This window comes from Psychrobacter sp. Ps4 (genome assembly GCF_022129285.1).
Taxonomy (GTDB): Bacteria; Pseudomonadota; Gammaproteobacteria; order Pseudomonadales; family Moraxellaceae; genus Psychrobacter; species Psychrobacter immobilis_A.
Map to the genome: position 1 here is coordinate 1 of NZ_JADQAK010000014.1, position 57,671 is coordinate 57,671.

The following is a 57,671-nucleotide window of genomic DNA, read 5'->3' on the forward strand; positions in this document are numbered from 1 at the left end:
AGATTACAAGCTGCTTAATTGGGCTTGATGGTGACAACTAGCTTGAAAAACTCCGATAGCGTAACCGACCAACTCTTTGGTATATAAGTCCTTGACCCCTGCTAAGTACAGCCAGCCCTCATTTGTCCAGATATAAGTAATATCGCTAACCCAAGACTCATTAGGGCGACTGGTGTCAAACTTCTGATCGAGCACGTTTGGATAGACCAGTTTGTGATGATTAGAGTCAGTGGTGACTTTAAAGCGCTTATGACGACGGCATTTGATGCCAAATTCTTCTTTGATGCTTCTGACCATGTATAGACTAATATTATGTCCTTGTCCGCTTAGATACGCATGCAGACGCTCAAAACCGTAGCGTTCGAGGGTTTCACTGTGCGCGGCTTTAACCAATAACTCGCACTGATTACGATGTACCTGCTGACAGCTGATATGACGACCTAGCCAGTCATAGTAGCTTGAGGGTTTAACCTGTAGTACGCGGCACATGCTACTAATGCTAAAGACTTGCTGGTTGTCTTTGATAAAGGCGTACTTGACTAGCTGTTTTTCGCGAAGTACGCCGTCGCCTTTTTTAATATCTCTCGTTCCTCTTCGGCCACTTTAAGTTGCCGCTTGAGCTGCTTTATTTCCTGAATAGCTGCCATAAGCTCAGGATCATATTGTTCTGTGCCGATAAGTTTGCCTTGATTGGCTTTACTGTGCCAATTAGTTAAGGTCTGCATGGCGATGCCAAGCTGCTTTGCGGTCGCTGAAATATTGCCGTTGTTGTCTGCTATCTTTTTAACAGCTTCGGCTTTAAATTCGTCACTGTAGGTTCTTACTTTCTTGGTCATGATAAACTCCGATTAATACGCTTAGTTTACCAAGTTTAGTTGTACGGTTTCTTCAGCATAGCTCAGTTGCTGTGCTTGGAGGTGGGTTTGCGGCTGGGTGGAGAGGACGAGGGTGTTGGCATATTTGATGTTGATGTGACTATTACTAGTGAGCAAGAACTTTTAGATCATTAATAAGAATTGGTAAATTTCGTACTTGTCATTTTAAGAAAAGCTTGTTTTTAAGTTCATGTTTAGAAGTTTCGAAATCCTCAGCATTGCACATTGTATTTAATTTTTTATTAGTGGGAAGACTAATCCAACCATCTTGATAGCTGAATTTATATGCATCATAACTTTCCTGAGATGAAAGACAACAGGCAAAAGAGCCTGCTAAGGCTTTGCACTCTTTACCATTTATACTTGCTTCAACGATATTAAGATTTGGTGCACCTAAAAGCTCTGCAGAGAAATAATCTAATCCTTTATCATCACTCGGTATGATCTCACTAATAATATCAATACCATCCAGATTAAGGTCGTAATGGTTTAGTTTATTAGTGCTATAGCTCAAAGAAGGAATTTCAGGTATATAAGTAACAATAGCATCTAATCGTGTAGGAATATTAGTTTGTGTAGAGTATAAGCTTCTTGATTGGTCATCAAAAGTAGCAATAAACTTATTATTTTTTAGTATGAATATATGTTCAGTATTTTCAGTACTTGATAAGATTGTAAATCCATTAACCTCATAGCTCTTATAGTCGTTTGCAAATACACCATTATCCTTGATTTTAGTATCGAAGTTCTCAATATCATTAGCTGAAAAACCATATTTCTCTAAATCAGATTTGTCGATATAGTCTATTAATGAAACTTTTTTAGGTTCAGCTAAATTTGAGTTATTAGTACAAGATGATAAACATATTATGCTAATAAATAGTAAAGACTTAATAATAATATTCATTGTTATATTACTCTTATAAGTTGATTATTTGTTATAGCATTGGTTTCCCACATCTTTCCAAGCTTCGTCGAACGTCTCGTAGTTATCCCAGTTCATATAATCTAAGCATCTTCTTATTCCAGGCATAGAACTAAGTTCCTGATATTCTAGCCTTTCCCCAGTAGCTTTGTACCAGTTGTAATCTTTTTGGAAAATACTCTTTACATGATTAAGAGTTGCTTGTCCACCTACTAACAAAGCTTGTAATGCTCCTAAAAGTCCACCAGGAGCATTAGAGTACTCTCTCAATAGCGCTGTTACTATCATATCTGTCGCTCTATCTTCAATATTGCTAACTTGCTCTTGAGAGATATATGAGACCTTCTGTACCACCTTATTTGTAGGTTTAGCTTTAGTTCTGTTACTAGTATATCTTTTAGCATGAGTTACTGGATCACTCATAAAGAGTCCTTATTATTTTGCCATGGTAGATTTAAGCTTAATTCAATTTCGTCTTCACTTTCTGAATGGAATTCTTCAGTCCATCCGTTTTCGTCAGTAGTGCCGCGATAGACTTCTCCAGTTCTTATATTTTTACCTATATATTTAACATTTGCATAAGGTAGGTTGTTAGCAAATACAAACTGATAAGTTAGATTATAAGGTTTATCATCTGTTGAGTTCTGCCACGGTAAACCTAAATGGACTTCAATTTCATTTTCGGTATCTGTATAGAATTGTTCAGTCCAGCCATTTTTATCTGTAATACCTTGAGTTGTTTCACCCGTTGTAATGTTTTTAGCTGTATAAGCTACATTAGCATAAGGCATATTTCTTGCAAAAATAAACTGGTATGCCAAATTATAAACTCCATCCATCAGCGTCTTTTTCTCAGGAATTATGCTAGGCAACCCTGCCAATCCCAACCCATCTACACCGCCTCCAGCCCTACTATGCTTACCAGCCTTCTCCGTAAACTGCTTTGCCGTAATCGTAATATCACCACCATCTAAAGTGATACTCGCACCACCAGCCGTCAGCGTAATTTTATTCGTCGCTACTATCTCAACCTCTTTAGTCGAGGAGGCAATATTCACATCTTGCTTAGCCGTGGCTTCAAGCTTACCCGTATGGGCGGAGAGGGTAATATTCTCTTTGGCATTGGTCATGCTAAATTGACCATCGGCTATGATATTTAGAGACTCGCTACTGACTTGGTTATGACTATCGCCACTACTGATATTCATGTCTTGCTGAGTGGTGGTTATCATCTCACCCATAGTGCGTTGGATAATCGTGTCGTCACTGACGTAACTTGTATCCGCTGCACTATCAATCAGCGTGAATGGTGTTGTTTGATGGGTCTTATTAAGCTGGTTAGCATCTTGCTCTTTGACGATACTCTCAAGCTGAGTCTTAATCGCTTTATGATCTTTGCTATTGCGACCCAATCCCGTTGCCAGTTGCGTGAGTCGCTCCGCTAGGTGCTGACCACCGAGTGCGGTTTGGGTCAGCGTTGGCGTATGCTGCTGGTAGTCGTGCTCTTGGGCTTGTGCGTGGGTTTGCGGCTGGGTTGAGAGTACTAATGCTTCGCCCGTTTTTAAATGGTTCTATATATTACCTATTGTTTGAAATGGTCGTAATGATCTTTGATCCTTTAAAGAAATTCTAATGCGTGGTATATATTCAGGTAATTCACTAGCTGTGTTGTAATTCAAGTACTCTTTTTCATCTGATGTCTTAATTAAAATACTGACTATAACGTTTGGATAGTCTTTTGAACTATATAAGCGATTTAATAGGTAAGTATATTTGTTTGTAGAGGTGCTTTCTAAACGTTTATTTTTTGCTATATCATAGTTTTTAAGGTTTAAAGCATCAAAATCTAAATTTTTTGTTTTTAACTCTTTCTGAGTAGTCGTAGCTATTTTAATTCTTTCAATATTTGTAATTTCGTTGTTTAAACTAATAGATATATGCAATGGATCATTTATAAAGAAGTAATCTTTCATAGGCCCTTGTTTAGGAACATGTGGTTTGAATTCTCCAAATTCATCAACATTATCTAATAGTGTAGACTTTCCAGAAAGTATTTCCATAGATGACTTAAGAGCTTCATTAATGTTGCCATTTCCATTAGTGATATTTTTATTAATATTCTTCGATCTGACTACTGCATTAATTATCTTTTGATCATTTGTCATTGTAGATCCCTTTTTCTCTATACTCTGATAGCATCCTGACGAAACCAAAGCAATGAAAGTTATTGTTAGTAAATTTCTAATAGTTTTCTCCATTATTAATATTAAATGTCACAAAACATTTCATTAATATTTATCTACTATTAACAAAATATAGCTGATTCAGTAGATAATTATTAATTGAGCTTGTTACTTAGTAACACATAACTTCTTTTGATCAATTCCTAAACCTGATAGATCTCCATGATAACAGGACTGTTGAATATCTTGAAAAATGTTATCATTAGGTTCAAGAGACCAATGAAAATTTTCTTCTAATTTATATGGGTGCTCTAACTCTATCCCATCTACACCCTCATATTCTAATAAACTACCATTTATAAATATATTGTGAGAGCCATAAAGTTTTTCAAGCTGATCATACCAAGAATATGGAGTAACATAAGTTTTATTACGAATAAGCTTATTGGCTAGATCACTGGGAGTGTGAACATGCCCTTTACCACTAGGTGTAGATATATTCGCTAGATCTAGAATATCTTTTGCAGTTTCTGCACAAGTATCGTTTTTGTAGGCAGTATATTTTTCTTCTTGAGCAACAACTTGAAGCTTAAAATTGTTAGCATGGAGTCTTATACTATCTAATTGTTCTTTACTAATTTTAAATTTAAATAGCTGACTAGTTTCTGTAATAGTATATTCAGTATTACCAGGCCTTTTTCCACTATACTCGTCTATACCTTTTCGTCTCTCTAGAAAGTTTGGGTTAGCTAATGCACTATCTTGAATTTGTTGAGGTGTTCCAGCATTCTGATCTACACCTGGACCAAAACTAAAGAAAGTATCAACTACACCATTTTTTACCGTAATAAAATAGTTATGCCCATAGCCATCTTCAACAGTCAAATCTTGAGTATTCGTAGCTTTATTGAATGCTCTTTCATAAGTTTTACCATTTATTATAAGACTTTTCAATAAATTAACTTCAAATCCAATTATTAAATAGTATTCATTTGAAATTTTTATTATTTGATTATTTTCTGGCTTCGCTTGTGTAGCAGCGCTCGAAGTTACTTGTTGAGTCATTATTTTTTCTCTCTCTATGTTTGCCAGATAAGTTCTAAATGAATATCAATATCATCTTTATTATCGGACTGAAAGCGCTCTGACCAACCGTCTTTATCTGTATTACCTTTAAACTCTTCTCCTGTTACTTTATTAATAGCAGTGTAAGGCGTATTAGCATAAGGTTCCTCATCATCATCAACAAACTGATACGCTAAGTTATAAACTCCATCCATCAGCGTCTTTTTCTCAGGAATTATGCTAGGCAACCCTGCCAATCCCAACCCATCTACACCGCCTCCAGCCCTACTATGCTTACCAGCCTTCTCCGTAAACTGCTTTGCCGTAATCGTAATATCACCACCATCTAAAGTGATACTCGCACCACCAGCCGTCAGCGTAATTTTATTCGTCGCTACTATCTCAACCTCTTTAGTCGAGGAGGCAATATTCACATCTTGCTTAGCCGTGGCTTCAAGCTTACCCGTATGGGCGGAGAGGGTAATATTCTCTTTGGCATTGGTCATGCTAAATTGACCATCGGCTATGATATTTAGAGACTCGCTACTGACTTGGTTATGACTATCGCCACTACTAATCATCATATCTTGCTGAGTGGTGGTTATCATCTCACCCATACTTCTGTGAATCAGCGTATCGTCACTGGCATAAGCACTGTATGCTGCGCTATCGATTAGCGTGTAGGGCATCGTTTGATGGGTTTTGGTTTGCTGTTCTTCTGCGATAGTTTCAAGTTGGGTTTTAATCGCTTTGTGGTCATTGACATGACGTCCAAGCCCTGTTGCCAGTTGCGTTAACCGCTCAGTTAAGTGCTGACCTCCAAGACCAGTTTGAGTCAGAGTCGGGGTGTGCTGCTGGTAGTTATGCTGTCCAGATTGCGTATGAGTTTGCGGTTGAGTGGAAAGGACGAGGGCTTCGCCTGATTTTATATTGATTTGAGCGTTAGTAGTCGCATTGATGCCTTCGCGTTTGGCGGTGTCTGATGGATTGATGACCCCCATCTTTAGACTGGCAGATATCCCAGCACTGTCTATTTTTATCTGAGAGTAAGCTTTTTCTGTACGATGGTCAGTCACCCATTCAGACAGGCCGTTGCCCGTGTTGCGATAACCGCTTTCAATCGCTTGTTCGTTGTCCGTGGCAAATAGGCTAGGGCGACTCGATGACAATAAACTGCCAGTGTTAATTAGATGCTCGCTATCGCCGATAGACTGCATCAGGGTTTGGTCGTCCGCTCTATGGGTGAAGTGTGTGCCGTAGTTAGCGCCAGCTTGTGCCTCCAATCGGTTGATAGGCTGAGCTGGACTATCCAGTAAATAGTTGCGCGTGGGCGTCATATGGTTACGGCTATCCATCTCATTTTGCATTTCAGTGATCCCCGTCATCGGCGGTAGGGCATGTCTGCTATATAGATGACCGACCCACGGGGTATCAGCGGTAATGAGGCGCAGCTGAGTCAAATGAATGCCAGCTGTTAATGTTGACGCATGACGCTGTTGGTGGCGTGAGCTTTGGGTCAGCCCTGTGACATGCGCCAGACTATTGCGTGCCAAATGCACGATATGGGTAGCGCGGTAGTGTTGATTGAGCGCACTGTGATCGACAAGGATAAAGGTATCGGCAACACTCAAATCCGTAGCATGGGCTAGGGCATGATAGGCGCTATACTGACTTTGATGACTGTTTGCCACAATAGCCGCTTCATCTATGGCTTCAGTATCCGTTACTGGCGCAAAAGCAGCGGGCGTATCTAATGTGAGTGCGTGGTTACTGGTATCGCTTTCTTCATCGGCATGACTACTCATCGCAATGTCAGCGGACTGGGTTGGCTGTGCGACGCTGGCGCTATTAAAGCGCTGCATCGTTACTGAGTTTGGTTGGATGATGACCTGCTCACTCAATGCCAATACTGGTGCATGGACATGGTCATGTAACACTTGCTGGTAACGCAGCGCGCCAATATGTAAGCTGATGCCATCGCTGTCACTTGGACTATGCGATGTAATGATGAGCTTTGGTGGACTATGCTCGTCCGTTTGCTCATGGCGTAGATAGGCGGTCAGCCCTTGACGCGCGAGCCGCTTGCAAATATGTGTCCAGTCGCTTATTTGCCACTGGGTCATGCGTGCTGGTGACCAGTTAGCATCTTCACCATTGTTGCTGTCATCGATTATTTCTATATCCAGCGTAGCCATGCGCTCGGCTACCATCGCTTGTACGGTCAAATGAGTATCAATATGACTGTGTATATGCTGATGCAGGCGATAAGTGATGGGCTGTACAAGCAGGCGATAATAGCCGTAGCTGCCATCATGATCTAGCTGATGCACAGCCGTTATATACAGATGACGAAAGCTTAGGCCACTCGGAATATCAAAGCTCAAGGTCAGAGGGCTACCGATGAGATTGGTTAATGGCGTAAAGGGAGGGTGATGCCGCTCATGGATATAAACATGTAACACATAAGTGTCGATACCATGCTGCTGGTATTGGCGATTGCCATTGGGGTTTAGTTGAGCAATGATATCGGCTTCATCAGCGCTATGCATGAGCTTATCTTGCCACGCACGATGAGCATTGATGTCTTGGCGAGCGCTCGGATAGGGCGCTTGAGTGCTGCCTTCACTGGCATAGAGCCGATCAGGGTGCATAGGCAGCACGGTATTGGTCAAGCGTAGCATAGTTATGTCCCTATTTTTTTAGCAGTGGCTCTCTTTTGGCATTGGCATTTTTTGTAGCATCGATATCTCTAGTAGCAATGACAGTATGTTTTTCAGCATTATCAATACAGCTATCAGCACTTAACCGTCATTGCTTAGTGACCATTATCGTCATACGTTCTACATAGCGATGTTATTCATTAAGGGTAAATTCGATACGGCGGTTGCGAGTGCGACCTTCTTCGTTGTCGTTACTAGCGATAGGGTCTGAGTCTCCTTTACCAGTAGTACTGAGACGAGTCGCATTGATATTTCGACCGATCAAGTATTGTTTGACGGCTTCTGCACGCTTATTTGATAGGGCAAGATTGGCAGTAGAATTGCCGACATTATCGGTATGACCTGTAATAAGAACAGGCTTATCACCGACCCGCTGTAACACCCCTGCCATATCGTCTAAGATACCAAGACCCATAGGCGTTAGATTGGTGCTACCAGACTCGAACTCGACGATACGGTTGCCCAAAGTCTCGTCTATGAGGCGTTGTTCACCTTCTACCACGACCAGCTGATTTTCTAATTGATAGAGATCAGTTAGGCGCGAGTGAATACGGTTTTGAATGGCTTGCTTTTGTTCAAGGCTGCTTACCTTGCCATGTAAGCTAATGGTCGTTCCATGAATGTCGATACGCCCTTGACGAATGTTAGAAATGTCGCTATCAATGATAGTCGTGGCTATCTGTTGCCAGTTGGTTGGTATACTGATGTTCGAACGTACTTCGATTTCATCTCTGACAGGTTTATCAGGATACTGTGCTTTTAGTTTGTCGAGCAATTGCTGCTTGTCTGAGCTGGTAGCGACCACACCTTTGATGACCACTGGCACATTTTGTGAATTATTTGTCACATGAGTGTCGTTATGTTCTGCAAATACAACGGCGCTCATAGGCAGGGTGATAGCAGCGGCTAATAGCAGGTTTTTCGTGTGATTTGTTCGCTTGGATTTTGTTATTCTAGAGAGGACTTTCATTCAAGTACCTTTTTAATCTGTCTATTGTTGAGCAGTGACTAATTGCAGGGGTATGATGCATGGCGGCTACTATCAGCTGTTACGAATCAGCAGTTATCGTGAGCTATTATTTATTGTGCTAAAAAAGTTTTTTTAAACAATTGCCTAGTATCATACAGATATAAATTGTCTTGTAACAATAATTTATTGAAACGGGTCAACCCAATGTCTTCATCGATATAGCCTTGAGTCCAGTCGCTATGAGCGATGACCACCCAATCTTCAGGATAAGTTTGTTCACTTTCTGATATTTGCTTGAGTATACGTCCATCTGGTTTAGTAAAACTCATGAGCAGGCGATAGCAATTAGCGACACGATATAAGTAGGTATTCAAGTAGAGCTGGTGTGGCTGATAAAAACCATTGATGAGATCGTGCCAAAAAGTGGCCATGTGTATCGAGTTTTCTCTATCAGAGGTAAGTGACCAGCAGATGGCTTTATTTAAGCCATGGAAACCCTTAGTAAAAGTAGGTAAAAATAACAGGCCAGTGGCAATGATTTGCTGTATCAGCTGCGCTTTATCAATGTTCATTAAGATCGCGATATCATGCAACGTAGTGGTATTGATAAAATCATAGTAGTAAGTACTGGCATTGTTATCGATGCTGAGTTGGCTATGGTTGAGGTGCTCCATAAGATCGCTATTGTCAGTTTTGGATTTGGCCATACTCAAAACTTCATAAGTGTCGTTCCAAAGCGCTGATGACTTGACGGGCAGATAGTTCATCCAGTTTTTCGGTTTATCGAGATGAAGCACGCCAAAACCTATCAATGGGTAATTTCTATAGCTACTATCGTGACTAGGGATCAAAACACCGGTGATAATCTCGTTAGCTCTAGTGTCGATATGACTGAAATTTAAAAAGGCAAAGTTATGATTACTGACATTGTCTATCGGAATTCCGCTAAATACACTTTCCGACACGGCTAGCGCTTCGCTGACCCATTCATCAATGGCATTGGTCTCAGAGATATGAGCGCGCGCCCGTACAAAGTCCCCGCGAGCAGGCAATTTTCCAAAATATACTAAAGGCAAGGAGTCTGGAGTCATGGTGTTTGCTCCTGCTGTTCAGTCAAGGCTGAACGATCATCAGTAGCCGTCGTGGTATCAGTAGGCGGTTGTACTGGTGGACTATTTTCATTATTGGTATTAGGGACTATAGTAGATACGCGGGCTGGCGGCGTGACATTGCTTGTATTTTGCTCGCCAGTTGGTACTGGCTGATTGGTGCCAGAACCTGTATTAGGAGTGTCACCATCAACAGCATTATTATCAGAAATTGGCCTTGCTGTACGTGTGACACCAAGGGCAATAATCTCCTCTGGTAGTTTCATTCCGGTAAAGGGATTGGTAGAGCGACCTTGACCGGTAGTGGTACTACTGCCGCTGCCGCTGATGATTCTAAAGCGTACAGAGACAGTGATACCGTCACCAGACCATGCCATCTCAAAGATATCATTGCCAAGTTCAGTACGGCGTGCACTGTTAATGAGCCTTTCTACCCCAAAGCTGCCTGCTTCTTCAAAGACAGTAAAGTCTCTGCCATCATAGTCCTTGGCTCGAATACTGGCACCAGGTTGGCTACTTGGGTTCGGCCATACAAACGTTGTCCACGCTTGAGTACCCATGCGATAACGCAACTGTTGACCATCGACTACAATGGTATATTCAGTCAAACCGCTGACGGGTAATGGCATAATTTGAAAAGTGGTTTGATTGGCAGCGCCACCAGTATTATTCGCACCAGCAGCGCCTGTGCTATTGCTGCCCATATAATTGGTAAAGTAACGGCCAAAATCAGCGACAAACTGCGGGTTGAGACCCAGACCTGCACCATTCCAGATTTTACTGGAGATTTGATCGCCGCGGCGAATGATAAAGGGCGATAACGTTTCGTTGACGAATCGCGCCACATAGCCATCTTCGCCGAAGAATTGACCGATCTCTGCAGGCGTCGCTTCTAAGTTTGCATTGGCGGTAAAGGGATACTTACTGCCTAAATTATCGAGGAAAGGCTTATAGACCTGCGCTTTCCAAACTTTATTAATCTCAGCCTTAGTGGGCGTCAGCAGCATGTTAAATGAACGAGTCAGTGGCTCACTCAACAACGGACGAACCAGTTGTTTTATTTCAGAGTTGGCTTGACTCAGGATCTGCTCATCTAATATCTGTAGAGATTTGGTTAACTCTGAGCCTTCGGGGCTGAGGGTTTGTGAGGCAAACAACAAAGCATCAGGGCCGATGTCGTCACTACGAGCGATATTGTTAAAGCGGGTTCTGATATCACCTAAACTGACTAAATAGTGGTCTAATAATGACAGATCCTGATTTTCTTCTCTTGGCGTTACTAGCGCATGTATAGAAGAGAATTCTTGCGCAATCACACCTGAGCTTGCTTGTGCTACAGGCGCGGCGTTACTAGAGCTGCCACCATTATTCATCGCAGCTTCTGCTTGCCGCAGCTCAGCAGGGCTTTGACGCAGGATGGTTTGCTTAAACCAATTGACAAATGAGCGACGAGATTCGCCACCATTGCCAGCTGCTTGATTAGCCGCTTTATTGTCCCATTGAGTTTGGCGATCTACTGTCTCAAACAGGGTTTTTAACGGTGACTCTGTGGCATTGGACAGCTGGTTTAATAAGACCGCATGATCATCGAAGCCTGTGCTATCCCGAACATATACTTGAGATAAAAAACGTTTCCATTCACTGATATATTCTTGCTTATAGCGATTGACCAGATATTGTCGTATCTGTTCAGGACTGCCCGTCAAGGTAAGGTCATCTTGGCTGCTGGTGGCCAACACCCAATCATCGGCGACCACTCTCGTAGTGGCCGCTTTATCAATCTCATCACTGACGAAAGCCTCCCATGCCTCTTTAGTAAAAGTGCCTGAAATTACATAGCTACCAAGCAGTGCTTCATTAGCATTGTTTTGCGTAATCTGTGCAACCGTGACCGATGGGAAGCGGGCAGATGCACGCATTTTAATCTCAGAGTAAACCCGCTCACGAGCAGGTTGACCTTTGCTAACCTTGGATAAATTGCTACGGGTTTTGTCTATCAGCCCTAAGTCATTTTGGATCAATGGAAAGGCGGGGTCGTCGACATGAGCCAAGGTGAAACTCAAGATACGCTCAGCTTGGCGAATCATCTTGTCACGCGGCATGTCAGCGCGATTGGCTTCGAGCCAGTTGCGCCAAAAACGGGTCATCTGATCACTCAAATGACTGGCCTCTAAATTGTCATGATTGCCAAGCATGAGATAAGCTTTGAGCGCGTTATAAGCATCTTCAACGTCTGTGGGGTCCGACTGGATATAAGCATCATTAACGGCAGCATCAGAGGTGTCATCAGTGTTTGAGTCTCCTGTACGGACTTCTAATTGATCGGCATTGGTATTTACTTCGGTCAAAAACGTTTCGATATTTTGTTTGGTTGGCGCTAAGACGATGATGCTGATGCCGTTGTAATATTCTGCTAGCAATTTTTGCTTAAGCTTATCGCCTTGATAGAGGCCAAAACTCAAAGACAGCGGCTTGTCGTCTTCATAGCCTTCAAGCTGCTCGATTCGACTTTGTAGAATATTGAGCGACTCAAGCTGAGATTGTAAATCACCGTTAGAATTTTTTTGTAGCGCTGCGACTTGCTGTAAGTCAGCCACGACACGCTCAGTGAGCTGTTTATTATTGGCATAAGACCATGTCCACAGACCGACAGCCGCACACAAAGTCACGACAGCAGCTAGCGTCGCAAGCGCACGATGACTGCGCTTGTGTCGATTTTTATGCTGCTTGACCAAATGCTTGTCTTTTAGAATGACTTTAGAAAATAGATCTTGTAAAAAATAGGGCTTGTCTGCGGCTTCTTGCTGCGCATTGAGCGGTATCGCAGGTGGGTGCAAATCGTAATTTTGTACCATTTGCAACGTCATTTGGCTGCTAACTTGCCCGTCCTGCAAGGCGCTGGTAAAGTAAAAGCCACGCAATATGGGCTTAAATTGGAAAGGGTTGTCCTCAAACAAAGCATGCATCAGCGTCCGTATCATGGGACGTAATGACTGAAATTCCATTGGGAAAGTCATTAGACTGGGAGATACCGTGCGCTGATGACGTAAGGATAGCTTAGTGGTGCTCAAATCTTTTAAACCATTGACCAATACGCCAAAATGTTCTTCGAATACGTCAGTAATATTGATGTTTTCTGGGTCTTCAGGGTAGGGAATGGTCGCGCCCCATACTTGGCTGCGCTCTTCTTGCTCATAGTCATTAAAGAAGTCACGGAAGCCTGAAATCAAATCCATTTTAGTAAAGACCACATAGACAGGCGCATAAACTTCTAACTGTTCAGTTAAGTCTTGCACACGGCTGCGCAGATTCTTGGCCAAATCCAAGGCATAGTTTGGGTCATTTTTGGTGAGTTCGGCGATACTGACCGCGATGATGATGCCATTGATCGGTGCTTTAGGTCGATTCTTTTTGAGTAGGCTTAAAAATGACAACCATTCTGAGCGATCTTCTTCATAAACGGAGTAACGTCCTGCGGTGTCGAGCAAAATACCTTCAGTCGAAAAAAACCAATCGCAGTTACGTGTACCGCCGACGCCTTTAACGGATAGCTTGTTACCTTGTTCCATAAAGGGGAATTTTAAGCCAGAGTGTAGCACTGCAGAGCTTTTGCCTGCCGCGGGATTACCAATGACCATATACCACGGCAGCTCATATAACGCCGCTTTGCCTGTTTGATCGCCTATCTTTGATTTGCGAATGGTTTTAATGGCATCTTGCATTTGCTGACGTAGCGCTTGCACTTCTTGAGCGTTTTCATCTTTGGCCACATGAGGGCTATCGTCACCTTGGCTCTCGTTGCCATTATCCTCCACTAAGTTTGCCAGCTCATCTGAGGCAAGCTTACGTTTTTTCCACAGGTAATAGCCAAGCGCCCCCAGCACCGTACATGTGATTAGGACGCCAATGATTATGACAAAGGTTTTAATAGTCACATAATCATAAAGTAAGACTAGGGCGACTATGAGCCCCAGCGCCAATAATACTCTTGGGTTATAGATAAGATGAAAAAACCTTGAAAACATGCGTGCTACCTAGTGTGAACTTAAGATAATAAAACGAGTATTTACCACGACAAAGCACCATTAAAACTACGACTCAGATGTTGGAGAAGAGTCTAGCAACCAAAGCATATTACAGTGCTTATGTTGAGTAATTAAAAAAGATATGTCTGACTCTTGTTGGTCTTCTTTGGCTAAGTCAATGAATAGTGATAGGCTGATGAATGGCTTCAACCAATTATTCAATGGCATATAATGCCCTAAATGATGCTCGTTTACTAGAGCGCCTTGTGCTATAAATGCTTCAAGAAAGCTCATATACGTTGATAAGTCATAGGACTGCTTTAATGGATTAATGTCAGACATGGCGGTAATGGCCATGTCTGACATAGCAACATTAGTCTTGTATTTTTCTTTGCTGCTGATGTCAGACGATTGTTTTGCGGACTTTACTGTCTGTTTATCAGGGGTTTTTAGCGTGGTCGTATCGGTCGGTGACAGTGAAAGCATATTGTCTATTAATAGACTTTTGATAGTCGTTAAATGATTCAAATAGCGACGTTTATCACTCAAAAGCTCAGTGCGATGAGCTGTACCTATCTCCGTTAATAAAATACGGGTACTGGCGTCAATATTGAGTAGCTCTTGAGCCGCTTGATTCGAGAATAGCAACAGCGCACCCGCCTCAGTTGGAATGACATTGGTCATTTGCTCAGAATACAAATGAGTGTCTAACCATTCTTCACTTATCTGTGAATCTGCAATGAGAATTAAGCAAAGATCCGGCGCAGTTGATTTAGATAAAGGCAGCAGATGTCTATTGATGAATTCTGTAGGTGTGGCAATGGCGGTATTATTAGCACTATGATTAGCTACGGTGTTTGCGACGTCAGTGCTGTCAGTTATGATGGTCGTAATAGCAAGCCGTGTATCAGGAATACCGTAAGTGGCTAACTGTTCTTTTATGGTCGCGATCAAAAATGCTGAATCGGCGCTGGCAGGTAAGCATAGATAGATAGGAAGATTGGTTAAATGACCAGCAGAGGCTGCTGTCATTTTGTCATCACTGTTCTTTTTACTGCTGTTATTTTCACTACTTACTTCGTTGGTACTCACCAAATAATGTTGCTGCCATTCGGGATGAATATGAATGGCTGCGTTGGACTGAGTCATATCTTGTTGGTGATGTTGGTAAAAGTGTTCGGCAAGGCTAGACAGCATCTCCTCACTCAGAACTAGCTGCTCATAAATTAATGCCTGTAAACGTAAGGTAGTATCATTTAACGCGGCTTTACGTTCAGTAAATCTCTCATCATCGATATGGCTGTCTAAATCACTGTTCGAATCTAAATAATGGTCTGAATAGCTGTCGTCAAACTCTGAGTCTGCTGAATAGGCATCAGAGATATTAGGATATGGTAGGGCGGCGGCATCAGGGAGTCTTGCAATCGGTTTGACCAACATTGGCATACCATCAATATCTGTCAAATCCTCGCTCAATACGGTTAGGTCTGCAACATTGTCCACCACCTCAGACCAACAGTCACCTTCTGGTAGGCAGACACGGCTATAGATGAATAACTGATAAGTATTGGGCGGCTTAATAGTGTCTGTTTTATCTGTTGTTCCATCAAGTATCTCTGGTGAATCGGTTGTTTGTTTATCCAGTTTTTTTTGCCACCATAAGAGCGCCATGATAGAGCCAAGAAACAATAAAGGGATGGTAACAAACCATAGTAATAAACCAGATGAGGTCAGCTGTCGCGCATTGTCTTTAAAGTACATCCAGACCAAAATGAGATACAACACCAAAAGCATGACTAAAACAGATCGGCCGTATGACAGTATTTTTTTTGCGCCCACTTATTTAAACTCCCTATTTGTTGGGTTTTATTATGATTATTACCATGTAGACAAGCTTTTCGATCCAAATTTTATGATATCTGCAAGCTTGTTTTTATTATATTAGTTAACTTTATTTGTCTTTTTTGTGATTCGGTTGTAATGATAGGAATCACTTTGAAAATGTTGTTAAACTATAAATTCGATAACCAGTGAGGGTTTTAGGAATTATTAAGTAAATTTTTATAATGAAATGGTATTTTTAAGCTGTCTATAAATAAGCTAATGGATAGGAATAAATAAAAATTAGTGTAATTAAGTTAGCTTTGTTTTAAAAGGAGATGATTTGTCTATATAATACTGACGAAATCATAATTATCAACGCCTGTTTATTATTATTATGTTTTTATCGTCTCAACTGTCGCTGACTCTTGCCTATGATTTACTTGACTGTATCGGTCTTTACATTGCTCTCTATCCTCATGATGGTCATGCTTTTTGATCGGCAGCTATGTGGGCGACTATTAGATAAGGTAATGGTATTTTTTCATCGATTGTCTAGCCTAAAATTCAAGCGTCCATCAATAAAGACACCAAAGAAAGCATTTGATTATCGTATCAAGCAGTTTATTCGTTTTATTTCGGACATAGATGTTTCTCGTATTCCAGTGATATCGGCATTGTCTTTTTTGATTGTCATGGCAACGGTTGGATTGTGTTATGCCCTGATTACCAATCATTCTCTGGAGGTTTATCATGCCAACGATACCGTGGCTAGCACGACAAATTTGCAAATCAGTCAACTACTCATAGGAGAGCGTCTGCGTCCACCGTCGCCTCCGCCAGAGGAGCTGTTTGCTGAACTAGAAGCCGAGGTTGCAAGCTACCAAGCTGACAAGACAGAGGAAGGCTATTGGCCGGATAATCAGACAAATATACCTCAGATTGATAGGCCACTAATGCTCCCTGAGCCTGATTTGTCTGACTTAAACACGCAAGATCATAGCACTGGCTATTCAGGTGACATGTTGGCTACACATCTAAACAATGGTCATATCAATATCAAAAATGCTGACCGTAATTGGCAAAAAATGAACTCGGATTTTGTCCAACGGCTGTTGACAGTGTATAAAGTAATGAGTGACCAATATGGCTATGATATGGTGCTGTTAGAAGGCTATCGTAGCCCTGCAAGGCAAGCAAGACTATTGAAAAAAGGCACTCATGTAACGAAGGCAGGATCATACAAGAGCTATCATCAGTTTGGTTTAGCGGGCGATAGCGCCTTTATCAGAAATGGTAAAATTGTCATAAGCGAAAAGGATCCTTGGGCAATGCGAGGCTATAAATTATATGGTAAAGTAGCCAAATCTGCCGGACTTGTGTGGGGTGGTGATTGGCGTATGATGGATCTTGGGCATGTCGAGCTGCGCAAAAAAGGCGTGCTCGGTCGCCCAGAAATGGCTGAGATTTTGACCAGTCAATAATGATAATAAAAAGCTAAGGTAAACTGAAAGTATGAATAAATGTATGACACTGCCAGTATCATTAATCGCCGCTACTTGCTTGTTAAGTGGTGCGATCGCCGGATGCAGCACTGATAAATTGAGCAAGTTAAATGACAAGGTATCAGCATTGGCAGGCGAGCCTCCTACTATAGATGCCATGAGCCATATCGTTGATAATGGCAAAAATAGTGCTGATCTGCAAAGTCTAAAAGCACAGCTAGAACTGCAGCAACAGCAGCTGGCGACCATGAGTGCTGAGCAGCAAGCATTACAAGAAAAACTGAAGCGTCAGCAGATTACCCTAAATATCAAACCCACCACTAATGCCAATGCAGGGCGTACCAAAGTAGGCACAGCAAGTACTGCCTATATCGCATTTTTGGAGGAGGAGAGTCAGTTTACGGATATTGAAGCGCTGGCGGCCAAAGAGATCAGTATTATCCCAAATCGTGAGAGCAGTCTGACTGTGAACATTCCACAAGACGCGCGCTTTATCGCTATTAAAGTGGGGCTGAGATATACCAAAAAGCGCTCACAGTTTCTTATCCCACTTGCCAGTCTCAATTTTGATACGCCACTGGCGATCAATATTGGTGGATGCGATGTCAGCATTACTGAGGGTATTGACCCAGCACTGGCACCTACATTTACCACCAAACTTAAATATTATCAGCAGCCACTAGTCAGCTGTTCTTAGGAGATTGTCTTGAGTAAACACAGGGTATTATGGGGAGAAGGGTTGTTTTTGCGACCCCAACATTTTCAGATTCAAGACACTTATCATGACTCGCAACGCGCTTTGAGTATGATGCTGGTGCATCCTTATGCTTATGGCGTATCTGACGTTCAGATTGATAAGCAACTTTTGGAAAGCAATTTACTAAGTTTTCAAAGTATTTATGCGGTATTGCCAGATGGTACGATATATCATGCGCCTCGTACCGACACTTTACCGAAAGCCATTACCTTAGATACCCAAGACAATGGCGATGAAGTTTTCGTATTTTTGAGTTTAGAGATTGTCCATAGTGGCGGCAGCAATATACAGACGGATCGTAGTGACAATCCAGCACGCTATGTAAGGGGTGCTATTGAGGCACAAGATCTATATAGCCAAGCGGCTGAAGCAGTCATTGACGTGATTAAGCTGTCGCCAAGTTTGCAATTAAGCCATTCTGCGCAAGCGCCTAGCCAAGATACCGTGTCCTTATTGGTAGCCAAGCTCGTGCGTACCACTCAAGGCGTCTATCAAGTCGATGATGATTATATTGTCCCAAGTGTGCATATTACGAGTAACCCTGCGCTTATTGGTCACGTATATCGTTTGATGACGATGATTAATACCAAGTCCACGTCACTGTATGACCATCATCGTCAGTCTAACAATGACTTACTGGAATTTCGCTCCTCAGATATTGCCTCTTTTTGGCTATTACATACGCTAAATACCGCATACTCTCAGCTCAGTCATCTATATAATAATGCCAAACTACATCCAGAACGCCTTTATGAAGCATTATTAAATGTCGCCAGCCAATTGGCTACTTTTAGCTCATTATATAAGGTGGGCGACTTACCTTCTTATCATCACGATAATGCCAATGACTCATTTGTTAGTATCATTTTGATTATTCGTGAGCTACTCAATACCGTCATTGCCAGTAACTTTATCTCGATTCCATTACGTCAAAATAAGCCATCTTATTATACAGGCGAGCTAAGTAGTGACAAGATCACGCGTGGCTCACAGCTGTATCTGTCTGTTAGCTCATCATTGCCGATGCACGAGCTCATCGATATCGTACCACGCCGATTTAAAATTGCGACGCCTGACTCAGTAGAGAAACGTGTGTTGTCAGCGCTGCCAGGCTCTTCTATTTCACATGTTAGCCAAGTACCCAGTGCGATACCAGTGAGACCAGGCTTTAGCTACTTCACCATCGAACCGGTAGGCGAGCTATATGACGAAATGCTCAAATCTGAATCTATCTGTATTTATGTGCCAAATGGCTTTGATGATTTAAAAATAGAGCTGATGGCTATCGTACAGTAGTTCTTTTTGTCTCTAGAGGTGCTGAGGTTGCAAGATGAGTATGCACTAGGGTGCGCTCTCATTTTGAGGACACGCCCTCAATAGTATTTGAAATAATAAGTATTAGGAATAATCATGTCAGGGAATAATTCAATGGGTTCTGCACCTTCGTTGTTAGATTCAGGCGAGGTGGCTTCAAAGGTCTCAGCAACTGGTCTAGATAAGCGTATCAGTAGTCAGTCGCTGGTAGACATCATGTATGACGGCTTTTACTTGGTGTTTTTATTGCGCAATCATTATTTCAGTACAGAGCCGCGACAATTTCGTCAAAAAATATATGATTTTTTAGATAAATTCGAGATGAATGCGCGCAAAAAAGGATTTCTGTCAGAAGATATCCATGAAGCTAAGTATGCGTATTGTGCGTTGATTGATGAGACCATCATGACCTCGCAGGAGCCAGAGTTTCAAACTTTGAAAGATGCTTGGGAGCTAAATCCTTTGCAGCTGGATTTATTTGGCTCACAAATTGCTGGTAATGAGTTCTTTGAGCGTTTAGATGGGCTACGCGAGCAAGGAGAGAGGCGTCTGCCTGCTCTGGAGGTCTATCACTATGCGATGCTGCTTGGCTTTCAAGGGAAGTATCGTTTAGAGGCGCCAGAGAAAATTCGTTATCTTATCTCACGCTTAGGGGATGAAATTGAGCATCTACGGGGTAATAAGAACGAGTTCTCGCCATTTTGGGCGATACCCGACCAAATCAAACACACGCTCACGAGCGAAACGCCACTATGGGTCATACTCACGGTCATGGCAGTGTTGTTGACCGCGATATTTGCTACCATGTGGCAGTTTACCAATAGTTTCTCGAATGAGCAGCTGTCAGCATACGACAATGTGATTCAAGAAAACAAAGAGCAAGCTCATATCTCAATTTTTCTACCCTAATTATTTTCCTTACTTTAAATGCTAACTTCTTTAACAGTTTTTATTTCAGCTGCATACGTTGTGCTGAAATAGAAACTGTTAGGACAGCAAGGTAATGGGTGTTATATCGTTGGCTACTTATTTTTCTACTGAGTTTTATATAAGTTTCTTTATGCCAATAAAAATAGCAGCCATAAAAAAACCCTCATCAAAGAGATGAGGGTTTTGGCAAATGCCATAATTGAATTAAAGATAATTCAAGAAATTTACAACTAAAATGTGGCTCTCCAACCTGGGCTCGAACCAGGGACACACGGATTAACAGTCCGTTGCTCTACCAACTGAGCTATTGGAGAATAAGCTGCAAGTGTTTAAAACCTTACAACGAGCCTTAGAAGCCTCTAACGAGTTCTTGCTAAGTGGGGCGTATTCTAGCAAAAATAAAAAATACGTCAAGCCTTTTTTGCATAATTATCAAAGATAATTATTTTAATAAGGGGATAAGGCGTTTTTCGAGGTTTTTTGCCAAAAAAACTCCCAATTGTGAGATGAATAAAAAGACGCCACATAGAGGATAGGTGGCGTCTTCGTTTATAAGCGCATGTTTAAGCACATACTTAAGCGTAGTAATTTTAAGACAGTGGCTGTTTATTTATTATTCAGCAACGTCTAGATCAGCAACCGCTTTTTCGATGCGTGATAAGGCGTCTTTTAGAGTCGCTTCATCAGTTGCGTAAGAGATGCGCATATAGCCACCAAGACCAAAGGCGTCACCAGGCACCACTGCTACGCCAACTTTCTCTAACAACCATGCTGAAAATTCAGTACATGATGACAGACCAGCGGCTTTGATGAGTGGTTTGATGTCAGGATATACGTAGAAAGCGCCGTCAGGACGCAGGCAGGTAATACCTTTAATCGCGTTCAAACCATCAACGACTAGATCACAACGCTTTTCAAAGGCTTCTACCATTGGCGTGAGCACGCTTTGATCACCACTGATAGCGGCTTCGGCAGCCACTTGGCTGATCGATGTTGGGCATGAGGTTGACTGTGATTGTACTTTTTTCATCGCCCCAATCAGCTTGGCAGGGCCACCAGCATAACCAATACGCCAGCCAGTCATCGCATATGCTTTTGACACGCCATTTAAAATAATCGCCCGCTCTTTTAGCTCAGGTGCGGCATTCAAAATATTGTAGAACTTATCGCCCGTCCAGCGGATGTGCTCATACATGTCATCTGAAACAACATAAACTTGTGGGTGCTTTTTCAGCACGTCAGCGATGGCTGTTAGCTCATCCAACGTATAAATCATACCGGTTGGGTTAGAGGGGCTGTTTAGTACCAGCATTTTAGTTTTGTCAGTGATGGCGTCTTCTAATTGCTCAGCGGTGATTTTGAAATCTTGCTCAGCAGGGCATTTGACGATGACTGGCACACCTTCTGCAATGATGACCATGTCAGGATAGCTGACCCAGTAAGGTGCCGGAATGATGACTTCATCACCTGGATTGATAAAGGCTTGCGCAAGGTTAAAAAATGATTGTTTACCACCGACCGATACTAGGATTTCATTGGGCTCATAGCTGATGTTGTTGTCACGTTTGAACTTCTCAATGATGGCTTTTTTGAGCTCTGGCGTACCATCGACAGCGGTGTATTTGGTAAAACCGTCATTAATGGCATCGATTGCTGCTTTTTTAATGTGCTCTGGCGTATCAAAATCAGGTTCACCAGCGCCCAAACCGATAATATCTTTACCAGCTGCTTTTAGCTCTTTGGCTTTATTGGTAATCGCTAGCGTAGGCGATGGTTTGATGTTGTTGACGCGGTCAGACAGTTTCAATTTACTCATGAGAGATCCTTTTTATAGTGGAGTGGGATTGGTGAAGCGCTATCATCAATTGTATAACGTTTGAGATGTCATTAGGACACGGTATCAGGAGGACACGATATCAGGCAGTTTCAAAAACTGCCGCAACGGAAGTTGATTTTTGAAAATAAATAACCGTTAATAAAGACAAGCGCTTTTAACAGGTTGGATATTTTCATGATAAATACGCTGACTAATCAGCCCTTTAATGTAAAGCTATTTTTGATTTTTAGTATTGTAGCATGTCGTAATTAGGCTGTCTTATAAGGCTAGTAACATAAAACGACAGACCTAAGAGCAATTTTTCCAGTGCGCGAGAGTAGACAGGTTCAGTCAATTGAGAGACGCATTGATTGCGAAACCACAACAATAAATCGATAGCCGTGCGCTATGATTGTTTAGATTTAATAAATAAAATGGATGATACCTTAATAAAAAAGGGTTAATGCCATCAGCTGACTAAAGATGATACGCAAGTATTTAGCACTTAAATGTATGGTAAGTTTTGTACTATCAGCACAAATAAAAGGACGTTTACGATGACTGACTCTACTAAGAAATTACATATACTTATTACTGGCGCGACGTCTGGTATTGGCAATCAATTGGCAAAAGACTATCTACTAGAAGGTCATCATGTCTATGCCGTTGGTCGAGACGATAGCGCATTGGCTGAGCTTGAGTCGTTAGGCGCAGAAACGGTTGACTTAGATCTCATGGATCGGGATAAAGTTATCGACGCTTTTGAAAAAATTGAAGAGGTTGATTTGGCGATTTGTGGCGCTGGCATGTGCGAATATTTGGACATGCCAAACTTCGATAGCGCCTCGTTTATGAAAGTGATGTCGGTAAATATGGGTACGTTGTCACATGCTATCGAAGGGATATTGCCAAAACTAATCACCTCAAAAGGTCGCTTGGTTGGCATTGGTTCAGCATCTGCTTATGTGCCATTTGCTCGTGCCGAAGCTTATGGCAGCTCAAAGGCTGCCATCCATTATCTAATGAAAACCTTGCAAATTAGCCTTGCACCGCATGATGTGTCGGTAAGCTTGGTCGTGCCTGGTTTTGTCGAAACGCCAATGACTAAGCAAAATGATTTTCCCATGCCCTTTATCCAAACAACAGCGCAGGCAAGCAAAGCTATTCGTGATGGTATCGCGAGTGGTCACGATGTGATCGAATTTCCCAAAAAGCTCACTTTACCGCTAAAGGTATTGGGTACGTTGCCAGATTTGGTGTGGCAGCAAGTCAGTGAAAAAATCAATAAAAAATAGCTTATATTGAAAAATTGCAAAAAACAAATTACTAAAAATATGAAAAGGAACGCATCAATGCTGTTTAACCGCCGTAAAAGCAAGAACCTAGAGACAGTCTCTCATGAAGCCAGCAGCCTCTCAAAACAGACGACTAACGTTCAAGCTAAAAAACGTATTGCTATCATTGGCTCAGGTGTATCAGGATTGACTTGCGCTCATTATCTGGTGGCGCAACATGAAGTGACAGTGTTCGAGGCTAATGATTATATTGGTGGTCATGTAAATACCATCGATGTGGTGCTACAAGACGGCAAAAAAGCAAAGAGCAGCAATGTGGAAAACAGTGCCATAGATACTGGCTTTATCGTCTTTAATGAGCGTACTTATCCCAATTTCTTTCGTCTACTGCATGAGCTGCAAGTGCCGTTTCAATCGACTGACATGAGCTTTTCGGTAAAGAATACAGCGCGTCATTTTGAATACAATGGTCACACGCTCAATACTTTATTATCGCAGCGTAAGAATGTCTTCAATCCAAAGTTTTGGCAATTTATCAAAGATATTTTACAATTCAATAAACATATCAAGCAGCTACGCCAAGACTACGAAATGACACGTGCTAACGGGCAAGATGTCAGCGCTTTTACTGAGCAAACGCTGGGCAGCTATCTCACAGAAAAAAGCTATGGCAAGCTGTTTATAGACAACTATCTGCTGCCAATGGTTTCTGCCATTTGGTCAACCAGTCTGCATGAAGTACAAGACTTCCCACTGGTGTTTTTTGCACAGTTCTTTGACAATCATGGCTTGCTCGATGTGGTTAATCGTCCGCAGTGGTTTACGATCAAAGGTGGCTCAAAACAGTACGTCAATAAGTTGATTCCACGCTTCATCAAAGCGGGCGGTAAGGTGAGAGTAAACAGTCCCGTACAGTCTGTGGTTCGCGATAGTGAGCAAGTATTATTGACGGTTCAAAATAAAAGCATTACTGATAACAATATCGAAAGCTTGAACGAAAAATTGGTATTTGACGAAGTTATCTTTGCTTGTCATGCAGACACCGCACTCAAAATTTTAACAGACGCCAGTAAGGATGAACATGAGGTGCTGAGTCATTTTCGCTTTACCAAAAATACCGCCGTACTGCATACCGATGTCAGTGTCCTACCGAACAAGCCATTGGCATGGGCCAGCTGGAATTATCTGATTGATGAGAATCTCGCAAATAAAACTGCGAGACAATCAGGACAATCAGCTACTGAAAACCATACTAAAAAAGCGCAAACATCAGCAAAACCAGTGCTGACTTATCACATGAATATTTTGCAACGCCTGACCAAAAAGCACAATTATTTGGTTACGCTGAATCCAGAAACCGTTCGTGAAAATGTTGATGATAAGCACGTCATCAAGCGCATCGATTATAGCCATCCTGTGTTTGATAAAGCGATGATTGAGGCGCAAAGCAGATGGTCGAGTATCTCTGGTAACGACATGCACACACATTTTTGCGGTGCCTATTGGTTTAATGGTTTTCATGAAGATGGCGTACGTAGTGGTCTACGTGTCTGTCAGGCGCTCGGTCATGATATTGCGATAAAGGACGAGGTTGATCCGACTCATCTGCCTGATACCGAGAGCGCACATACGCCGTTTCGTTATAAGGACCTACCGGTAAAGGCAGATAGCAAATTGCGCACACTTAATAAGCGTGAGGTTGTCACGGCGCTCACCAATCAGGAGCTGATTGAGTACATTGAACGTTTACAACCGCCTGTTAAAAATGATGAATCAAAGCGAAAGCGTCGCTTATTTGGTCGTCATAACGTGCAGTGATTTTGGCCGTGAGATCAACGAACACTATTGAAGAGAATGCTATGTCTATTGAAACCGACACGCCTAATAAGCTTTTACCCCATCAGTTGTTCCATGGGACGACTTGGCACAGTCGGTTACTGCCAAGTGTACATAAATTTGCGTATCCATACCGTTATTGGGGCATCAATATCAGCGCATTGGCTAAAGAGCTGGAGCTTCCTGAAGTAAGTACAGGTATGAGTAGCAAAAATAAGCTTTTAAAAAAGTTGCTTTCAAAAGGACGGCTGGTCAAAGGATTGCCATTATTTTCAGCAAAGAAAAAAGCCTTGCAGCAGTTTTGTCCTGATGATTACTTACAAGGTCTACCTGTACAAAAGTCAAATAGCCTAAGTAATCTATCCATGAGTGATAAGCAGGATAATTGTCGTTCAAATTCTGTTCAAGCACTTAATCATCGCTTAAACCAAGTGTTTACTGAGCAAGCGGGTAGTGCGCCAACAGGCGATATTATTGGAATGCTCGTTTGCCGCAATGCGGGCATATATTTTAGTCCAGTCAATTTTTACTTAGGTTTCGATGAGCAGCAGATACCATCCCATTTACTGGCTGAAGTCTCTAATACACCGTGGGATAAGCACCATTATTATGGGTTTACACTCAATGGCGCGAATACTGAATTTTGTCATAATAAAGATTTTCATGTCTCACCTTTTAACCCGATCGATCAGCTATATCGTTGGCAGGTTAAGGTAAAAAAGCAGCCGGATAATTGCTTGCAAGTTCGTATTGCTATCGATATCAGCGATGAGCGCGGTGAGGTATTAAAAACGGGTATAAAAATGGCTGGCGTTCCAATGACCGCCACAACGATTCGCAACAGCTTGCGAAAAAACCCGCTAATGAACATGACTTCTGTAACCCGTATTTATTGGCATGCTTTCAAGCTTTATGCGATTAAAAAAGTGCCTTATATTCATTATGATGAAAAACTGGCCGATAGCCAACAGAACAAAGCACCGACTCCAAAAGATATTCTTGGATAGTTGAAGGGCTAACGATCAGCCAAAGAAATTTATCAGCTTAACGCTTAAGCATAGAGCATTTAAACAAGGATGAATATACGATGTCAGCACGACCAACCGACCGAGCACCCGTTTCGACATTAGGAAAATTGACCGCACAGATGAGTAAGGTCGTCAATGAGAGCGCCATTTTTCAGCCCGTCAATGCGGGAATGAATAAATTGGCAAGAAAACTCATCTTTCGCGCATTAGCGCATATCCAGTTTGGTAGCTTGACTATAGTCGAAGCATTCGATGAGCAAGCACCTAATACCGTTAGCTTCGGTAAAGTATCCGATAGTGTCGCGAGCAGTTCGGCAGTGGGTCGCCATTCACTACACGTTACCTTGATGATTCATGATCCTGCTGTCTATCGGCAGCTGTTGCTTGGCGGCTCTATTGCGCTAGCAGACAGCTATATCAATGGTGAGTGGGATACGGACGATTTGACAGGGCTGATTCGGTTGGCAGCGCGTAACTTATCGGTGTTGAATAAGTTGGAAAATCGCTTTGCAGGTGTGAGTAAGGCGTTTGAAAAAGCGAAGCATCGGCTACGTAGCAATGATCAGTCTGGTGCCAAGTCCAATATTTTAGCGCATTATGATTTGGGCAATGATATGTATCAGCGGTTTTTGGACGATACGATGATGTATTCAGCAGCAGTATATCGTACGCCTGATGTATCACTGAGCGCAGCGCAGCAGCATAAACTGGCGCTCATTTGCCAGCGATTACAATTGACGCCTGATGATCATGTGATAGAAATTGGCACAGGGTGGGGTGGTTTTGCTATTTATGCCGCCACACATTATGGCTGTCACATAACGACGACGACCATCTCTGACGCCCAGTATGATGAGGCGCAGCGCCGAGTCGATGCGGCAGGACTGTCTGATAAAATTACCCTGCTGAAGCAAGATTATCGTGAGCTGACAGGGCAGTACGACAAGCTGGTCAGTATCGAGATGATTGAAGCCGTTGGGCACGAGTACTTACCGACGTTTTTTGCCAAATGTAATAGCTTACTCAAACCCACAGGGCTGATGGTGCTGCAAGCGATTACTTTTAACGATCAAAACTACCAAGATTATATTAATTCAGTCGATTTTATCCAGACGCACATTTTCCCTGGTGGTTGTTTGCTGTCTAATCAAGAGCTAAATACACAGTTTACGGAACAAACCGACATGGTCATCAAGCAGCTACATGATTACGGTTTTGACTATGCTCATACCTTGCGCGACTGGCGTGCCGCGTTTATGGCACAGCGTGAAGAAATTAAGGGTCTTGGTTATGATGATGCCTTTATTCGCTTGTGGGATTTTTACTTTTGTTACTGTGAAGGTGGGTTTTTAGAGCGCACCATCGGCGTGGTGCAGTTGACCGCAGTGAAGCCGGATAATATTGATGTGATGCATTTCTCTGATTTGTCTTCTCATGACACCCTCACCGATGAGCAAAGCAGCCGCCTGATTCACGATATTATGAATTCTCATGAAAGCGGTAATGCCAACAGTGATGGCCAAGACGCCTCCAAACGAAACATAGCGTCTTAACAAGTTGCGTTTCAATAGGCAGTGTCTTAACAAGCACTGACTTAACAAGCGATGATGGAAACAAGCTGGGATTAAAAAACGCTAATTAAAAGGATGTGGTTATGGGTTATGTATTTATATATCTGGCTGCTGTGCTTATATTTTTGGGTATTGATGCAGTTTGGCTCAAGACCATGACTGGCTTATTTTATGAAAAGCGTATCGGGCATCTGCTTGCCGATGAGCCAAACATGATTGCTGCTGGCGTGTTCTATATGTTTTATCTACTGGCTCTCTGTGTCTTGATTTTATATCCACAAATCAAAGCAGGCGCTTCGATTGGTCATATATTCTTGCTTGGCGGCTTGATAGGGCTGATGGCCTACGGTACTTATGACTTTACCAGTTTAGCGTTGTACAAAGGTTTTACACTGGATACAGCGTTGGTTGATTTTGCTTGGGGCGGTATCTTAACAGGTTCAGTGAGCGCCATTGTCGCTTGGCTTGCTTATCGTTTTCATTGGTTGAGCTAAAGTTAAATAGTTTAAGGTTTACATAACCTAGACCATTCAATGACAGAGTGCCGTTTGTGCTCTCTTGTGAGCTGCTGTATAAATGATACTTACTATCAACACGCCCTAAATCATTCAAGGATTTTTATGCCGCAATACAATACCAGCTCGACTGCCAAAAAAGCCCCATTAAATCATGAGTTATATATGTCGATACTTATGACGCCTGATATGGCGAATTTTATTGGCAATGTGCATGGTGGTGATTTGCTTAAGATGCTTGATCAAGTCGCTTACGCTTGCGCCAGTCGCTATAGCGGCAATTATGTGGTGACGCTGTCTGTCGACCAAGTGATGTTTCGTGAGCCTATATATGTTGGCGAATTGGTCACCTTTGCGGCAAGTGTCAACTATGTAGGGAATACTTCGATGGAGGTCGGCATTCGCGTCGAAGCAGAAGACGTTCGAGCCCGTACTGTACGCCATACCAATAGCTGCTATTTTACGATGGTCGCTATCGATGATAATGGCAAGCCCACACCTGCGCCGCCACTTGATATCAAAAATCCCATGCAGCAATGCCGCGCTGATGCCGCACTAGAGCGTAAAAACCTGCGTCTGGAAAGTTCACATCGACCCAGTTGTGATATCGGGGATATGGTTGGTGAGCTGGCTAATCTTCATGATCGTTAAGAGGAATAGACCCTGTATAGTCAGTTAAAATGCTTTCAATATACGGTCTATTAATCTGGTTAAATATATATATCTGCGTTCAAAAAGCCTATATCGAGATTATTATGAGCTTAAAACCATCGGAAGCCGAGTCACACGCTCCTATTTCTCATCAGCCAGCGCCGCATAATAGTCGTGCTCGAGGCGCTGGCACGCTCATTACAGACGCCACTTCTGATGGTAATTCTCATTCTGTATTAGACGATTCTGCTAAGTCGACAACCAATAAAGACCAGCAACATTCCGCTTCATTGGTAACGGTATTAATTGCCGTTGGAGCCAACCTCATCATTGCGATTGCCAAAACGGTAGCAGCATTTATGACGGGTTCTGCTTCTATGATCGCAGAGTCAGCGCATTCGTGGGCAGATGCAGGTAACGGTACTTTATTAATTGTCGCCGAGAAAAAGGCGATCAAACCTGCTGATGAAAGCCATCCCCTCGGCTATGGCAAAGAAGCTTATGTCTGGTCGATGATTGCCGCTTTTGGTGTCTTTATGGCAGGTTCGATTGTCTCCATTTATACCGGTATCACCGAGTGGAATGCTGCGGAAAGCGAGACCAACTATACCATCGGTTTCATTGTATTGGCGATTGCGTTTGTGCTCGAAGGGTTTTCATTAGGACAAGCTTATTTACAAAGCAAAAAGCATGGTGAAGCGATAAATGTCAGCGCCATTGGCTATGTGGTCGATACGTCAAACTCAACTTTACGTGGTGTATTCTTTGAAGACTTGGCAGCTGTCATTGGCTTGGTTGTCGCTGCTGCTGCCATGGGTATGCATGCTTATACGGGACAGCCGTTTTGGGATGCGCTCGGCTCTATCATTGTCGGAATATTATTAGGTGCGGTAGCCATTTTTTTAATTAGCCGTAACCGTGACTTTTTGGTCGGTTATAAAGTATCAGAGAGGATACATGGCTATGCATTGACCGAGTTACTCAATCATCCAGATATCGATAGTGTGTCGTACTTACATTTGGAGTGGGTGGGACCCAAAAAGATATTTATGGTGGCAGCAGTCGATATCGCTGGCAATCAAAAAGAAAAAGAGATTGCCCAAAAATTCGAAATTATTGAAAGTCAGTTCCGTGCCAATCCTTTATTTCAGGAAGCTATCCTGACATTATCTGTACCCAATGCTAAAACTTTGAACTTACCCAATAGTTATAATCAAGATGCCTGATAAAGAGAAACTAACATGAAACTAAGTCTTCAGTCTGCTATAGAGAGCCCTGTTGGGTGTTCAATCATGGTTCGCTCATTAAGTATGGTCGTTGTCACTATTAGCGCAGTAGCCAGTCTGACTCAAGCACAGGCTGAGCTGGTAATTCATAATGAGCCTGCTCAACAGCAAAGCGTAAGTATCAATAGAATAAGTGCGAATAGCGCTTCTATTAACAATACCGCTTTTATGAATAATAATATCTCCCCAACAGATACGTCTATCGTTAAGCTGATGGAAGTGATGCACATTGATGAGCAAATAGAATCTATCGTTAACGGGCAACAAGCGGCTATTAATGCCATCAACGTACAAACGCAAAATCGTACTGAGTCAGTAGGTGATGGTAAACTAAATAAACGTCAACAGGCGCTACAAGAGCAGATTCAAAAAGTGCTGGGTCAATATGCCAAGATAATGACCAATGGTATAGGCAATGCTATTGACAAGCAGACGTTGACGCAAGCATATATTAACGCGGCAAAAACTTACTATACGCAAGCGGAAGTTGATGCTCAAATTGATTTTTATGATACGATGATGGGTCAAAGTATCTTGGCGAAACAGCCACAGATTACAGCGGCATTTCTAAAGCAATCTTTGCCTGACGATACCAGTGAGACAGAGGCGCAGTTGGATGAGCTTTTACCGCAGATGCAACAAATAATCCAAGGTGTTTTTTAACTGACAGCTAATAACTGATAATTTAGCTATTTTAAAGCCCGTTTCTGAGCGCGAATCTTAAAGTTATTACACATAAATTAGTATACACAAAAAAGGTCACTATAAAAGTGACCTTTTTTGCTGATATGGACTATCTTATGGATATACCTGTTTTATTGGTATAACAGGTTTAGGTACAAAGATATTATTTCTTTGGCGCGTTGGCACCGATGAACCATGCATCTTTATCGACAGTACGGCTTATTTCCGTTAATAGGTCAGCGGTGTCTTCGTCACCCGCGTCACCAGCAGTATTAATGCCTTCACGCAATGATGCCGCAATGGTCTTATAACGATTGGTAAGCTCACGAACATGCTGGTCGACTTCAGTGATATCAGTAGGGTAAGTCTCGAGGATAGAGTCCTCAACGACGCGTTTAGAGATACCATTGGCTTTACCGCCAAGGATAACAATACGCTCAGCAACCGTATCATAAGCTTCAGTTAAGCGACCGTAAGTATCATCTAATAACTGATGAACACCGATAAAGCCAGTACCTTGCAAATTCCAATGACATTGCTTACTGTCCATACTCAAATCAATGAGATTCGCTAGATTAGCGTTCAATAAGTCGATCATTTTCTTTGCGGTTGCGTCATCTATTCCACTTGCGTAACGTTCTCTCATGTTCTACTCCGTTATGTGTATTATTTTAATGAAAATCTCATTTGTTGTTATTGGTATCTTACTAATGAACTACTTGTTGATTGATTCGTTATAAATAATAGCAGCTTAAATGAAGATTGAAAGCCTCAAGCGTTAGGCTTTATTAGGTGGTCGTGTAATGAGTTTGTTAATCATGAAAAGCTTTGTAAATTTAGCGGATGCTGTGTGCGTTTTTTATAACGAAGGTACTATTTATTCGTTATAAATAGGGCGTGTGACGTCATATCTAGATGCTAATATTGTAAGAGAAGATGACAAGATAAAACCCTTAATTACCTTTAAAAACCCTAGCTTAGACCCCACATTGTTATAAACCTTCAGAAGAAGAAAGCCATTATGCGTATGCCCGAACCGCGCTCATCGCGTCAGTTAAACCAATTGGCCACTCAGCTCCAAGGCGAAGCTGAAATTAGTGGTGTCAATGCGTCTGGGACGCAAATATCAAGTCGTGCTTTTGAGATGGTCACCGAATTTGAGCCAGCAGGCGATCAACCGCAAGCGATTGAAAAGCTCGTCAACGGTATTAATTCTGGTATGGATGAGCAGTTACTACTGGGTGTAACGGGCTCGGGTAAGACCTATACCATGGCAAAGGTCATCTCTGAGACGCAGCGTCCAACCATTATCATGGCACATAACAAAACGCTTGCCGCGCAGTTATATGGTGAGTTTAAGTCATTTTTTCCAAACAATGCCGTTGAGTATTTCGTCAGTTATTATGACTATTATCAGCCGGAAGCCTATGTCGCGGCGAGTGATACCTTTATCGAAAAAGACAGCGCTATTAATGACCATATTGATCAGATGCGTCTGTCAGCGACGCGAGCACTCCTAGAGCGCCGTGATGCAATTATCGTCGCCTCGGTATCGTGCATTTATGGTCTGGGTGATCCAGAAAGTTATTTAAAAATGCTGCTGCACGTCGTCGTTGGCGACAAAATTGATCGCACTGCTACCATCAAACGTCTTGTTGAAATGCAATATACGCGTAATGAGCTAGACTTTGGGCGCGGTACGTATCGGTTGCGTGGCGAGCTGCTAGATATTTATCCTGCTGAGTCTGAGCAGCTGGCGGTACGTGTGCATTTATTTGATAATGAAGTGGAGAAAATTACTTGGTTTGATCCATTGACAGGTAAGACGGTACGTAGCGTGCCGCGTATTACTATCTATCCAAAATCGCACTATGTGACGCCGCGTAATAAACTAGAAGCTGCCAGTCATACCATCCGTGCTGAGCTTGAGCCACGTTTAGAGTATTTCCGTGAAAACAATAAACTGATTGAAGCACAGCGTCTTAAAGAGCGTACTCAGTATGATCTTGAGATGATTCAACAGCTCGGCTACTGTAACGGTATTGAAAACTACTCACAGCATCTGTCTGGTCGTCCATCAGGGGAAGCACCGCCGACCTTATTTGACTATATTCCAGAAGACGCACTGTTGTTCCTTGATGAGTCACATGTCACTGTTTCGCAAATCGGTGCAATGTATAAAGGCGATAGATCACGTAAAGAAAACTTGGTCAATTATGGCTTTCGTTTGCCAAGTGCGATGAACAACCGTCCGATGAAGTTTGAAGAGTGGGAGCGCATCAAGCCTAAAACTATTTATGTGAGTGCCACGCCTGCATTGTATGAGCTTGAACACAGCGAGCAAGTCGTTGAACAAGTCGTCCGTCCAACGGGTTTGATTGATCCTGAGATTGAGATTCGCCCTGTATTGACGCAGGTCGATGATGTGTTATCAGAGATTACTAAGCGTCGAGAAAAAGATGAGCGCGTGCTGATAACTACCTTGACCAAGCGCATGTCAGAAGATTTGACCAGTTATCTAAAAGAATACGACGTCAAAGTTGCTTATCTGCATTCGGATATTGATACTGTCGAGCGTATGCAAATCATTCATGAGTTGCGGACTGGCGTGCATGATGTACTGGTCGGTATTAACCTATTGCGTGAAGGTTTAGATATGCCAGAAGTGTCATTGGTCGCAATATTTGATGCGGACAAAGAAGGCTTCTTGCGTTCTGAGCGTGCCTTGATTCAGACCATTGGTCGTGCTGCGCGTCATATCAATGGTAAGGCTATCCTTTATGCTGATCGCATTACCAACAGTATGCAAAAGGCGATAGACGAGACCGACCGTCGCCGTGAAAAACAAGTGGCCTTTAACCTTGAGCATAACATCACACCGAAAGGTGCGCGCCGTAGTATCACCGATAAAATCGATACGGGTGACGATCAGAATGCCAATGACAATCAAGTGATTCCTATCAAGAGCAATCTGCCTGATGTCGATATCAGCATTTTACGCAGTCCTGATTTGCTGGCGAAAGAAATCAATCGTCTTGAAAAGCTTATGAAGCAGATGTCACGTGATTTGAAGTTTGAAGATGCGGCAAAAACGCGTGATAAAGTGCTAGAGTTAAAAGCGCATTTGATCTAATAGGTTATTTAAGCTGTTATTAATATCAGTTTGTATTTAATAAAAGGGTGAGTTGCTAACGGTGCAGCTCACCTTTTTTATGGTCTTCTTATCAGCAAAACAACCTCGCTTTTGTTTGAGATTATTAATAACTAATAATTGGTTATATCAAAACTTGTGTTTATACCAAATGCCCCTTAATATGATATTAATGAGCAATATGAACTTATAACAACGGACGTTGAGGCACATAATCCATCATGAAAAATAATAAATTCTTAGAATTAAATGCGAATGAAAACTCACTAGGCATGGCAGATTCTGCTAAACAAGCCATTATAGAATCTTTAGGCGAGGGCTTTCGTTATCCAGATAATCCACGCGCGGCGCTCATTAGCAAAATTGCCACCATCCATGGTGTGGCAGAAAACCAAATCTCATTAGGCAATGGCTCGACTGAAAATATTCGGGCTACCTTACAAATGTTGCAAAACAAAGCATTAAAAGAGGGCAAGCAGTTTCAAATGGTGATTCCTGTGCCAACGTTTGATTGTGCAGAGATGTATGCAAATTCCATTGGCGTGCCTGTGGTCAAGATACCATTAACCGCTGAAAACTATGATTATGATTTTGATGAACTGCAAAGAGCAGCTGACGATTTTGATGGCATCAGCCTACTTTATATTTGCAATCCAAATAACCCAACTGGCATCATTACATCAACGTCAAAGCTTAAAACTTGGGTAAGTAAGGCACCAGATAACCATTACTTCTTGCTAGATCAAGCTTACTTGGAGTACGTGTCAGATCCGAGCTTTGAGAGTGGGATTGAGTGGGTGAAACAAGGGTTATCAGACAACCTTATTGTTATCCATACTTTCTCAAAGTTATGTGCCTTAGCAGGTATGCGAGTGGGATACGCAGTTGCTAATCCGCAAGCTATTGAGAGTGTCGAAGCGTTTATGTCTATGGACAATACCAACTTGTCAGGTGCGGTTGCTGCTATTGCCACGTTAAATGATGCCAAGTTTTTAGCGCTAAGTTTGCGCAATACCAATCAGTCGCGCCAGATGATTGAGACAGTATTAGACGATCTTGGATTGCGTTATTTACCCTCACAGACCAATTTTATTTTTCATGAAATAAAGGGTGATTTAAAAACATACATCGATAGAATGCGTGACCATGGCATCAAGGTTGGTCGCGAGTTTCCACCTATTACAGGCTTCAATCGCTTGACGCTTGGCACGCCTGATGAGATGGCAGCATTTATCAAAGTATTAAAGCTGTTCCGTGAAAAAGGCTGGGTCTAAGTAGTACATTAGAAAACTGCTAATTTGAAATATCGATAAACTAGCAAGACTAGGGCGTGTCCTCAATTCAATCGATTACTTTTTAAATGGGCTAAAAATGGCTAAATTTTGCCAAACATCGTCAAATAGCTTCTTAATATCTCGATATTATGTGCTCTACTTTCCTTGTTTGACGGCAATTTATCTCATGTTTATCACCATTTTTAAAATGAGGACACGCCCTAGTATTAGCAAAAATGCTAAGAATTTTACAAAGTGAGTTGCCTATAGGGTGGCTCTTTTTTATTTAATGGATACTATCAATAAATGAGCATCTTACTCATAACAGCTGCTAACGAGTTTCATCGCTCAGAGCGCTTGTAATCAGGGTAAATGCCACTTACCATAACCATTATTATCAGAAGGCATCTTACCATCCATATATAAACCCTACTAAATAATCAGAGTAGCAAAAAAGACGAGCGCAAGTGCTACGTCCGCTGGCTGAGCGAGTTTGACATTATTCATCGCATATTTGGTATGGGTATCAATTAGGCGTATTACTATTGTGATTACCAATCCATTGATAGAATTAAACTCTAACGAAAACTCATTAGGCATGGCAAAATCTGCCAAAAAAGCGGTTATCGATGCTTTAGACATCGGCTTTCGTTATCCAGATGACCAGCGTGCAGCCTTAATCACTAAAGTTGCGAAAATTAATGACGTGACTGAAGGTCAAATATCTCTAGGCAGCGGCTCCAGTGAGAATATCCGCACCGTCGTACAAATGCTGCAAAACAAAGCGTTAAGGGAAGGCAGAAATTTTCAAGTAATTGTGCCTCACCCAACCTTTGCTTATGCGGAAATGTATGCAACCTCTATCAATGTGCCCGTGGTAAAAGTAGCACTGATGCCTGAAAGCTATTCTTTTGACTTACAAAATATGCAAAAAGTGGCTGATGATTTTGATGGTATAAGCTTGTTTTATCTCTGCAATCCCAACAATCCTACAGCGACGATTACTGACACAGATGAGTTAAAATCGTGGGTAGGAACGGCACCAGACCATCATTATTTCTTGCTAGATGAAGCCTACTCAGAATATGTCACTGACCCAAGTTTTGAGAGTGGGATTGCGTGGATAAGAGAGCAGCGCTCAGACAATATTATCGTGGTTCGGACTTTCTCCAAACTGTGTGCGCTAGCGGGTATGCGTGTCGGCTATGCAGTTGCCAGTCCGAAAATGATCACTGAGCTAGAGGCGTTTATCTCAGTAGATAATACCAATCTGTCTGGTGCTGTCGCCGCGATAGCAACCTTGGATGATGAGGCGTTTTTGGCGTTGAGTTTGCATACTGCCAATCAATCGCGTCAGCTGGTTGAGCAGACATTGGATGAGCTTGGACTACGCTACTTACCATCACAAGCCAGCTTTATATTTCACGAAATCAACGGCGATGTACAAACCTATATCGATAGAATGTGCGACCATGGCATCGCTGTTGGTCGCGAGTTTGCGCCTATCACTGGCTTTAATCGTTTGACGCTTGGCAGACCTGATGAGATGGCAGCGTTTGTTGAGGTGTTGAAATCGTTTCGTGAGAAAGGCTGGGTGTGATTAAGCCAGATAGAGTAGTTTCATCATTAGAAAAGGGAAGTTGCCTAGTTTGCCATTTCCTTTGTTTATTGCAATAGGATAAAGAAGCCACAGCTAACATTCTATTTTTACCAACATCAAACGCAGTTTTACATATCCTGTCTTAAAAAATATCACGTCATCTTATAGTATTGATTTATAAGGCACGAACTAACAAGCATGCAGTCGAATGCTTGGTAATAGTCATAAAATCAGGCGTGCTAACGTATATTATAATTTTAAGGTCAGGGATATATCCATGTTTGATATCAAATCATTTTTTAAGAGAGAAGTAGAAAAAAAACTCATCAATGTAGATGATTATATTTTTATGCCTGAGCGAGTAGAGATGGAGCTAGAGGGCGGAGTATTAAATTGTGTACTCAACAGTGATGGTCGAGTCGATATCTTTTATAGTAAGCAAGGCGTGACAGAGGTCGGCTCGGCATCACGTAAGCATCCCTTTACGGCATTCGAAACCGAACTATATCATGGCGTTTATGATGACGTTATTAATGAGTTGATCAAAGAAGTAGACAAGATTATTGATGGCTCTTCTAAGTATTTTAGTCGCAGTAGAATACTGCCTTTTACAGCAGCTTTGTCACAGAATCCAGTTGACAAAAACAAGTTCTAAGCCAAGTTAATAAGATAAGTGATGGTACAAAGACTTAGCAATAAAAAGGGCGGGTTATTTATAACGCACCCTTTTTATGGTCTTATTTTATTGTCTTAAAACTTGAATGTTATGCAACTATATCTACTACACATCAGTAGATATATCATATTTTATTTCATAAAACTGGTATAGCAACTTTGTAGAGATTTTGCGACGACTTTCGTGACCAACTGTGTGCGATATTGCGAATCGATAGCAGCATTGCCCAATTCAACGAGCGTCACTTGCTGCGGCGCTTGCTCACTGACGCAGCCACAAACATTACTTTTTACAGCTTCTTGTTGTGTATCGGTCATAGCCACGCTAGCCACACGCCAAGCAGTTTGCTTTTCAATCTGACTGCGGCATTGGTTATCAATCGCTGATTTAAAGACATTCATACCAATCTCATTTGCAGTACCGATAGCAGTACCTGCATTATTATTCATGCCACCAGTCGTTGTGCATCCAGATAGAGCGAGGGTAGCGAGCATAGCCGTTGATATTAAGATTTTTTTCATGGGTCTGATCCTTTAAGGTTTATGCTTGATAGAAACTGGCATTTTGTAGGAGTTGATGTTTGCTAGTTGACATGTATTTTCTCCAAGCAGGTCGTATATTATCAGCAAAACTTATCAATAACACCACCAACTATTATTGGTATTGAATAAAGCTTTTTTTATCAAAGCTTGACGTTATCAATCCAGCCACGCATAAGGGTGATAATACGCATAGGTTATATAACCAATATAGCCGACAATCATCAATAAACCACCGACGATAAATAACCAAGTGGTGAGGTGTTCCCACGAACAACCATCAAAAAGGTCATTGAACGCCGCAGAAATACTGGCGATGAAAAGAATGAGGCAACCCAATAGCAATACTATCTATGCTAAAGTGCAGCATACAAGAATCCATGAATAAAATTTATCTTACTTTAACGAGTTCATTAACCGAGAGAGGTGAAATATTCATAAAGTATTGCTATATTTGGTGGTGGTTTTTGCCATTTTCCACTGTTAATGCTATGCATCGAGATATCATGAAACATACATGGACAGGAATATTTATTTCATCAAAATAGGTTTCCTAAATTCAATTAGAGATTCAATGAATAAAAAGCTATCAATACCCTGTCTTTTAATTGCTTTGATACCCAGCCTGTTTTTTATAAGAAGTGTATATGTGATGTCTGATTATCACGTACAGCAGTGTCATTGGAAAGGCTCTACATCAAAAGTCATGGGAGATGGATTTAGTTTTGATAACGATGTTCGGCTCAAAGATGGCTTAATTCTCATAAAGAACAAACCAGCGGCAAAAATAATGGTTAGAAAGTATCGTCCTTATGCAGATAATATTATTATAATTAGTGACATAGAGTATTCTGAGTTAGAGATGTATTATGAAAAAGGCTGTTATTAAATTGAAAAATTAAACCCATATATACGTAACTCAGCACAAAAAAACCAGCTAAGGCAATGGCTCTTAGCTGGTTTTATTTTATAAAGTTGATGTCAGTTTTTTAACTGTTTTAGACATTTTTACCGTGTTGCTTTTGCTGAATATCTTTTGCGAGCTTGTAGCACTCATTGATGTGGTCATTGGCGATTTTTTTGAAAATCATATAGCCCATTGTAGCAGCAACCATTTGACCCCCTAATGGGATAAATTTCGTTACTTGTTTGGCAGCGATACGACCACCAAAGCCTTGTACGGTCTTTTTAACAATACCACGTGTCGCCATCAACCCTGCAAAATCGACAGTACGATCTTTTAATGCACCCCAATGAATGGCTCGTGATTCTAAATCAACTGCCGCCTTACGATCTTCAAGTAAGCCAAATCGCTCGCTAATGTCAGGTAATAGTTGAGTAAGCATACCTGCATCTACTGCGACATCAAAAAATGGTACAGGAACGATGGCAACACCAGCAGAATATTTGGCACGTTTTTTTACCAACTTTTGACATTCTTTTTTTACTTGTTCAAGATCCAAGCTAGGGTCAATGGTATTTGGTAGTTTTTCAGCCAGTGGTGTGGTTTTCATAAAGCATCCTTATAAATGGTTAAAATAAAAAATCTCAATACATAGCAATTATCTCAGTTGCTTACTATTTTATGGATTTCTGAGCGGCATACAATCATTGCTTTGTAGCAAAATGCAGAAAAATGCAGTCGCTCTGCACCGTTTTTGTAAATGAAATATTATGTATATTATATGCACAGAGTATGAATTATTTGCTCTATGCTAGTATTAAACTATGGTTTATCACAATGTACTGCAACAAAAAACGATAAACCAAGCCGCCAAAAATTGTCATTGTGACCCTCTGCTAAAGCCAGTAGAATATGCACATGCTAAATTTAACCCCCCGTTATACCAGCACTCGCATCGACGAGTTGCCCGCCGCGCTGCAACCACTTGCCGCCCAATCATTGACGCTTGCCCGCTTATACGCAGGTCGCGGCATTACTCGACCTGATGAGCTAGAGACGCAACTCTCTGCGCTATTGCCAGCCGAAATGCTACATGGTGTCACCGAAGCAGTGCGTCTATTAGACGTCGCCATCGATGACGGTCAGCGCATCCTTATCGTGGGTGATTTTGACTGTGATGGTGCGACCAGCACCGCATTAATGATGCGCGCGCTTACAAAAATGGGCGCAGTCGTTGACTTTTTAGTGCCCGACCGTTTTAAGTACGGTTATGGTTTGACACCAGAAATTGTCGAATTGGGTATTGAGAAGTATCATCCTGAGGTGATAGTGACCGTCGATAACGGTATCTCAAGCCATGAAGGCGTGGCACGTGCGCAAGCCGATGGCATCACCGTGATTATTACTGATCATCATTTGACGACTAAAGAAACACCGCCTGCGGAGGCTGTGGTTAATCCCAATCAGCTCGATTGTCACTTTAGCAGTAAAGCGCTCGTAGGGGTGGGTGTGGCATTTTATGTGCTTGGACGCTTAGCCAAGCTGCGCCGCGAAGCCGGTAAATCTACCGTGCAAGTGAGTCAATATTTGGATTTAGTGGCATTAGGAACGATTGCCGACGTTGGGGTGCTTGATAAAAACAATCGCATTTTAGTGCATCATGGACTGGCGGCTATCCGCCAAGGGCGCTGCTCGCTCGGTATCTTGGCACTCCTTGAACAAGCAGGGCGAGATCCTAAGCAGTTGCAGGCGCAGGATTTTGGGTTTGTCTTAGGACCTCGTATCAATGCCGCTGGTCGTATGGACAATATGCGCATCGGTATTGAATGTTTGTTGACGGAGGACTGGGGTACGGCGCAGCGCTTGGCGCAAGAGCTTGAGCAGTTAAACCGGACGCGTCGGCAGGTAGAAGGTGAGATGCGCGCGCAAGCGGATAGCATCGTACAGACATTAGCCGCTGCGGATAACCATGAAAGCGGCGATATTATTGTTCAAAATAGATCTGAGAAAAAGACGAATAATAATCATAAACGCAGTATCGTTTTATACCAAGATGATTGGCATCAAGGCGTCATCGGCATCGTCGCTGGACGGTTAAAAGAAAGTCATTATTTGCCAAGTATCGTTTTTGCACCCGCGAATACAGAGCGTACCAGTGACGATGACCCTATCAAAGGCTCGGCGCGTTCTATCGCTGGCGTGCACATTCGTGATGCGATTGAGCAGGTTGCCGAGCGCTATCCTGATTTAATCAGTCATTTTGGTGGTCATGCGATGGCAGCAGGCTTAACGATCAAACGTCGTAACTTTGATGGGTTTGTTATGGCTTTTAATGACGTCATGGCACAGATGGATAATGAGGTATTTGCTGAGCAAAAATTCACTGATGGCGCGTTGCAGGCGAGTGACTTTAGCTTGTGGTTTGCTGAACACTTAGCTGATGCCAATATTTGGGGTCATGGCTTTGCACCGCCAATATTTGACGGGGTCTTTGAAGTGTTAAGCTTTAAGATATTAAAAGACAAGCACCTTAAACTGTCGCTACGTTACCCTGATGTGCAATATCCGATTGAAGCAATTTATTTTAACTTTGATAGCGAGATATGGGATTATCGTGCGGAAAAAGTGCATGTATTATTTCAGCTAGACATCAACGAGTGGAACGGCAAACAAAGTCTACAGTTGATGGTAAAGGATTTAGCAGTCATACAGGAATGATGGCATTATCTTATTATAAGATACTCAACCAGTAGCAAATATAGCGTCGACTTTGTTTAAGGTTGACGCTTTTTTAGTATTTCCATTCGATGGTTGGAAATTGCCAGTCATAACGAATGGCGAGCATGCGTAAGGTAAAAATCGTACTCATAGTAGCGATGTCAGCAATCCAAGCTGTCACACCCAGATTGTGTAGTGCGAAATAGAGGATGCCGCCAGCCAAAGCTGCCGAAATATAAATCTCTTGCTGCAACACCAGCGGAATCTCATTGCAGATCATATCGCGGATAATACCGCCGACAATAATGGTGATCACCCCAAGTAATAATGCCACGGGCACATTTGCACCCATACTATCGGCAACCTTGATACCGATTAAGGTAAAAACTGACAGTCCAATAGTATCTGAGAGTTTGAGGAACTTATTAACGCGTTTAGAGTTGGGGTGAAAGAATATTTGCATCACTAATGAAGAGAGGGTAATAACAGTCAGGTAGCTCATATCCACCATCCAAAATAGTGGATGGCGATCTAAAATGACATCACGCACAGTGCCACCACCGATAGCGGTGACAATAGATACCAGTAAACAACCAAAAACATCGAAATTTTTATGTTTTGCCAATATCGTGCCTGAAATACTACAAGCGATAATACCAATCATATCAAAAAGGTAAATGAGAGAGCGTGGGTCAAACGTAGTGATTAGTGCTGAAGGGTTCAATGCGATAGCCAGCATGAGCAAGTCTCACTAAGTTTGTATGATGATTGTCTGATTGTTTTTAGCCCATTTAGAAAGTAAACGATTGAATTGAGGACACGCCCTAGTGTTTAAACCATATATATTGGTCTTATTTCACCAAACATATAGAAGGCAGGTGCCAATCAAAACGTAATGCTAGCATCCGTACAGCAAAGATAACGCCCAGCATAATAAATTCATTCAATCCAGCATTTACACCCAAACGATCAAGCAGCAGATAAGTGATCGAACCTACAATACTAGCAGAGATATAAATCTCACGTTGAAGTACCAGCGGTATCTCATTACAGATGATATCGCGTAGCAGACCACCAATAATAGCCGTCCAAACCCCCATCATAATAGCGATAATAGCTGACATATCTTGTGTCAATGCTATCTTAAAACCAATCACGCTAAAAGCCGCCAACCCAATGGCATCGAACAGCTTCAATGCCTTATCAATCTTATGATACAGATGAAAGAATATTTGTAAAATAAGCGATGTGACTGTGATGACGATCACATAATTGAGGTCAGTCATCCAAAATAATGGATGACGGTCTAGCGCCATATCACGTAGTGTACCGCCGCCGATAGCATTGACCATCGCAACCAAGATACAGCCAGCAATATCAAAGCCTTTGTGCTGTGCCAGCAGTGTACCTGCGATCGCACAAGCAATCACACCAACCATATCTAATAAATATAATAAAATATCAGGAAAAATTAAATCATTAACCATGATTATATTACCAATATAATGGCCATCAAAATAGATTGGCTGGGCTGGGTTAGATTAGGTTAGTTTTGAAGTTGCTTATATCAATAATTTAAATAGAGTTAACCTAACTTTAGGTAGTAGTTTAGCCATCTTTTGCAAATAGAATAAGCCCAACGATAATCAGAGCAATACCTATTAAGCCCATCGCTGATGGCAGGGTATTATTGAGCAATAGCATACCGCCAATTAAGGCAAATATCACTTCACTTGCCTGAGTGGCATCAACCCCAGCCACTTCGCTTGAAGTTTCCGCTTTTTCACGGGCATATAAAAAGATACTGGTTGCCGCCACGCCTGCCAATAGAGCCACAAGTAAGGTATTGAATACCTGCTTAGTATCAGGCAAATCCGGATGAACGACAAGACCCAAAACCAACCAAAATGGCAGACTGCCCAAGGTCATTAACCATACTTTGTTAAAGGCATTTTGTAGGAGGGTGGTTTTGATAGCAGGTATACGTGCGATTAAAGATTGCAGCAAAGAGCTCGGCAAGGTTTGAGTAGGGTGGTTAAGGCTTAAGGAATTGACCGCGTCCGCCGTATAACTCATATCGGCTGACAAAGCAGGTGCTTCTGTAATAAGTGAGGTGGTTTTTTTACTAATCTCGTTGGCTTGGATAACGCTTTTTTGAGTGCTGGTAGGCTCAGCATTACGCTTGCGTGCATTGTAAGATACCTGCCAAACCAACTGGTTACCAATGGGATAGCTAAAGGCGGCTATTAGGGCAGGCACGGCACCATAAAGCAGCATATCTTTCATAGGCACTGCATCAGCATCTAGCAAAGAAGCAGCATGCAGCCCTTCACTGATATTGACCAGTACCACACCAGCAAATACTAATAACGCATATGCAATGAATTTTTTATCAAAACGTTGTCCGAATGCTAGCAAAACGAGTAGACTTGCGACTACTGTAAACATAAAAGTCGCGGCAACTACCCAGCCTGCGACATGATCAGCCGCGTAACAGATTCCTGTATAAAAAATTCCAAAACCAATACTGCCCGTAATACACCAAAAGCCCCAATGTTGACGGAATATAGTCATCAGCTCTGTAATACGCCCAAAACCATGCTGCATAATTATAATAGCCGTGAGTATTAGCCACATAAATGCATAGCGAAGGCTAGCTGACCAAAACCAATGCCCACCAGCCGCACTCATAACTTCGTTCAACACAAACGTCGAGCTAAAAAATGCCCCCGATAATAAGCCCAATAAAATGAGTTTGACCATAGCTATATTTCTATCCTTGGGTCGCTATTTATGTTGAATATCCATTTAGATAATTAGACTATTATTTGCCTTTAGCATCTGCCCAAATGATTTTATGCAGTTGCAATTGGAAGCGTACGGGCAGCGCGTCAGCCAACATCCATTCTGCAAGTTCGCGCGCCAACACAGGTACATCGGGGCTGACTTCGTGGTCGATATCCTCTGCGACATTAAACATCGGCGAAAACCAAACCGTATCGACCAATTCATTTAATTTATGCTCAGACAGCTTGGTTTTCGCCCAGTCGTAATCTTCACGATTCATAATGACAAATTTAATTTGGTCATGCTGAGTGAGGTGGTCGAGATTTGACCATAGATTCTTATCGACTTCGCCTGAGCTTGGCGTTTTGAGATCCATGACTTTACTGACCGCTTTTGGCACGTTTGCTACCGTGAGCGCGCCTGCGGTTTCAAGCGAGATTTCATAACCGTCGCTCAGTAAGCGCTTCATTAGCTCAATGGCGTTCGGCTGAGCTAACGGCTCGCCGCCAGTCAGACAGATACGCTTGCAAGGATAGCTTTTGATGGTCTCTATAATGGTTTCTAGCGACTGCCGCTCGCCGCCAGTAAAGGCGTATTCAGTATCGCAATAGACACAGCGAAGTGGACAGCCGGTCAAGCGTACAAATATCGTTGGCAAGCCTGAGGTCAGCGCTTCACCTTGCAAAGAATAAAAAATTTCTGTCAAACGTAGACCCGCTTCAGGGTCAGTGACAGGAATGGCGGCGGTGCGTAATAGTGATTCACTCATAATATGTCAAATACAGTTAAAGATTGCTAATGGGATGAGGCATTTATCAATCGTAATAAAAAGGCAAGTTCTGGTATGGGCGTTTTGCGTTTGGATAAAGCCAAACCAAAAAAAGGGATTATAACGCACCACCCTCTATTAAGCTGCAAAAAAGACGCTGAAGTTTTCTTCAGCGTCTTTAATAAAGAGGATCTGTCGCTGTCCGTACGGTTTGGGTACGAGACTCTAAGTATTAAAAATACTAAGCTAAACGCAATAGCTCATTGACTGATGTTTTTGCACGGGTTTGTGCATCGACTTTTTTGACGATGATAGCAGCATATAAGCTATGCGTACCATCTTCTGATGGCAAGCTACCCGGTACGACAACAGAGCCTGCTGGTACACGGCCACGATGAATTTCACCAGTTTCGCGATCATAAATGCGCGTTGATTGACCAATAAATACACCCATCGAGATAACAGCGCCTTCTTCGACGATTACGCCTTCAACGATTTCAGAACGTGCACCGATGAAGCAGTTGTCCTCAATGATAGTTGGATTCGCTTGTAATGGCTCTAATACGCCGCCGATACCAACGCCACCTGATAAATGCACATTTTTACCAATTTGGGCACATGAACCCACGGTCGCCCACGTATCTACCATCGCGCCTTGATCGACATACGCGCCGATGTTGACATACGACGGCATCAATACCGCGCCTGCTGCGATGAACGAGCCTTTACGAGCAACAGCGGGTGGTACTACACGCACGCCTGATTCTTTGAACTGTGCTTCGGTCCAGTTGGCAAATTTAGTCGGAACTTTGTCATAGAATTGCACATGTTCTCCCGCTGCCTGAACATAGTTGTCGTTTAAGCGAAAAGAGAGCAAAACGGCTTTTTTTGCCCACTGATTGACGACCCATTCGCCATCCTTTTTTTCTGCAACGCGCAATGTACCGTTATCTAGTTGCTCAAGCACTTGATTAATAGCATCACGCACGTCCTGTGGCATCGTGCTTGGGCTGTATTCGTTGCGTTTTTCAAAGGCTTGTTCGATGGTTTGTTGTAATGACATAAAAGTTCCTAAAGTTAGTGGAAGGTAAAGCATATATTATCGTGAAATAACTCGCATGACTTGGCGTAAAAACTTGCTTGCCGTATTGTCGCTAATTTGGCGACTTTTAGCAAACGAGTTAACCGCCAAGATGAGCGCTGCTGTTAATTGTCTGAGCTATGGCTTTCTATCCATTCTAAGATATCTTCATAGACTGTTTGGTGGTCTTTTTCATGAAAAGGCTCATGACGCATATTTGGGTAGAGTTGGATATCTACTTGACTGAAATTTTGCTTGTTTAAGCGCGTGACAATTTTACGGATGCCGTTGCCCATATCTCCGATAGGATCATCTTCGCCGCTGATAAATAACATCGGGAAGTTTTTTGGGATAGTCATTGCCCAGCCTTTGTTTAAGCCAGTTTCCATCAGAAAAAATAGTGTCATAAAGCCATTATTGGTGAAATCAAAGCCCGTTAATGGATCTGCTTCATAGGCTTCAATGGCGGCAGGATTTTCAGTTAACCATGCAAATTCTGATGAAGAGATGCGATCTTCAAGCTTACTATTCAAGACTTTATTCATCACCTTGGCAAACATTGCATTTGGTTTTTTGGGGGCTACTTTTGCCAGTACTTTATTGACTGGGAGTAGCACTTTAGTCAAGGGGTTGGCATCTGCTGTACCCATCAAAATAGCACCTGTAAAATTGTGTGCATGGTGCTTTAGGACATTACGCAAAATAAACGAGCCCATAGAGTGACCCATTACAAAGTGTGGCACGTCAGGATGGCGATTTTTTAAGCTATCTGCCATGACAATGACGTCTTTTAGCAGGGACTGTACTGGATGCTCTTCACCAAAAAAACCTAAATCTGCTGATGTTTTGACGGTCTTTCCATGTCCCAAATGGTCATAAGTTGCCACTGCGATACCATTATCCGCTAAAAACTGAGCGAAGTCTGCGTAACGTCCGCTATGCTCTGCCATACCGTGAACAATCAGTAATGTGGCTTTTACCGCTGTGTTTTCATGGCTTGGTTCAAAAAAATTATGATGCAAGTAATGAATATTATCGGAAGAGAGAATGTGGTCGTTACCTGTATCGGTGTTGGTACTCATATAGGGTTCCTTAAACAGTTTTAATGAATGTTTTTAATAAATAGCTTTAATGGTTCATCATCTTAATGAATAGCAGGCATGACAATTTGAAATCGCCTGCTAAAATTTGGCTTATTATACGGCGCTTACCATGAACTATTGTACTGGATGTTGGTAAATCGTTTGACCTTCTTTAATGGTTGTGATGACTTTGATGTCTTTGAGCTTGCTTGCCTCTATGGTTAATGGGTTGGCATCCAAGATAACCAAATCAGCCAGTTTTCCGGGCGTCAAAGTGCCTTTGCTGTTTTCTTCAAAATACTCATAAGCGGCATTGCTGGTAATGGCCTTTAACGCTTGATACGGCGTCGCTCGCTCATTTTTACCAATGATTTTACCTGAGCGCGAAGTGCGATTGACTGCTGACCAGACTGTAAATAGCGGGTCAACAGGTGTCACTGTGTCATCAGAGTGATTGGTATATTTAAGTCCCATTCTATCAGCAGTGGCAATCGGGCTTGAAAAGGCGGCACGTTTTTTACCTAAGTTTTTAACGTGTACATCTCCCCAAAAGTAAGTATGGTTGGTAAAGAAGGACGGTACCATATTGTACTTTTTGAATGCTGCTAGCTGATCAGGTCGGGCAAATTGAGCATGAATGGGCACAGTACGGCGATCTTTATCAGCTGCTTGACCAGTCTTTTTGACCGCATACTCGTGTGCCTTGATGAGCATATCGGTTGCGCCATCACCATTATTATGGATAAAGAGTTGATTGTCACGAGCATAGGCTTTGACAAACATCTCGTTCAGCTGATCTTGGCTGACACTTGGTAAACCACGGCAGTCCTTTTCACAATCTGGAACTGGCGTGAGATAAGGTCGGCTAAAATAGGCGGTCTTGCCTTGTGGCGAGCCATCTGCAACGATTTTGGTACCCTGTACTTTAAAACCGTTTTGATAGGTTTTCCAGACGAAGTTTTTATCAGCCAAATTCTCATCTAAGTCACTCACTCCTGCCAGTGCGACCAAGTCAATTTTAAGTTTGTCTGCATCAGCTTGTTTTTGAAAAAACTGAATAGTGTTTCGAGCCGTTGAGCCATTGTGTGCCGTCGTTATGCCATTCTTTGCATAATAATCTTGCGTCTGCTCAAAGAATTTGCCTTGATTCGGCGCTAACACTTCTAGCATATTGCGCACGAACGGATACATCGCCGTTTCTTGTACGAGACCGTTTGGTTCATTAGAGCCTTTAATTCGAGCAATATTACCGCCTGGTGGATTTTTACTGTCAGCAGTGATATTCATCATGGCCAGCGCCTTGCTGTTTGCCACGCCCATGTGACCACTTGTGTGTTGTAAATACACTGGATTGTTTGGCAATACTTTATCAATCTCGCTTTTGGTCGGATGACGCCCCTCAGCGAGCTGAGTTTCATCATAACCCCAACCAAAGATCCAGTCGCCATCAGCAATGTTATTGTCTATTTTATACTCTTTTAGCGTTTGCATCATTTTGGGAATACTATCGACTTGACCGATAGGCGGCGGGTTGAGATTGACCTGACCCATGGTGTTCGACACCATATCAAAATGACTGTGCGGATCGATAAAGCTGGGTAATAAGGTTTTATCTTGTAGATTAATCTGCGCGGCATTTTTATATTTCGATTGCGCCTCTTGTAAATTGCCCACATAGGCAATCTTGCCCGCTTGGGTGACTAAGGCTTCAGCCATTTGTGGCTGATCGCCCTCCATCGTGATGATGTTGCCATTGTAATAGACAGTTGCTGAGTTGCTCATATCCTTGGGCGCAGTCTGCATGGTAGTGCAACCTATGACACTCATTAATCCAATGCTCAGTACAGTTGGTTTTAGTAATGTGCTCATATTCATTACGTTATCCTTAAAGGTGATTTGATGCTTACATCCGTGTGTCATAAGCATTGGTACGTGGTGGGCTTTCTATATTCTAAAAGTATTCATATTTTATCAGTGAATGTTGTTTTAAAAGATAGGAATGTTGCAACCAATTTAGCGATAAAGCCTTGTGCGGTCAATGCTATTTAAGAGTTTTGCACTGACAACTGTGGTATTGCCAATTGGATGAGAAGGTCGATCTATAAAGCTGCTGAATATAATATCTTAAAAGCCAAATTGACAAGTGCTGTATGACATCCTACGAGACGTCATGCTCATTTGGCATAAAAGATGAAAATCACGATATTAGTTGTCAATATTGTTTCACAATCAGGTATGATTAATTAGATAAAGCGTAAAGTGATAAGGCTAAAAATGAGATGATAATTTTATGAAATAGTCATAAAAAGCAATTGCTTGCGTGTGAATTTTTCTTTTTTAACCTTTTATTTTTGCGTCATCCTTTTTGCTTTAGAGGTGCTACTAACAGGGTTTTATACCATTATGAAATCAACTATCGAATTACTCGAGCACACGGATTTCCCAGCGATCAAACGTCGTGAGTTAACCACGCTACAGGTCAATATGGGTTACTTATGCAATATGTCCTGCGTCCACTGTCATGTGGCTGCCAGTCCTTACCGCACAGAGATGATGTCGCGTGAGCTTGTTGAGTTGATTCTAGAAGTCTTGCAAGCACAAAATATCGAGACGCTTGATTTAACGGGCGGTGCGCCTGAGATGCACGAAGACTTTAAGTATTTGGTTACAAGCGCACGTGCCTTGGGTGTAAAAGTAATTGATCGCTGTAATCTGACTATCCTGATGGAAGAAGGGTATGAGGACATGGCGCAGTTTTTGGCAGATAATGCGGTCGAAGTGGTGGCTTCTCTGCCATGTTATTCATTAGAAAATGTCGATAAGCAGCGCGGCAAGGGCGCATTTGATGACAGTATATTGGGATTGCATAAGCTCAATGCGCTTGGCTACGGCAAAGTGGGTTCAAACTTAACGCTCAACCTCGTTTATAACCCGCAAGGAGCGACGCTGCCGCCCAATCAACAGCAGCTTGAAGCGGATTATAAGCGCGAGTTAAAAGCGCATTTTGATATCGAATTTGATCAGTTATTTGCCTTGACCAATATGCCCATTCAGCGTTTTGGTGCGGTGATATTGGCTAAAAACCAATTCTATCCCTATATGGATTTGCTCAAAGCCAATTACGTGGCTGCCAATTTAACCGAAGTCATGTGCCGATCGACCATCAGCGTTAATTGGTTAGGAGAGTTGTTTGATTGTGACTTTAACCAGCAATTAGAGATGCCAGTGCCCAACAAGTCCCGTCGGCATCTAAGCGATTTATTAACGCAAAATCCTGCTGGCGATGACATTGCCATTGCAGATCATTGCTATGGCTGTACGGCGGGGCAGGGAAGTAGCTGCGGTGGTGCGCTAGAAGAAGAGACAACAGATCAGACGATAGAAGAAATATCCTCGATTTCACCGGAGTCAATCATGTCAGTATTTAATAGTACAAGACTTAATAGTAAAAGCCTTTTTTTAAGTAGTGGTTTATTAATCAAAAGGGCAGTGACCACTTCTATACTGTTAGCCAGTATGGCAAGTTATGCGGATTTTAATCATAGCACTTGGGATAGCTTACTTAATAAAAACGTCACCATGACCAATGGTGGCAAAGCCTCTGTCGTTAATTATAATGGTATGAAAGCGGATAAGAGCAAGCTTGATAGCTATATGGCGGCGACTAGTAAAGTCAGCCAGTCGGAATTTAACGCTTGGAGTAAAGATGAGCAATTGGCATTTTTGATCAACGTCTATAACGCTGGCACTGTAGAGCTAGTCTTGACTAAATATCCTAACATCAAGTCGATTAAAGATATTGGTGGAATATTTGGTTCGCCATGGAAACAAGATTTTATCACGCTATTAGGCAAGAAGCGCTCGCTTGATGATATCGAGCACAATCTAATCCGTGGCTCCAAACGCTACAACGAACCGCGTATTCACTTTGCGGTGAACTGTGCGAGCATCGGCTGTCCTGCGCTATTAAATGATGCTTTTACAGGGAGTAAATTAGATAAACAATTAGAGCAAGTGACGAGTAAATTCCTTGCGGATAGCAGTCGCAACCGTCTCAAAGGTAATACGTTAGAGATATCGCCAATTTTTAAATGGTATAAAGAAGACTTTGAAACCAACTGGCGCGGTACGAATAATATAGAAGGGTTTTTGGCTCGTTACAGCTCGTCTTTAGGGCTTAATAAGTCGCAAACCACTGATCTAAAAGCGGGTAAAACGAAGATTGGCTATACCAATTATAATTGGAACCTTAATAAGAAATAATGGTAATAAAAAATAAAAGCGAGCGCTGCTAATTGTGATGGCTAAGGTTTCGATAATTATTCCAGTACTCAATGAAGCAGATAATTTGCCTTTATTGTTTGATAATATCAATAGGTTAAATCCAAAACCGCAGCAAGTAATATTGGTTGATGGTGGCTCAAACGATGATTCTATTGCCATGATCCGAAGTTTTATTAATGAGTTAATGCCTGATAATGATCGTAAAATTGATTGGCAAATGACTGAGTCTAAAGCAGGGCGCGCGCTGCAAATGAATACAGGTGCAGCGTTAGCAACTGGTGAGGTATTACTTTTTTTGCATGCCGATACGCAATTGCCACTGCACGCTATCGATAGCGTTTCTAAAGCGATGAAACGGGCAGAGTGGGGACGTTTTGATGTGCAAATAGCCAGTCGTCAACCGACACTGCGATTGGTCAGTCAAATGATTAATTGGCGCTCACGGTTGAGCGGAATCGCGACAGGCGACCAAGCTATTTTTATTAGCCAGTCTTTATTTAAGCAAATCGATGGCTATCCTAACCAAGCGTTGATGGAAGATGTCGAGCTTTGTAAACAGTTAAAAGGTATTGCTAAACCTGCTTGTTTAAAAAGTAAAGTCATCACATCAGCAAGACGCTGGCAACAGCATGGCACTTGGCGGACGATTATTTTGATGTGGCATCTACGTTTTGATTACTGGCGCGGCGTATCAACTGATAATATCAAAGCGCGTTATTATAAATAAAAGAATAAGCTCTTACAAAGAATAAGCTCTTACCATGAATCAAAACCAACAAACTTGTATTATCCTTTTCGCCAAATTCCCCGCACAGGGTATGGCAAAAACGCGCTTGCAGCCGGCTCTTGGTATTGAAGGTGCGGCGCAAATGGCGCATAAACTACTATTGCATAGTATAGAACAAGCCGTCGCCACTGGCTTCACGGTTGAGTTATGCGTCAGTCCTGCGCCAACAGATCCATGCTGGCAAGCGCTTGGTTTGCCTGACTCGCTGCAATGGTCAGCACAAGCAGATGGTGATTTGGGTTTGCGTATGTTAACCGCCAGTCAGCAAGCATTAACATGTTTCGAGCACGTTATCTTGATAGGTACGGACTGTCCGAGTCTTACAACCATTTGTATGCGACAGGCTGCCCAGCAGTTAGAAACACAAGATAGCGTCATGATTCCCGCTTTTGATGGTGGTTATGTGCTTTTTGGTTTTAAGCAAGTTGCTGCTCGCTTATTTAGCACTATCGAATGGAGTACGGCGAGCGTAGCAAAGGTTACTCAACAGCGCTTGGCAGAATTGAGCTGGTCTGTAGTGTTGTTAGCGCCTTTGCCTGATATTGATGAGCCTGAAGATTTGTGTTACTTACCAAATGGCTGGCTTGATGGTTATAAAGTTATTGAGAATTGAGAACGCCTTATCATTCGAGGTTTTTAGGTATGAAAAAGCCATCGAGCTATTTTGTTGACCCTATTAGGTTGATTATAGTTCGATAGCTTTTTGGTAATCATAAACTGATATGGCTAAGGCAATATTGCTGAAAGTCTGGTTTTAGTCTCTTCACTCATCGTCTCTACTGGCGTGACTAACGCTTGAGCTAAAGCTGTATGGGCAATAGAGTCAGGCTGTTCTGCTGCTAGTAGGGTGACCGCCTGCTTAATCACTGCTTGAGCATTTTCAGCATTTTTCATTAGGTTTTTTATGGCATAGTCTGCACTAACGGCTTCTTCGGTAGGGTGCCAACTATCAAAGTCTGTGACCAATGCTAGCGTTGCGTAAGCCATACTTGCTTCACGAGCAAGCTTAGCCTCTGGCATATTGGTCATACCGATGATGTCCGCTTGCATCTGCCGATACCAGTGTGACTCTGCACGAGTGGAAAACTGCGGCCCTTCGATACAGATATACGTGGCTTTTGCATGACATTGACCTTCGGCTATCTGCGCCTGAGTATAAGCACGCGTTAGAATATCCGCGACTTTAGGACATAAAGGATCAGCCATCGCGACGTGTGCTACTGCACCTTCCCCAAAAAAACTGCTTTTTCGATACTTAGTCATATCGATCATTTGATCGGGAATGACCATATCTAAGGGCTTAAGCGCGTCTCTTAGTGATCCCACCGCCGATACCGAAATGACGTAGCGTACCCCCAAGGTTTTTAGCGCATAAATATTAGCTCGATAAGGCACTTCGGAAGGGGTGAGTTTGTGACCTTGACCATGACGAGTTAGAAAAGCGACCTTTACGCCATTCAATTCACCTAAGACAATATCATCAGAGGGTTTGCCGTAAGGCGTCGATATGCTGACACTGCGTTTATTGGTTAAATCTTGCATCTGATAAAGACCGCTACCGCCAATGATGGCGATATCAGCGGATACCGATACCGATACTGCCGCTGACTTTTCTACACTAGATATTGTCATAAAGGTTTTCCCTATTTTTAGAGTAACAGATAACGTTGCCAAGATATGTGGTGACGAATTTATAAATTTAGATAGGATCTACTTTAAGTGAGCTGCCTTACAAGATAACCGCTTAGGGTTTATATATATAAAATATAATCAATCCTACAGTATGGTAAAAGTGCATTAAGAGCTACCATCTAGTCATTTTATGTCAGTATTTTTTGGTCAAATAACCTCGTTTATATTTAGATGATTATAAAGGTTTACAATAGACACAGACTTTGTTTAAATGAATTGTATTATGAAACATTGTTCCGCATAGCAAAACTATATTTGGCTCTTGATTCATTACAAGAACGGCTGCTCCTTTACTTAAATAGCTTCGCATATCAAGTATGAGTGTAGAGGGAATCTGGATGGCAGTTTATTTATAGCAAGAATTGCTATATTATTACAGGTCTGTAACGCATCACTATTGATATATTGATGCCGTTAAGTGTATTAACTCGATTATTTCAAGGATGAATTCAATGCTCAACTCTCTAAAATCCCCGTTACTTTTATCAGCAATGTTAAGCGCCACTTTAGGTCTGACGGCATGCTCATCACCAAGTTCAGAAAGTACTGACAGTACGGCAACAGATAGCGCTGCCACTGACACTGCCGCCGACAAGCTTGACACCAAGTTTCTTACCATCGCCACTGGCGGAGCATCTGGCCCTTATAACATCATCGGCACTTCATTATCAGAGGTCTATGTCAAAACCTTTGGGGTCAACTCAAAAACGCAAACCACTGGCGCTTCAGTCGAAAACGTCAATCTATTGACCCAAGGAAAGGTTGACATGGTGTTGGCGCTTAGTGATGTCGTCACCGACGCGGTCGAAGGCAAAAACAACTTTGATAAGCCGATAACCAACATCCAACAGATTGCAGTTTTGTATCCTAATGTGGTGCAAATTGTCACCACCAAAAAATCTGGCATCAAAAATATTGAAGACTTACGTGGTAAGCGCATCGCTGTGGGCGATCAAGGCTCTGGCACAGAAGTAAATGCTCGGACGCTATTAGAAGGGTTTGGTATCACATATGATGATGTTACCGTTGACTATTTGGGCTTTGCGGAAGCAGCGGACGGTATGAAAGCGGGTAAAATTGAAGCGGCTTTCTTTAGTAGTGGTCTGCCAAACTCTTCATTGATGGAGCTAGAGCAGGGCTTAGACTTACAATTAATCACCATCAATCAAGACAAGCTAAAAGAAATCATTGCGACTAAGCCTTACTTTAAGACCTTTGAGATTCCTGCTGGCACTTATGGCAATGACGCCGCGATTCCAACCGCAGCAATCATGAATGCTCTATTGGTTAGCTCTGAGTTGTCTGAAGCAGATGGTTACAAGCTGACCAAAGCGTTATTTGACAATTTAGACGGTCTAAAAACAGCGCACCAAGCGGCTAATGATATTAGCTTAGCAACCGCTCGTGAAGGTATGGTCGCACCTATCCATCCTGGCGCTAAAAAGTACTATGATGAGCAAGCAGCTAAATAAGCGTTTAGGGTTATTGATTGGCGTGGTAGGCATTGCCGCGCTGGTTTTTTTTACGCTATGGCATCTCTTTGTTCGTCAGCCTGTGGTGGAAGTGCGTGTTGCAGGCGTTGATGGCGCTAATGATAAAGTTTGCTACTTTGTCGAGCCAAATTTTCAATTGCGCTGGATACACTCTGTAGAAAAACAATGGTGGGAAGAGCAATACCAACGTATAGACGGCAGCAGTACAGAAGACGCTGAATTGCTGCTGACCACCACTTATTTTGAGGCTTTTGGGGCGGGCACACCCTCAACCGAAGCGCTTGCTACGATACAAAAACCTGGCTATCTGGGTTATCAAATCAATGAGAAATTGCCTAAGCTTAATTGGGTGGTCTCACGGCTTACCAAAGGTGAGATTGACTATGGTAATTACCAGATGCTCATTCATCGCTGGGTGCCAGACTATTCTGAAGTAACGATCATGCCGAAAACGTATGGTTTCATTGATAGATTTAACAAGGATTTGTGTCATGAACTCCCAAGTGATGGATCACAATAATGTGACAACGATGTCAGATCACCATATCAATAACGACTTGCCTATACATTCCAACACGGATGCTGATACTCAGGTCGACACTGAACTTGAGGCGCAAGCCCACAATAAAGCCATATTAGAAAAGTATGATAGAGAATCCATCACAAGGCACATCACTCAAGGACCAGTGAAGTATTTTATCGCTGGACTTTGCATTTTATATTCACTGTTTCATTTATATATCACCTTTAATCCCATGCCAGCGCTGCTACAGCGCTCTGTACACGTGGGCATTGGTTTTGCCTTAATTTTCTTAATTTTCCCCGCAAGTAAAAAAAGCAGCCGTCAGCGCGTGGCATGGTATGACTGGATTTGGTTTGCCCTTTCATTGTCTGGCATGGCTTATCTGATATATGAATATCAAGATATCGTGACCTCACGTGGCGGTATGGCCAATCAGATGGATGTGATATTTTCGCTGATTACGGTGGTCTGCGTATTAGAAGGCAGTCGCCGTATCACAGGTTGGATTTTACCGATATTGGCAGGGATATTCTTGGCGTATCCGTTTGTCAGCCATTTGGATTTTATGCCAGACCGGTTACTGACTCGTCCTTATGATATGGGTGATATTTTTGGTCAATTATTCTTAAAAACGGAAGGTTTATATTCTGTTGCGATTGGTGCATCGGTCACTTTTATCTTCTTATTCATTCTTTTTGGTGCATTCTTAGCGCGCTCAGGGATGGGACAGCTGTTTAATGATTTGGCATTGGCAATCGCGGGTCACAAAAAAGGTGGTCCGGCAAAAGTAGCAGTGATTTCTAGTGGCTTTATGGGTAGTATTAATGGCTCTGCTTTGTCAAACGTGGTCAGTACTGGTGCCTTTACCATTCCACTCATGAAAAAGGTTGGTTACCACAAAGATTTTGCGGGTGCCGTTGAGGCAAGTGCCTCTGTTGGCGGGCAAATATTACCGCCAATTATGGGCGCGAGTGCCTTTATCATGGCGGAGACAACAGGCTTGCCGTATAGCACAATTGCGTTGGCGGCCTTATTGCCAGCGATATTGTATTATCTGGGCGTCATTGCGCAGGTACATTTTCGCGCTGGTCGTCGCGATCTAAAAGGTATCGCTAAAGAAAGCTTACCAGCCGTGAAAGAAGTGTTAAAAGCCCGCGGTCATATGCTGCTACCGATTGTATTTTTGATTTTCTTATTAATCAGAAATGTGCCCGTCGGTTATGCAGCGGCTTATACCATTGGTTTTACTGTCGTAGTTAGTATGCTGCGTAAAGAGACTAGAATGGGTTTCTCTGACATTTTAGGTGCATTAGAAGATGGCGCACGCCAGTCGCTCGCAGTAATGGCAGCTTGTGCAGTCGTCGGTATTATCATCGGAGTAGTGAGTCTAACCAGTTTTGGAACGGTGATGACCTCATCAATTGTCACAC

The 57,671-nt window shown here is 42.4% G+C and carries 46 protein-coding genes, 1 tRNA gene and 1 pseudogene (1 of these 48 running past the window's edge); 24 read left to right on the forward strand and 24 right to left on the reverse strand.

Going from position 1 to position 57,671, the window contains the following annotated elements; translation table 11 throughout:
• Positions 1–54 precede the first annotated feature (54 nt).
• The 11 genes and pseudogenes from I3252_RS09205 to I3252_RS09255 form a co-directional block, all read right to left on the reverse strand.
• Positions 55–836 (reverse strand): annotated as a pseudogene (locus I3252_RS09205) (IS3 family transposase); the annotation flags it as partial.
• Positions 837–1,035: 199 nt separating this feature from the next.
• On the reverse strand, positions 1,036–1,782 hold the full coding sequence (locus I3252_RS09210) for a hypothetical protein (protein WP_193008267.1): 747 nt from the start codon (positions 1,780–1,782) through the stop codon (positions 1,036–1,038).
• A gap of 24 nt (positions 1,783–1,806) precedes the next feature.
• The gene (locus I3252_RS09215; protein ID WP_193008265.1) at positions 1,807–2,223 is read right to left on the reverse strand and encodes a hypothetical protein; all 417 of its coding nucleotides are present in this window, start codon (positions 2,221–2,223) and stop codon (positions 1,807–1,809) included.
• Positions 2,220–3,212: a DUF2345 domain-containing protein gene (locus tag I3252_RS09220; protein WP_238034976.1), complete on the reverse strand. Its 993-nt coding sequence runs from the start codon at positions 3,210–3,212 to the stop codon at positions 2,220–2,222. Before I3252_RS09220 ends, I3252_RS09215 begins: the two co-directional genes overlap by 4 nt.
• Before the next feature lie 159 nt (positions 3,213–3,371).
• On the reverse strand, positions 3,372–3,965 hold the full coding sequence (locus I3252_RS09225) for a hypothetical protein (RefSeq protein WP_193008261.1): 594 nt from the start codon (positions 3,963–3,965) through the stop codon (positions 3,372–3,374).
• Positions 3,966–4,151: 186 nt separating this feature from the next.
• A complete protein-coding gene (locus I3252_RS09230; RefSeq protein WP_238034977.1) occupies positions 4,152–5,048 on the reverse strand; it encodes a hypothetical protein in 897 nt (298 codons plus the stop codon).
• A gap of 14 nt (positions 5,049–5,062) precedes the next feature.
• Positions 5,063–7,729, reverse strand: coding sequence for a DUF2345 domain-containing protein (locus tag I3252_RS09235; RefSeq protein ID WP_238034978.1), 2,667 nt, complete (start codon positions 7,727–7,729; stop codon positions 5,063–5,065).
• Positions 7,730–7,901: 172 nt separating this feature from the next.
• A complete protein-coding gene (locus I3252_RS09240) occupies positions 7,902–8,615 on the reverse strand; it encodes an OmpA family protein (protein WP_045451536.1) in 714 nt (237 codons plus the stop codon).
• Positions 8,616–8,848: 233 nt separating this feature from the next.
• The gene (tagF, locus tag I3252_RS09245; RefSeq protein ID WP_238034979.1) at positions 8,849–9,829 is read right to left on the reverse strand and encodes a type VI secretion system-associated protein TagF; all 981 of its coding nucleotides are present in this window, start codon (positions 9,827–9,829) and stop codon (positions 8,849–8,851) included.
• The gene (gene tssM, locus I3252_RS09250; protein ID WP_238034980.1) at positions 9,826–13,872 is read right to left on the reverse strand and encodes a type VI secretion system membrane subunit TssM; all 4,047 of its coding nucleotides are present in this window, start codon (positions 13,870–13,872) and stop codon (positions 9,826–9,828) included. Before tssM ends, tagF begins: the two co-directional genes overlap by 4 nt.
• Positions 13,873–13,938: 66 nt before the next feature.
• On the reverse strand, positions 13,939–15,711 hold the full coding sequence (locus I3252_RS09255) for a hypothetical protein (protein WP_238034981.1): 1,773 nt from the start codon (positions 15,709–15,711) through the stop codon (positions 13,939–13,941).
• A gap of 416 nt (positions 15,712–16,127) precedes the next feature.
• Between I3252_RS09255 and I3252_RS09260 the strand changes: the two genes are divergently transcribed.
• The 4 genes from I3252_RS09260 to icmH all read left to right on the forward strand — a co-directional run bounded on the left by I3252_RS09260 (position 16,128) and on the right by icmH (position 20,178).
• Positions 16,128–17,177 (forward strand): M15 family metallopeptidase, encoded by a 1,050-nt coding sequence (locus I3252_RS09260; RefSeq protein ID WP_238034982.1) that lies wholly within the window; start codon positions 16,128–16,130, stop codon positions 17,175–17,177.
• A 31-nt stretch (positions 17,178–17,208) separates the two neighbouring features.
• A complete protein-coding gene (locus I3252_RS09265) occupies positions 17,209–17,895 on the forward strand; it encodes a hypothetical protein (RefSeq protein ID WP_238034983.1) in 687 nt (228 codons plus the stop codon).
• A gap of 9 nt (positions 17,896–17,904) precedes the next feature.
• Complete coding sequence (gene tssK, locus I3252_RS09270; protein WP_238034984.1) at positions 17,905–19,251, forward strand: type VI secretion system baseplate subunit TssK; 1,347 nt, start codon at positions 17,905–17,907, stop codon at positions 19,249–19,251.
• Between the two features lie 114 nt (positions 19,252–19,365).
• On the forward strand, positions 19,366–20,178 hold the full coding sequence (gene icmH, locus I3252_RS09275) for a type IVB secretion system protein IcmH/DotU (protein WP_060491495.1): 813 nt from the start codon (positions 19,366–19,368) through the stop codon (positions 20,176–20,178).
• 259 nt (positions 20,179–20,437) lie between these two features.
• Here the strand turns inward: icmH and I3252_RS09280 are convergent.
• Both I3252_RS09280 and I3252_RS09285 read right to left on the reverse strand, forming a co-directional pair.
• Positions 20,438–20,513, reverse strand: a tRNA-Asn gene (locus I3252_RS09280).
• Positions 20,514–20,812: 299 nt separating this feature from the next.
• The gene (locus tag I3252_RS09285; protein ID WP_238034985.1) at positions 20,813–22,015 is read right to left on the reverse strand and encodes a pyridoxal phosphate-dependent aminotransferase; all 1,203 of its coding nucleotides are present in this window, start codon (positions 22,013–22,015) and stop codon (positions 20,813–20,815) included.
• A 557-nt stretch (positions 22,016–22,572) separates the two neighbouring features.
• Between I3252_RS09285 and I3252_RS09290 the strand changes: the two genes are divergently transcribed.
• The 8 genes from I3252_RS09290 to I3252_RS09325 all read left to right on the forward strand — a co-directional run bounded on the left by I3252_RS09290 (position 22,573) and on the right by I3252_RS09325 (position 30,860).
• Positions 22,573–23,310 (forward strand): SDR family NAD(P)-dependent oxidoreductase, encoded by a 738-nt coding sequence (locus tag I3252_RS09290; RefSeq protein ID WP_238034986.1) that lies wholly within the window; start codon positions 22,573–22,575, stop codon positions 23,308–23,310.
• Positions 23,311–23,367: 57 nt separating this feature from the next.
• Positions 23,368–25,128, forward strand: coding sequence for an FAD-dependent oxidoreductase (locus I3252_RS09295; protein ID WP_238034987.1), 1,761 nt, complete (start codon positions 23,368–23,370; stop codon positions 25,126–25,128).
• 41 nt (positions 25,129–25,169) lie between these two features.
• Positions 25,170–26,153 (forward strand): DUF1365 family protein, encoded by a 984-nt coding sequence (locus I3252_RS09300; RefSeq protein WP_238034988.1) that lies wholly within the window; start codon positions 25,170–25,172, stop codon positions 26,151–26,153.
• An 80-nt stretch (positions 26,154–26,233) separates the two neighbouring features.
• Positions 26,234–27,727, forward strand: coding sequence for a cyclopropane-fatty-acyl-phospholipid synthase family protein (locus I3252_RS09305; protein WP_238034989.1), 1,494 nt, complete (start codon positions 26,234–26,236; stop codon positions 27,725–27,727).
• 101 nt (positions 27,728–27,828) lie between these two features.
• Positions 27,829–28,239 carry a DUF2177 family protein gene (locus I3252_RS09310; RefSeq protein ID WP_060491490.1) on the forward strand — a complete coding sequence of 137 codons (411 nt, stop codon included), beginning with the start codon at positions 27,829–27,831 and terminating at the stop codon, positions 28,237–28,239.
• Between the two features lie 126 nt (positions 28,240–28,365).
• A complete protein-coding gene (locus I3252_RS09315) occupies positions 28,366–28,911 on the forward strand; it encodes an acyl-CoA thioesterase (RefSeq protein ID WP_238034990.1) in 546 nt (181 codons plus the stop codon).
• A 104-nt stretch (positions 28,912–29,015) separates the two neighbouring features.
• Entirely contained in the window at positions 29,016–30,137 is a 1,122-nt protein-coding gene (locus I3252_RS09320) for a cation diffusion facilitator family transporter (protein WP_238034991.1), read from the forward strand.
• Between the two features lie 15 nt (positions 30,138–30,152).
• Positions 30,153–30,860, forward strand: coding sequence for a DUF2059 domain-containing protein (locus I3252_RS09325; RefSeq protein WP_238034992.1), 708 nt, complete (start codon positions 30,153–30,155; stop codon positions 30,858–30,860).
• A gap of 184 nt (positions 30,861–31,044) precedes the next feature.
• Here I3252_RS09325 and dps read toward each other — a convergent pair whose 3' ends face one another.
• The gene (dps, locus tag I3252_RS09330) at positions 31,045–31,527 is read right to left on the reverse strand and encodes a DNA starvation/stationary phase protection protein Dps (protein ID WP_060491486.1); all 483 of its coding nucleotides are present in this window, start codon (positions 31,525–31,527) and stop codon (positions 31,045–31,047) included.
• A 375-nt stretch (positions 31,528–31,902) separates the two neighbouring features.
• On the opposite strand from dps, the gene uvrB reads away from it, so the two are divergent.
• The 4 genes from uvrB to I3252_RS09350 all read left to right on the forward strand — a co-directional run bounded on the left by uvrB (position 31,903) and on the right by I3252_RS09350 (position 37,561).
• On the forward strand, positions 31,903–34,014 hold the full coding sequence (gene uvrB, locus I3252_RS09335) for an excinuclease ABC subunit UvrB (protein WP_025652097.1): 2,112 nt from the start codon (positions 31,903–31,905) through the stop codon (positions 34,012–34,014).
• 239 nt (positions 34,015–34,253) lie between these two features.
• Positions 34,254–35,306, forward strand: a complete 1,053-nt coding sequence (locus tag I3252_RS09340; RefSeq protein ID WP_238034993.1) for a histidinol-phosphate transaminase — start codon at positions 34,254–34,256, stop codon at positions 35,304–35,306.
• A gap of 547 nt (positions 35,307–35,853) precedes the next feature.
• Positions 35,854–36,906, forward strand: coding sequence for a histidinol-phosphate transaminase (locus I3252_RS09345; protein ID WP_238034994.1), 1,053 nt, complete (start codon positions 35,854–35,856; stop codon positions 36,904–36,906).
• 277 nt (positions 36,907–37,183) lie between these two features.
• Complete coding sequence (locus I3252_RS09350) at positions 37,184–37,561, forward strand: hypothetical protein (protein ID WP_238034995.1); 378 nt, start codon at positions 37,184–37,186, stop codon at positions 37,559–37,561.
• Positions 37,562–37,713: 152 nt separating this feature from the next.
• Here the strand turns inward: I3252_RS09350 and I3252_RS09355 are convergent, their stop codons facing one another.
• A complete protein-coding gene (locus I3252_RS09355) occupies positions 37,714–38,103 on the reverse strand; it encodes a hypothetical protein (protein ID WP_045451282.1) in 390 nt (129 codons plus the stop codon).
• Positions 38,104–38,695: 592 nt separating this feature from the next.
• Between I3252_RS09355 and I3252_RS09360 the strand changes: the two genes are divergently transcribed.
• Positions 38,696–39,010, forward strand: coding sequence for a hypothetical protein (locus I3252_RS09360; RefSeq protein WP_238034996.1), 315 nt, complete (start codon positions 38,696–38,698; stop codon positions 39,008–39,010).
• A 109-nt stretch (positions 39,011–39,119) separates the two neighbouring features.
• Here I3252_RS09360 and I3252_RS09365 read toward each other — a convergent pair whose 3' ends face one another.
• Entirely contained in the window at positions 39,120–39,635 is a 516-nt protein-coding gene (locus I3252_RS09365; protein ID WP_055123847.1) for a hypothetical protein, read from the reverse strand.
• A 308-nt stretch (positions 39,636–39,943) separates the two neighbouring features.
• On the opposite strand from I3252_RS09365, the gene recJ reads away from it, so the two are divergent.
• A complete protein-coding gene (recJ, locus tag I3252_RS09370; protein WP_238034997.1) occupies positions 39,944–41,743 on the forward strand; it encodes a single-stranded-DNA-specific exonuclease RecJ in 1,800 nt (599 codons plus the stop codon).
• Positions 41,744–41,816: 73 nt separating this feature from the next.
• Here the strand turns inward: recJ and I3252_RS09375 are convergent, their stop codons facing one another.
• The 7 genes from I3252_RS09375 to I3252_RS09405 all read right to left on the reverse strand — a co-directional run bounded on the left by I3252_RS09375 (position 41,817) and on the right by I3252_RS09405 (position 49,331).
• Complete coding sequence (locus I3252_RS09375; protein WP_238034998.1) at positions 41,817–42,482, reverse strand: trimeric intracellular cation channel family protein; 666 nt, start codon at positions 42,480–42,482, stop codon at positions 41,817–41,819.
• Between the two features lie 112 nt (positions 42,483–42,594).
• Positions 42,595–43,230, reverse strand: coding sequence for a trimeric intracellular cation channel family protein (locus I3252_RS09380; RefSeq protein WP_238034999.1), 636 nt, complete (start codon positions 43,228–43,230; stop codon positions 42,595–42,597).
• Between the two features lie 121 nt (positions 43,231–43,351).
• Complete coding sequence (locus tag I3252_RS09385) at positions 43,352–44,506, reverse strand: multidrug resistance efflux transporter family protein (RefSeq protein ID WP_238035000.1); 1,155 nt, start codon at positions 44,504–44,506, stop codon at positions 43,352–43,354.
• A 61-nt stretch (positions 44,507–44,567) separates the two neighbouring features.
• Positions 44,568–45,299, reverse strand: a complete 732-nt coding sequence (queE, locus tag I3252_RS09390) for a 7-carboxy-7-deazaguanine synthase QueE (protein WP_238035001.1) — start codon at positions 45,297–45,299, stop codon at positions 44,568–44,570.
• A gap of 241 nt (positions 45,300–45,540) precedes the next feature.
• Entirely contained in the window at positions 45,541–46,362 is an 822-nt protein-coding gene (dapD, locus tag I3252_RS09395; RefSeq protein WP_060491477.1) for a 2,3,4,5-tetrahydropyridine-2,6-dicarboxylate N-succinyltransferase, read from the reverse strand.
• A 143-nt stretch (positions 46,363–46,505) separates the two neighbouring features.
• A complete protein-coding gene (locus tag I3252_RS09400) occupies positions 46,506–47,462 on the reverse strand; it encodes an alpha/beta fold hydrolase (protein ID WP_238035002.1) in 957 nt (318 codons plus the stop codon).
• A 135-nt stretch (positions 47,463–47,597) separates the two neighbouring features.
• Positions 47,598–49,331 (reverse strand): amidohydrolase, encoded by a 1,734-nt coding sequence (locus I3252_RS09405; RefSeq protein ID WP_238035003.1) that lies wholly within the window; start codon positions 49,329–49,331, stop codon positions 47,598–47,600.
• A gap of 534 nt (positions 49,332–49,865) precedes the next feature.
• On the opposite strand from I3252_RS09405, the gene arsS reads away from it, so the two are divergent.
• Genes arsS through I3252_RS09420 form a run of 3 tightly spaced genes read left to right on the forward strand, consistent with a single transcriptional unit; the run spans position 49,866 to position 53,146 of the window.
• Positions 49,866–51,725, forward strand: coding sequence for an arsenosugar biosynthesis radical SAM (seleno)protein ArsS (arsS, locus tag I3252_RS09410; RefSeq protein ID WP_238035004.1), 1,860 nt, complete (start codon positions 49,866–49,868; stop codon positions 51,723–51,725).
• Between the two features lie 37 nt (positions 51,726–51,762).
• Positions 51,763–52,473, forward strand: a complete 711-nt coding sequence (locus I3252_RS09415) for a TIGR04283 family arsenosugar biosynthesis glycosyltransferase (protein ID WP_238035005.1) — start codon at positions 51,763–51,765, stop codon at positions 52,471–52,473.
• 34 nt (positions 52,474–52,507) lie between these two features.
• On the forward strand, positions 52,508–53,146 hold the full coding sequence (locus tag I3252_RS09420; RefSeq protein ID WP_238035006.1) for a TIGR04282 family arsenosugar biosynthesis glycosyltransferase: 639 nt from the start codon (positions 52,508–52,510) through the stop codon (positions 53,144–53,146).
• 113 nt (positions 53,147–53,259) lie between these two features.
• Here I3252_RS09420 and mtnP read toward each other — a convergent pair whose 3' ends face one another.
• The gene (gene mtnP, locus I3252_RS09425) at positions 53,260–54,165 is read right to left on the reverse strand and encodes an S-methyl-5'-thioadenosine phosphorylase (RefSeq protein ID WP_238035007.1); all 906 of its coding nucleotides are present in this window, start codon (positions 54,163–54,165) and stop codon (positions 53,260–53,262) included.
• A gap of 512 nt (positions 54,166–54,677) precedes the next feature.
• On the opposite strand from mtnP, the gene I3252_RS09430 reads away from it, so the two are divergent.
• The 3 genes in view from I3252_RS09430 to I3252_RS09440 are tightly spaced (each overlapping or abutting the next) and all read left to right on the forward strand, a layout consistent with a single transcriptional unit that may run on beyond the window.
• Positions 54,678–55,697 carry a TAXI family TRAP transporter solute-binding subunit gene (locus I3252_RS09430; protein WP_238035008.1) on the forward strand — a complete coding sequence of 340 codons (1,020 nt, stop codon included), beginning with the start codon at positions 54,678–54,680 and terminating at the stop codon, positions 55,695–55,697.
• Positions 55,678–56,238 carry a DUF1850 domain-containing protein gene (locus I3252_RS09435; protein ID WP_238035009.1) on the forward strand — a complete coding sequence of 187 codons (561 nt, stop codon included), beginning with the start codon at positions 55,678–55,680 and terminating at the stop codon, positions 56,236–56,238. Before I3252_RS09430 ends, I3252_RS09435 begins: the two co-directional genes overlap by 20 nt.
• A protein-coding gene (locus tag I3252_RS09440) for a TRAP transporter permease (RefSeq protein ID WP_238035010.1) crosses the window boundary here: on the forward strand, positions 56,210–57,671 show its 5' portion. Its footprint extends 629 nt past the window's final position; the window shows 1,462 of its 2,091 coding nt (coding positions 1–1,462); the start codon lies at positions 56,210–56,212; its stop codon lies beyond the right edge, outside the window. The genes I3252_RS09435 and I3252_RS09440 overlap by 29 nt, the downstream gene beginning before the upstream one ends.

Excerpts from the sequence above, each read along its gene's own strand:
- I3252_RS09210 (WP_193008267.1), bottom strand. The coding sequence starts at position 1,782 with ATGAATATTATTATTAAGTCTTTACTATTTATTAGCATAATATGTTTA.
- I3252_RS09215 (WP_193008265.1), bottom strand. The coding sequence starts at position 2,223 with ATGAGTGATCCAGTAACTCATGCTAAAAGATATACTAGTAACAGAACT.
- I3252_RS09225 (WP_193008261.1), bottom strand. The coding sequence starts at position 3,965 with ATGACAAATGATCAAAAGATAATTAATGCAGTAGTCAGATCGAAGAAT.
- I3252_RS09230 (WP_238034977.1), bottom strand. The coding sequence starts at position 5,048 with ATGACTCAACAAGTAACTTCGAGCGCTGCTACACAAGCGAAGCCAGAA.
- I3252_RS09235 (WP_238034978.1), bottom strand. The coding sequence starts at position 7,729 with ATGCTACGCTTGACCAATACCGTGCTGCCTATGCACCCTGATCGGCTC.
- tagF (WP_238034979.1), bottom strand. The coding sequence starts at position 9,829 with ATGACTCCAGACTCCTTGCCTTTAGTATATTTTGGAAAATTGCCTGCT.
- tssM (WP_238034980.1), bottom strand. The coding sequence starts at position 13,872 with ATGTTTTCAAGGTTTTTTCATCTTATCTATAACCCAAGAGTATTATTG.
- I3252_RS09260 (WP_238034982.1), top strand. The coding sequence starts at position 16,128 with ATGATTTACTTGACTGTATCGGTCTTTACATTGCTCTCTATCCTCATG.
- I3252_RS09265 (WP_238034983.1), top strand. The coding sequence starts at position 17,209 with ATGAATAAATGTATGACACTGCCAGTATCATTAATCGCCGCTACTTGC.
- icmH (WP_060491495.1), top strand. The coding sequence starts at position 19,366 with ATGTCAGGGAATAATTCAATGGGTTCTGCACCTTCGTTGTTAGATTCA.
- I3252_RS09285 (WP_238034985.1), bottom strand. The coding sequence starts at position 22,015 with ATGAGTAAATTGAAACTGTCTGACCGCGTCAACAACATCAAACCATCG.
- I3252_RS09290 (WP_238034986.1), top strand. The coding sequence starts at position 22,573 with ATGACTGACTCTACTAAGAAATTACATATACTTATTACTGGCGCGACG.
- I3252_RS09295 (WP_238034987.1), top strand. The coding sequence starts at position 23,368 with ATGCTGTTTAACCGCCGTAAAAGCAAGAACCTAGAGACAGTCTCTCAT.
- I3252_RS09300 (WP_238034988.1), top strand. The coding sequence starts at position 25,170 with ATGTCTATTGAAACCGACACGCCTAATAAGCTTTTACCCCATCAGTTG.
- I3252_RS09305 (WP_238034989.1), top strand. The coding sequence starts at position 26,234 with ATGTCAGCACGACCAACCGACCGAGCACCCGTTTCGACATTAGGAAAA.
- I3252_RS09310 (WP_060491490.1), top strand. The coding sequence starts at position 27,829 with ATGGGTTATGTATTTATATATCTGGCTGCTGTGCTTATATTTTTGGGT.
- I3252_RS09315 (WP_238034990.1), top strand. The coding sequence starts at position 28,366 with ATGCCGCAATACAATACCAGCTCGACTGCCAAAAAAGCCCCATTAAAT.
- I3252_RS09320 (WP_238034991.1), top strand. The coding sequence starts at position 29,016 with ATGAGCTTAAAACCATCGGAAGCCGAGTCACACGCTCCTATTTCTCAT.
- I3252_RS09325 (WP_238034992.1), top strand. The coding sequence starts at position 30,153 with ATGAAACTAAGTCTTCAGTCTGCTATAGAGAGCCCTGTTGGGTGTTCA.
- dps (WP_060491486.1), bottom strand. The coding sequence starts at position 31,527 with ATGAGAGAACGTTACGCAAGTGGAATAGATGACGCAACCGCAAAGAAA.
- uvrB (WP_025652097.1), top strand. The coding sequence starts at position 31,903 with ATGCGTATGCCCGAACCGCGCTCATCGCGTCAGTTAAACCAATTGGCC.
- I3252_RS09340 (WP_238034993.1), top strand. The coding sequence starts at position 34,254 with ATGAAAAATAATAAATTCTTAGAATTAAATGCGAATGAAAACTCACTA.
- I3252_RS09350 (WP_238034995.1), top strand. The coding sequence starts at position 37,184 with ATGTTTGATATCAAATCATTTTTTAAGAGAGAAGTAGAAAAAAAACTC.
- I3252_RS09355 (WP_045451282.1), bottom strand. The coding sequence starts at position 38,103 with ATGAAAAAAATCTTAATATCAACGGCTATGCTCGCTACCCTCGCTCTA.
- I3252_RS09360 (WP_238034996.1), top strand. The coding sequence starts at position 38,696 with ATGAATAAAAAGCTATCAATACCCTGTCTTTTAATTGCTTTGATACCC.
- I3252_RS09365 (WP_055123847.1), bottom strand. The coding sequence starts at position 39,635 with ATGAAAACCACACCACTGGCTGAAAAACTACCAAATACCATTGACCCT.
- recJ (WP_238034997.1), top strand. The coding sequence starts at position 39,944 with ATGCTAAATTTAACCCCCCGTTATACCAGCACTCGCATCGACGAGTTG.
- I3252_RS09375 (WP_238034998.1), bottom strand. The coding sequence starts at position 42,482 with ATGCTGGCTATCGCATTGAACCCTTCAGCACTAATCACTACGTTTGAC.
- I3252_RS09380 (WP_238034999.1), bottom strand. The coding sequence starts at position 43,230 with ATGGTTAATGATTTAATTTTTCCTGATATTTTATTATATTTATTAGAT.
- I3252_RS09385 (WP_238035000.1), bottom strand. The coding sequence starts at position 44,506 with ATGGTCAAACTCATTTTATTGGGCTTATTATCGGGGGCATTTTTTAGC.
- queE (WP_238035001.1), bottom strand. The coding sequence starts at position 45,299 with ATGAGTGAATCACTATTACGCACCGCCGCCATTCCTGTCACTGACCCT.
- dapD (WP_060491477.1), bottom strand. The coding sequence starts at position 46,362 with ATGTCATTACAACAAACCATCGAACAAGCCTTTGAAAAACGCAACGAA.
- I3252_RS09400 (WP_238035002.1), bottom strand. The coding sequence starts at position 47,462 with ATGAGTACCAACACCGATACAGGTAACGACCACATTCTCTCTTCCGAT.
- I3252_RS09405 (WP_238035003.1), bottom strand. The coding sequence starts at position 49,331 with ATGAGCACATTACTAAAACCAACTGTACTGAGCATTGGATTAATGAGT.
- arsS (WP_238035004.1), top strand. The coding sequence starts at position 49,866 with ATGAAATCAACTATCGAATTACTCGAGCACACGGATTTCCCAGCGATC.
- I3252_RS09415 (WP_238035005.1), top strand. The coding sequence starts at position 51,763 with ATGGCTAAGGTTTCGATAATTATTCCAGTACTCAATGAAGCAGATAAT.
- I3252_RS09420 (WP_238035006.1), top strand. The coding sequence starts at position 52,508 with ATGAATCAAAACCAACAAACTTGTATTATCCTTTTCGCCAAATTCCCC.
- mtnP (WP_238035007.1), bottom strand. The coding sequence starts at position 54,165 with ATGACAATATCTAGTGTAGAAAAGTCAGCGGCAGTATCGGTATCGGTA.
- I3252_RS09430 (WP_238035008.1), top strand. The coding sequence starts at position 54,678 with ATGCTCAACTCTCTAAAATCCCCGTTACTTTTATCAGCAATGTTAAGC.
- I3252_RS09435 (WP_238035009.1), top strand. The coding sequence starts at position 55,678 with ATGAGCAAGCAGCTAAATAAGCGTTTAGGGTTATTGATTGGCGTGGTA.